Consider the following 57,671-nt stretch of genomic DNA (forward strand, 5'->3'; position numbering starts at 1 on the left):
TACCCGATTTGGTAGCGGATTGTTAACTGGACGAACGATCAGGAAGGCTCGTACGCCGCGGCGCTGTATTCCGCTCGGGTCCTACGCCGCTGCGAGTTCCATTTCGCGATCACCCCTTGCGACGGGCTGAACAGGTACACCAGAGCGAACACGATGCCCTGCGTCATGACGACCATGCCACCGGAAGCCGTGTCGAGGTAGTAGCTGACGTAGATACCGGCAATCGCGCAGACTGCGGAAACGACGGGAGCTATCACCAGCATCCGCGAAAACTTGTCGGTGAGGAGGTAGGCCGTCGCGCCGGGGATGATCAGCATCGCCACCACCAGCACGACGCCGACGGCTTGCAACGCCACAACGGACGTGAGTGCGAGGACGCCGAGTAGCAGCGCACCCAGGCGCTTGGGCGAAAGACCTATCGCGTTCGCATGGATCGGGTCGAAGGCGAACAACGTCAGATCACGACGCTTGATCAACAGAATGCTCAACGCCAACGCGCCGAGTATCGCGACCTGCAGAAGATCAGACGAGCTCACCCCCAGCAGGTTGCCGAAAATGATGTGGTTGAGATCGGTCTGGCTGGGGGTCACCGAGATGAGAACCAAACCGAACGCAAAGAGAGTCGTGAAGACGATACCGATCGCGGCGTCTTCCTTGACGCGACTGGTGTTACGGATCAGTCCGATCAGGGCTACGGCGATCAACCCGAAGATCAAGGCCCCGATCGCAAATGGAGCGCCGACGACGTAAGCGAGGACAACACCCGGCAGCACGGCGTGCGAGACGGCGTCGCCCATCAACGACCACCCGATGAGCACCAACCAACAACTGAGCACCGCGCAGACAACCGCTGCCACAACCGCAACGGCCAACGCGCGCACCATGAATCCGTACTGGAGGGGATCAAGTAGGAGTTCTACGAGGTTCATCGATCAGGTCCTGTCCATCACGTCGAGTCCGAAAGCCAGGGCGAGGTTTTCCGGTTGCAGCACGGTGTCCGGGTCGGAATGCACCAGGACCTTGCGCATGAGCAGTACCGCCTCGTCGCAGAGTTTCGGCACAGCGTGGAGATCGTGGGTCGAGACCAAGATCGACCGGCCGTCGGAAGCCAACTCTCGTAGCAGCATCGAAATCGTTGCCTCGGAACGCTTGTCGACGCCCGCAAACGGCTCGTCCAGCAACAGTATCGACGCGTCCTGAGCGATGCCGCGTGCGACGAACGCGCGCTTCTTCTGACCACCCGAGAGCTGACCGATCTGACGATCCGCAAATTCGGTGAGTTCCACCCGCTCGAGGGCCTCTGCCACCGCCTCGCGATCTGCACGCCGCGGACGTCGCAAGAATCCGAGGTGGCCGTACCTGCCCATCATCACGACGTCACGGACGCTGATCGGGAAGGTCCAGTCGACGTCTTCACTCTGCGGCACGTATCCGACGCGGCCGCTCTTGCGCGCAGTGGCTGCGTCGAGACCGGCGATTCTGACAGAACCGTTGTCCGGCTTGATCATCCCCATGATCACTTTGAACAGAGTCGACTTTCCTGAACCGTTCATGCCGATCAGTCCGCAGACGCTACCCGAGTTCAACGTCAGATCGACGTGGTCCAGTGCGTGGACCTCGCCGTAGTGAACGCTGACGTTTTCGACGCGAATGGCTTCGTTCATGATTTACCGCCGGTCAGACCGCCGAGGATGACGTCGGTGTCGTGGCGAATCATGTCCAGATAGGTGGGCACGGGACCGTCGGCTTCGGACAGCGAATCGACGTACAGCGTTCCGCCGAACTTCGCGCCGGTCGCCCCGACAACCTGCTGCATGGGGGCATCCGAGACCGTCGACTCGCAGAAGACGGCGGGAACGGAATTGGCTCGGACGAAGTCGATCGCGGCGATGATCTGCTGCGGCGTCGCCTGGTGCTCGGCATTGACCGGCCAGATGTACGCCTCGCTGAGTCCCGCGTCCCTGGCCAGATAGGAGAACGCACCCTCGCAACTGACGAGTGCACGCTGACCTGCGGGCAATGCCGCCAGCCCACTGACCAGGCCGTCCTGAACTGCTTGCAGTTCCGCCTTGTACTTCGCGCCGTTCTCCGCAAATGCCGAGGCGTTGTCCGGGTCGAGGTCGCTGAAAGCAGTCACCATGTTGTCGACGTAGATCTGCGTATTCAACGGAGACATCCATGCATGCGGATTGGGCTTGCCCGCATACGCGTCGCCGGCGATCGGAATGCCTTCGACGCCGTCGCTGACCACGACGTGTGGCACGTCCAGTCCGTTGACGAATTTCGCGAACCACGCCTCGAGGTTCATGCCGTTGTCGAGGATCAGATCGGCTTCGCTCGCCCGCCGAATGTCTCCGGGCGTCGGCTCGTAGCCGTGAATTTCGGCCCCCGCCTTGGTGATCGACTCGACGCGAAGATGATCGCCGGCAACGTTCTGGGCGATGTCCGACAGCACGGTGAACGTGGTGAGCACCACCGGGCGGTCGTCGTCGGAGCCAGAACTCACCGCAGAACAGCTGGACAGAAGCAGGGCGGCGAGGGCGGCAATTCCCAGGCGGCGGAAGTTCTTCGCGTCGCGTGTCGTCATGGTCGAACTCTAATATGTGGGTAAACAAATACACAAGTTCGTCTGGCCGAACAATCCTCACTCGATAGGCTCGCACCATGCGTCCTACTGCTTTGATCACCGGTTCCAGTCGCGGCCTCGGAGCTGCCATCGCACGCGAACTGGCGCCGACACACGACCTGCTGCTCGGTGCACGATCCGCACAGGCCCTCGAGCCGATCTGCGCCGAACTGCCCGGATCGACGCCCCTACCCCTCGACCTCACGGACTACGACGCCGTCGCCGCCGCCGCCTCGTCCATCACGACGCTCGACGTGCTGGTACACAACGCCGGCGTGGCCGACATCGGAACCATCGAGGAATCCTCGGTCGATCAGTGGCGACGCACCCTCGAGGCAAACGTCATCGCCGTCGCCGAACTCACGCGGGTTCTCCTGCCCGCGCTTCGCGCGGCTGGAGGTCACGTCGTGCTGATCAATTCGGGTGCCGGACTGCGCGCCAACGCCGGTTGGGGCTCGTATGCGGCCAGCAAGTTCGCCCTGCGCGCTTTCGGAGATGCGTTGCGCCTGGAAGAGCCGGCACTTCGGGTCACCTCCATTCACCCCGGACGGATCGACACCGACATGCAGCGCGACATCGTCGCGGGTGAGGGCGACGAGTACGACCCTGAGCGCTTCCTGAAAGCCTCCACTGTGGCGCGTGCCGTACTCACTGCCGTCGAAACACCGTCCGACGCACACCCCACGGAGATCGTGCTTCGACCTACCGGCCGGTAAATCCCCAGTTCGGCGGTAACGGAATGGTGACGATGGCCATCCGGATATCGCTTTTCCGGGCACTGGCCCGATACTGACATCAGTTGTCGGACAAAGAGACTGGACTTGTCTCAGGAGTTCATCGAGAGGTGGTGTGCGATGCATGATCATACGGATACATGGGGGATCCCCAGCCAGACTTTCCTTCAGTGGTACCTGGTGGCGGCTGCCGTCGCGATCGGACTCTCGCTGTACAGCCGAATGACTGCGCGCCGGTCACCGGTGGTCGTCGACGCTGTCCGTCGGCCGCTCACTCCTCCCGAGATCGGTGCCTTGACCAGTGACTACCAAGCGGTGCTGGCGTCGATGGCTATTCTGCGCAGCGCCGAGCTGATCAGCACCGAAGGCAAGACCAAGCTGGCGCTCACTGCGGAGGACAAGAATCGTCTCGACTGGTTCACCCGTACGGTGCACAAGCGGCTCGGCAACGGAAAGGTCCCGCTGCGGCAGGTGCGTCTGATGGGACGGCTGAACGTCGCACTCGCACAACTACGTACGACGTTGATCGACGAGGGATATTTGCAACGCCAGCAGGACGGTCTGACCGCTGCCCTTCGGACCGTTCCGATCGTGGCGGTAATTGCTCTCGGCTTGGTCCGTCTCGTCGCCGGAATCGCCGGCGGTAAGCCGGTCGGGTTCCTGCTCCTCACCATCATCGTTCTCGCTCTGATGATTCCACTTCTTCGCATCAAGCGTCGTCGGACAGCTTTGGGAGACAGCGAGCTTCGACGCCTCAAGCACGAAAACTCGTACCTCTCACCGAAACTGCGGCCCGCGTACACCAGCTACGGTCCCTCGCTCGCCGGGCTCTCGGCGGCGCTCTTCGGTTCGGGCGCTCTGGTTCTGATCGATCCGGCGCTGGCGGGAGCCGTGGCTGCGGGTGCCGCGTACAGCCCGGGCGGCGGAAGTTCGAGCTACTACAGTTGTGGCTCCTCATCCGGATCATCCGGCTCGGACGGCGGTGGCGGCAGTGGGAGCAGTTGCGGCGGCGGGGGGTGTGGGGGATGAGCACGCATGCAGCCGACACTTGGGGGATCCCCAGCGAGGATTTCCTCTACGGCTACATAGCCGTTTCGGCCACGCTCATGGTTCTCACTCTGGGGTGGCGTCTGATGATCCGGGCACGCCGGCACGGGTACTCAACCGAGCACGGGTATTCCGCCGAGCAACTGACGCCTCCGGAAGTCGGAATGCTCACCGGCGAGTCACGCGCCATCGCAGCATCATTGGCAATCCTGCGTAGCGCTGACCTGATCACCACCGACGGCGCTGTCCTGCGCCCGTTGGGCCCTGGCGACGAGACCCTGGACTGGTACACCCTCACCGTGTACCAGCGCCTGGCCCAGCAGGCTCTACCCCATCGTCGGCGCCAACTCGCCGAGCGTATGACGGTGGAAACAGCTCGCCTACGAAACTCTTTGGCGGACCGGGGATACCTGACCTCCGACAGCGCCAGGCGTTCAATCTTTCTCTCCACAGTTCCGCTGAAGATCCTGGTGGCCGTGGGTATCGTCCGCATTACTTTCGGACTGCACAACGACAAGCCCGTCGAGTTTCTGATTCTCGCCGTACTCGTCACCGGGTTCAGCATCCCGCTGCTCGGGCTCAACTTCGATCGAACCACCTCTGGCAAGGCGGCACGTTCGGAACTGACCACGGCACACGCCTACCTGTCCCCGCGCAACAAGCCTGCCTTCTCCGCCTACGGACCACGTTTGGCGGGAATGTCCGCCGCTCTCTTCGCCGGTTCGGCGATGCTGATGATCAATCCCGCCTTGGCCTCCGCCGCCGGAATCGGTGCCGACGGCAGCGGAAGTAGCGGGGGTTCGGACGGTGGCGGTTCAGGCGGGGGAGGCAGCAGCTGCAGCGGGGGCGGCGGATGTGGCGGCGGCGGCGGTGGATGCGGGGGATAGCCGCGCCCGGGCGAGCATAAGCGCTGCGGCCTCGGTAGTGATGCCACGTTCCTCGCTCAACGAGTACACCTCGTCCAAGGTTCGACCGATGCCTCGGGTTCGTTCGACGACGTCTCCTTCGTTCCACCCCAGGAATTCTCGCCCCACGAGGTGAAAGGCTCCGCCTGCGTTCGCGACGAAATCAGGGGCACAGAGAACCCCGCGGTCTCGCAGAACCTCACCGGCAGCGGCATCGGTCAAGATGTTGTTTGCTGCGCCCGCCACGGCCAGAGTCGGAATCGACGCAGCCGCAGCGAAATCGATGATGCCTCCCATCGCGCAGGGGGCAAAGAGGTCACACGGTGTTCGGAGGACCTCGCCGGCAGGAACGACCGTGTGCCCCGCGAGAGAAGCCGCCTCGAGGCGCTGCGGGTCCGTATCGGCAACCAGCAGACGTGCGCCAGCCTGCGCTGCGAGACGGACGACGTCGCCGCCGACGGCGCCGAGCCCCTGTACCAGTACCGTTCGGCCGTCGAGTGTTCCGAGTCCTCGGCGACGCGCCGTGGCCTTCATCGCTTCGAACACACCCAGAGCGGTGGCGTGCGCGCTGGAACCGGCGCCACCGTTGTCAACCGAACGCCCGAAGACGTATCTGGTGGTGCGACTGAGCTGATCCATGTCGGAAGAGTTGGTGTTGACGTCAGGACCAGTCCAGTAGTTTCCTTCGAGCTTGTCGATGTTCTCGGCGTGGATGCCGAGGATACGAGACCAGGTTGCGGCGTCGATCTGATTGCGCGGTGCTGGCAGTGCGATCACCGACTTCCCGCCACCCATCGGCAGGTCGGAGACAGCCATCTTCAAAGTCATTGCACCGGCGAGCTTCCCGGCGTCCGCCAGAGCGTGGCCGATCGAGGGATAGTGAGCGGCCCGCGTGCCACCCGACGCCGGTCCCAGACGGGTGGAGTCGATTCGAATCACGAAAGTCGTGCCGGTCTCCCGATCATGGCGAGTGACGGTCAGTTCACCGTCCCAGCGCAGTTCGTCGTCGATACTCATTGAATCTCCTTTTCTGTCTCCGGGTCAGTTGTGGGCGTGCAGTGGTGTTCCCGCGAGTGCGAGCATGGCCTCGCCCAACGCTTCGTTCTGACTGGGGTGCGCGTGGATGAAACGCCCCACTTCATCGGGAAGTGCTTCCCAGGCAACGGCCAACTGCGCCTCACCGATCAGTTCGCCGACGCGGTCTCCCACCAGGTGAACTCCGACAACAGGGCCTTTCGTTCCGCTTCGAATCACTTTGATTCCACCGGTAGTTCGCAGGATCTGACTCTTGCCGTTACCTGCCAGGTCGTAGATGACGGTGGAGACGTCGGCGTGCTGCGTGCGCGCCGCCTCTTCGTCGAGTCCGACCGATGCAACTTCGGGATGTGAGTACGTCACGCGAGAAATCAGATGTTCGGCGACCGGTATCGGATCCTTGCCGGCAATCTGTTCGGCCACAAAGATTCCCTGCTGGAAGCCTCGGTGCGCCAATGCAAGACCGGGCACGATGTCACCGACCGCGTACACACCGTCCACGGACACACGGAGGCGTTCGTCGGTGACGACAAACCCCTTGTCGAGGTTGATTCCGTTTTCTGCGAAACCGCTACCGTCCGTGCGGGGTCCGCGGCCGACGGCGACCAACAGTAGGTCGGTGTCGAATATCGTTCCGTCGCCCAGTTCGACGCGGACCGAATCGGCTGCTTCTTTCGCGGAAACCATCTTCGTACCTGTCTTGCACACGATTCCGCGTTTACGATAGGCCCGTTCGAGCTGCTTCGACGACCACGGGTCCTCGGCGGCGATCAGTCGGGGGAGTGCCTCCACGATCGTGACTTCGGCGCCGAACGAGCGCCAGAGGCTTGCGAACTCGACGCCGATGACACCGCCACCGAGTACCGTTGCGCTGGTGGGCACCCGGTCGAGTTCGAGTGCCTGGTCGCTGGTGACGATCCGTCGGCCGAGTTCGATGCCGGGGAGTTCCCGCGGATACGAGCCGGTGGCCAGAACGAGTGATGTTCCGGTGTAGCGGGTTCCGTCGACGTCGATGCTTCGCCCACCGACGTACGTTCCGTATCCGTTGACGATAGTGATCTTGTGTTGCGCCAACAAACCTTGCAGACCGCTGTACAGCCGCTCGACTGTCCCGTTCTTGTAGTCGTGCACCTGCGCGATGTCGATGCCGTCAAAAGATGCCCGGACTCCGAATTGCTCACTGGTGCGTGCCGAGTCGGCCACCTCGGCGGAATGCAGCAGCGCCTTGGTCGGGATGCATCCGCGGTGCAGGCACGTTCCGCCGACCTTGTCCGCTTCGATCAGCGTCACCGACAATCCGAGTTGGGCGGCGCGGATGGCGCAGGCATAGCCGCCCGATCCTCCACCGAGGATCACGACGTCGCTGTGGGGTTCTGCAGTTGTCATCAGAGCCTTGGTCATCAGAGCCTTCCCAGGACGCGGATCGGGTTCTCGATGTAGTCACCGAACAGCCTCAGGAATCCGCCGGCCTCGCCCCCGTCACAGACGCGGTGGTCGAAGCTCAACGAGATCTGAGTGACCTTACGAACGGTCAACTCGCCGTTCACGACCCACGGCTTGTCGATGATGCGTCCGATCCCCAGAATTGCCGCCTCGGGGTGATTGATGATCGGAGTCGATCCGTCGACCCCGAATACCCCGTAGTTGTTGAGCGTGAACGTGCCGCCGGTCAGGCGGGCGGGTTCGAGCTTGCCGTCGCGGGCAAGGTCGGTGGTCACCCGAAGTGCCTGTGCGAGTTCGGCAGTGCTCAGCGAATCGGCATTACGAATGACCGGTACCATCAATCCTTTCGGTGTCTGCGCGGCGATGCCCAAGTGGGTGCGGGCGTGTCGGACGATCTCGCCTCGAGCTGTGTCGACCGACGAGTTCAGTTCGGGGTACTGCGCCAATGCGGCGGTGGTCAGCCGAGCCAGGAGCGCCATCAGGCTGATCTTGTCGGAATCGGGCAGTGACTTGTTGATCTCGGCTCGCGCCGCCAACAGTTCGGTGGCGTCGACGTCGACCCAGGTTGTCGCGTCCGGGATCTCGCGGCGGCTGGTGGACAGCTTGTCGGCCACTACCTTGCGTAGCCCCTTGATCGGAATTCTTTGGTCGGTCGCGTGTGACGTTTCCGTTTCCGGTCCGAAGTTTGCCCCGGCCTCGACGTCGGCGCGCGTGATGACTCCGCCAGCGCCCGATCCGGAAATCGTGGCTAGGTCGATACTGTTGTCAGAGGCCAATTTACGAACGATCGGCGAGATCACGCGTACCGACGGAGCCGCTCTGCGTCGGCGTCTCGGTGCATCCTCGCTGGTGCCGTAGCCGATCAGGACGTTGCCCGAACCGGCGCGTTCCTCTTCGCGGTAGCGCTCGTGGTTGGCCGAAACGACCGCGTCGACACTGTCGCCACCACTCACGGTGATCAGCGGTGTGCCCACCTTCAGGGTGTCGCCGTCATTGCCGTGTAGTTCGATCACGGTCCCGGCGAACGGGATGGGCACATCCACAGCAGCTTTCGCAGTTTCCACCTCGACGACGATCTGATCGATGGTGACCACGTCGCCTACCTTGACGTGCCACTCCGCGATGTCGGCCTCGGCCAGACCTTCACCCAGATCGGGGAGCATGAATACCTGATTGCTCATGCCGTCACCGCCCAACGGGTGTCCGGGGCGTCGTTCCACTGCAGACGGTCGACGGCGTCCAGGACCCGGTCGACGCTGGGCAGGTGGTGACGCTCGAGCTTGGGAGCGGGGTAGGGGATGTCGAAGCCGCTGACCCGGAGCACCGGGGCATGGAGATGGTGGAAACACCGTTCCTGCACGCGGGCAGCAATTTCTGCACCCACACCGGCAAAACCCTGCGCTTCCTGGATGACGATGCAGCGTCCGGTCTTTCGCACCGATGCGGTGACCGTCTCGTCGTCGAACGGCACTATCGAGCGGATGTCGATCACCTCGATGTCCCGGCCCTCGGCTGCAGCGGCCTCGGCGGACCTCAGTGCAACATCCACGGACGGACCGTAGGCGATGAGCGTCGCGTCACGACCGGGGCGACGGACGACGGCGCGACCGATCGGCTCACGTGCGGTCAGTTCGACATCTGCTCGCGCGAAGTACAGCTTCTTGGGCTCGAGGAAGATCACGGGGTCGGGGTCCTCGATTGCCGAACGTAGCAGCGAGTACGCATCTTCCACCGTGGACGGCGCCACAACCTTCAGTCCGGGTGTGTGCGCGTAGTAGCCCTCACTGGAATCACAGTGATGCTCCACCCCGCCGATACCGCCGGCAAAAGGAACACGAATGACTATCGGAATCGACAGCGCGCCCTTGGTGCGGTTGCGGATCTTCGCCACATGGGAGGCGATCTGCTCGAACGCCGGATAGGCAAACGCGTCGAACTGCATTTCCACGACCGGACGAAAACCGGTCATGGCCATGCCGATTGCGAATCCGATGATGCCGGACTCGGCGAGGGGAGTGTCGAAGCATCGGTCGTCGCCGAAGTCGCGGGTGAGGCCGTCGGTGACGCGGAAAACGCCGCCCAGGGTGCCGACGTCCTCACCGAAGACGACAACGTTGTCGTCCGCGGCCAGAGAGTCGCGTAGCGCGGTGTTGAGGGCCTGAGCCATCGTGAGCATGGGCATGGTCAGTGTCCCCCTGTGTCAGCGGCTTCGGCAGCAAGTTCGGTTTCGAGTTGGGCTTGTTGCTCACGCAATTGCGGTGTCTGCTCGGCGAAGACGTACCGGAACAGATCGAGCGGATCGTGCGGGCGGTCGACGTTCATGCCGGCGCGCAGTGTGGCGGCCGCGGTTTCTGCCTCTGCAGTCAGCGATTCCACGAACGCGTCGTCGATCAGATCGTGTGCGCGCAGATACTTTTCGAGACGCGGCAACGGATCTCGCCCGAGCCAGGCTTCCACCTCGGCGCTGTCGCGGTAGCGGGTGGCGTCGTCGGCATTGGTATGTGCGTCGATGCGATAAGTGTGTGCCTCGACGATCACCGGTCCGTTTCCGCTGCGGACGAAGCGTGCCGCCTCGTCCATGACGGCCAGCATCGCAACGGGATCGTTGCCGTCGACCTGCTCGCTGCCGATCCCGTAGCCGACGCCCTTGTGCGCCAACGTCGGTGCTGCGCTTTGGCGCGACAGTGGCACGCTGATCGCAAATCCGTTGTTCTGCACCAGAAAGATCACCGGCGCCTTGAAGACGGCGGCGAAGTTCAGCGCCTCGTGGAAATCGCCCTCACTGGTGGCGCCGTCACCACAGAGCGCCAAGGCGACGGTGTTCAAGCCCCGTCGAGACTCCCCGTAGGACACCCCCGCTGCATGCAGCAATTGCGTTGCCAGCGGGGTGCACTGCGGCGCACTGCGCAGTGCGACCGGGTCGTATCCGCAGTGCCAGTCGCCGGCGAGCATGCTCAGAATCTGCACCGGATCGACACCCCGGGCGGCCAACGCCATCGAATCCCGGTAGGTGGGGAAGAGCCAGTCACTCGGCTCCAGACTCATCGCTGCCGCGATCTGACATGCCTCCTGCCCTCGCGAGGACGGATACACGGCCAGGCGCCCCTGTTTGGTCAGCGCCGTAGCCTGCTGGTCGAAACGCCTGCCCAGGAACATCTTTCGATACATCGCGATCAGGCGATCGTCGCTCGGTTTTGCGTAGCGGGCCTCGCTGCGCGTCAGTTCTCCGGCAGGGTCGAGGTACTGCACCGCAGAATCGGCCGGCAGGAACTTCTGATACCGCAGTTCCCCCAAGGGCTCGACAAGTGTCACTTCTACCTCCAGAAGACGTTGTGTCCATCAGTATTCGCACTTCGGCGACGTAATGGCAGCAGGCGTCGAGGATTCAAGACAAACGGCCTATCATGAGGATTCGGGCAGCAATATGTCCATCAACCGACTCGACTACCGAACCAGGAATGGACAGATGGCCACCGAACCGCACGCTCTCGATGCGATCGACCGTCGCATCATCGCCGAGCTGGTCGCAGACAGTCGCATCTCCATGCGTGCACTGGCCGAGAAGGCGCACATATCCCGCGCTCACGCCTACGTCCGCATCGAAAGGCTCGAGGACGCCGGAATCATCACCGGATTCACGACGCGGATCGCCCACGAGAAGGCCGGACTCGGCTCCTCGGCATACGTGGCACTCTCGATCAGGCAGCACTCGTGGCGAGGTCTGGCGGCGTCCTTGAAGGCCCTGCCGTTTGTCGAGCACTTCTCCCTCCTCGGCGGCGACTTCGACGTTCTGGTGCTGGTCCGTGCCCCGGACAACCAGGAACTACGCCACACCGTTCTCGAAGAACTCCAGGGACTCGACGGGGTTCTCTCGACCAAAACGTGGCTGATCTTCGAAGAAGGCAACGGTCCGGGACCCAACTGGTTGCCCGGCTGATCCGTCTATAGTTGCCGTTAGCAGTTGCACACGGGAGGTGACTCGAATGACCCTGTACGGCCTGGGAATCGGTTGGCGCCCCGAGGTCTCCGGAATCATCGCGCAGCTCGACGGCCTGGCATTCTGCGAAGTCATTGCCGAATCCGTCGGAAACGAGATACCGCCGCACCTCGGCTCGCTCGGAGTTCCGGTGATCCCGCACGGAATCTCGCTCTCACTTGGCGGGGCCGAGGCGGTAGATCAGGCACGGATCGATCTCCTTGCGCGTGCATCCCAGCTACTGGGCGCTCCCTTGGCGAGCGAGCACATCGCATTCGTGCGTGCAGGCGGCATCGAGGCCGGCCACCTGCTCCCACTTCCGCGCACCTACGAAGCCGTCGACGCCCTGGTACGCAACATCACCCGGACTCAGGACGGTCTACCGGTGCCGTTCGCCGTCGAAAACGTTGCCGCCCTGTTCGACTGGCCGGACGACGAGTTGACCGAAGGGGAGTTTCTCGCGGAGATCGTCGAGCGCACCGGAGCCCTGCTGGTTCTCGACATCGCGAACGTCTACGCCAACGCTCTCAATCGCGGGCGTGATCCCTGGGCCGAGCTGAGCCGGCTACCACTCGAGCGAATCGCATACTGCCACATCGCCGGTGGCAGCATCAGCGACGGCAAATACCACGACACGCACACCGATCCGGTACCCGAAGCCGTGCTGGAACTCCTTGCGCAGTTCACCGCCGCCGGTCACCATCCCGCCATCATGCTCGAGCGCGACGGAAACTATCCGCCGGCACTGGAATTGCTCGACGAGCTCGATGCCATCGCCGACGCGGCTGGTCTGGATCGCATCACCGCGGGCACCGATTGGTCACGCACATGAGCACGCTCGGTGAGCGTCAAGAGGCGCTGATTCGCGCACTGGTGGCGGGTGGCGAACTGCCCGAAGGCTTCGACAAAGACGAAGCCGCCGTTGTCTCGGCGGCGCTGCTCCGAAAGCGCGCAGGAGAAGTGGCGCACCACCTTCCGGTCGTGCGCCACACTCTCGGCGATCGTTATCTTCAGTTGTTCACAGCGTGGGCGGACGGACGACCGAAGTCGTCTTCGCATGCGGATGCCCAGGCCTTTGTCGCCCATCTCCAGGACATCGGCGAACTGCCTCGCCCACCCTGGTATCAGAGGTTTCGAAAGGTCTCACGCAAGTGAGACAACAGCTTCGCTGGTGTACATGAGGAACGTCATCGATTCCTGGAAGTACAGCTCGACGGAGTTCGCATCGTGCGAGAGATAGCCGATGGACAGGTCCTGGCCGAGGTGCAATTCGTAGTCACCGCCACGCGTCGACAGCAGGAAAGCGCCGTCGATGGCCGGGGCCCAGATGATCTCGCCGTCGAGGACGCGTCGCAGGTGCTCGCGGATGGGGTAGCCGTGATCGGAGGTCTCGTTGATCGCGGTGAACGCATCTGCATTCAAGAGCAGTGAGTACGGTCCGTTGACACCGGCCAAGCGCAGCGACGTGATCGCCTGGCTGATGGCTTCCGGGTAGTCCTTGGCGTCGATGGGTAGCTTCAGTTCCGGGTTGGAACCGCTGGCCCGCACGCCGGTGATGCTGGCTGCGGGGTATCCCTCGAAGATGGCGCGGTCCTCGGCGAACGCGATCTGCTTGGCCGCGTCCTTGACGGGCTGCCAGTCGGAGTCCTTGGCGCCGCGTTCGACGTCGTCGATGGCCTGACGGCTGACGGTGAACGGGACCCGCAGTTCGATGATCGGCTGGGACTGACGAGCATGTGCGATGACGCCGTCGGCCAAGGGATTGATCGGCACCTGATGCCCGAGTGGGATGGCCGCGAGATCGTCACCCGACGGTCCCTCCACATCCACGACACGACGACCGGCGACGTGACGCTTGAATGTACGGCTCGCCTCTTCTTCGATCTCGGCCCAGGCTGCTGCCGAAATGGGTGCTAGGTCGCGGTGCAGGTTTGTCATTGCTGGGCACTCCTTTTGAGGCTGCCGATTCCGAGAGAACCGTCAGAGATGGGCGCTGTGAACGTCGCTTCGGGAACGAGCCTGGTCGGTAAGTCCGGGGGATCGTCGAGAAAGTCCGCCGTCGGAACGAAGAAATTGATTCCGGTGACGGCGGTGGAGAAATCGAGAATGCGGTCGTAATTGCCGACGGGATTCCCGATGAACATGTTGGTGAGCATCTGCTCGGTGACCGTCGGCGACGCCGAGTAACCGATGAAATAGGTACCCATCTCAGCGGAGCCGACGTGGCCGAACGGCATGTTGTCGCGCAGAATCTGGATCTGCTCACCGGATTCGTCCTCGATGACGGTGAGTGCGGTGTGGGAGTTGGCCGGCTTGGTGTCGTCGTCCATCTCGAGATCTTCGAGCTTGGAGCGTCCGATGACGTTCTCCTGCTCCTCGACGGGCAGGGAGTTCCACTCCGACATGTCGTGGAGGTACTTCTGGACGATGACGTAACTGCTGCCTGCGAAATCCGGATCCTCGTCACCGACGGTGACCGCGACGTAAGCGGCCTGCCCGGACGGGTTCTCGGTACCGTCGACAAAACCCATGAGGTCGCGTTGCTCGAAATACTTGAACCCGTGGACCTCGTCGATCACCGACGCGGCCCCGGCCAACCTGTTGGTCACGACCGTGGCGAACTCGAAGCACAGGTCCATCTGACGGGCCCGGATGTGAAACAACAGATCGCCCGGCGTGCGCGGGGCGTGGTGTTTGTCACCGGTCAACTCGACGAACGGATGCAATTCCGCCGGCCGTGGACCGTCGAAAAGTCGGTCCCACGCATCCGAACCGATGCCGACGACGGCAGCCAAGCCACCGGCGGGAACCCGGAATCCGATCGAGCGTTGCAGCCCGGAAATATCCGCCAGAACGTCGTGAACTGCCTGCTCACCACCCTCGTCGATGGTGAAAACCAGGAAGATCGCAGCTTCCGTGAGCGGGGTCAGCAACGGCTGCGGTATCGCGGGAAGGGCCACTTCGGCCTCGTCGATCTCACTCGTTTCCGCCATGCAGACCAGTATGGACGATTCCGGCAGTCCCGGCATCAGTAGTGGGTAAGTCGCGTCAGGGTGTCGCGTCAGGGTGTTGCGGCCTGGGCGCCCGCGTCGAAGCCGGCCGGAATCTCGAAGATCTTTCCGTCGAACCCGGCGCGGTAGAGATGCCCGGCCGCGAAACCGGAATTGCCACGCCCGTAGGTCAACACACTCGACGCTTGCAGTCCGCTGGTGAGCGAGCAGTACTGGCCGGGTCCGTCGATCCGCCACACCTCACCACTGATGTCCGTGGGAATAATTGCGCGATCTCGCGAGTCCAAGGTCAAACCATCTGGGGCAGAAAAGGTTTCGAAACCACCGAGATCGACCAACGACTCCGAATAAACCGGATTGTCCACGGAGATGCGGCTGACACCCGGGTTTGCGAACGTGCGCGAAACGTAGAGCCAGCGATTATCGGCGCTCAGGGCAGCGCCGTTTGCACTCGGGAAGGTTGCCCACGCCGGGTCGACGGAACCATTCGGGCTGACCTTTCCGATCAGCGAACCGAAATCGTTGGTGGCGTAGATCGTCCCGTCGTGCGCGACAGCAAGGCCGTTTGCAGCGCTCAGACCACCGGCTATCGGCGTCACGGCACCCGAGTGCACGTCCACCCGCGCGACCGACGCAGCACGCGTCAGATCGCCGATCAGCACGCCGGCGTTTGCTCCGGTACCCACCAGCAGTGAACCGTCCGTGCTCCACGCGAGTGCGCCCGCACCGCCGGGAACCGTCGCGATCGGAACTGCGGCCTGACCAGGCCCGTCGACGCGGAAGATCCGCCCACTCACCAGGTCGGTCGTATACAGGCGCCCTTGCCCGTCCACCGTGACACCCTCGAGGGCCGCACCCGGAATCTGGGCGCTGAGTATGGCGGGTGACGATCCAGGGCAAGGCGGAGCGGCGGCGGCACCGGACACGCCCAGAGCCAGAAGCGAACCGGCAACAAGAGCACCGGTGATACCAACACGAATACCGCGATCGAAGATCCTGGTGCGCATCTGCGCAACGCTAGACCCTCTGTCCGATTTCGCCTAGAGCGACCGAAGGAAAGAGATCAAAAGTTCATTGACCTCGACAGCGCGTTCTTGTTGTACGAAGTGCCCCGCACCGCCGAGGAGATGTACACCCCGCAGGTCGGGGACGGTGTCCTTCATTCGGTCCAGTGCCTTGGGACCGCTCATCGCGATGACCGGGTCTTCCGCGCCCGCAACGAAGAGCGTCGGGACCTCGACGTGCGCTCCGTCCAGATCCGCGCTGCGTTCCCAATTGGCGTCATACGCTCGGTACCAGTTCAAGCCACCGGTGAAACCTGTTGCAGTAAAGGCCTTTACATAGACATCCCAATCATCCTCGGTGAGCCACGACCACGGCAACGCCGGCGCCTCGGGAAGTACGTCGAGATAGCCGTTTCCTTCGGAGGGGTTCTTCCACACATCGAGGTACCGGTAAGCCCCGGACAAGGCGTGGAAGAGCCGCTGAAGGAATTCACGTGGACGGGCGTCGAGTTCGCGCTCCGCGACACCCGGTTCCTGAAAATAGTGAATGTGCAGAAAGTGCTTTCGCGCCAAGGCGGCGTAGATGGCCGAGGGCTTGGCCGGGAATCTGTCCGGCGCATAGGGAACCGCCAAGGAGACCAGTCCCGCAACGCGATCGGGGTGACGAAGCGCTGTCGTCCACGCGGCCGGAGCGCCGAAATCGTGTCCGACGAACACCGCTTTGTCGATTCCGAGAGCGTCGAGTAGGTCGATCAGCCGGTTCGCGACGGCGTCGTTGGTGTAGTCCTCGATCGCGTCGGGGCGGGTAGTGCCGCCGTAACCGGGCATGTCGAGTGCAATCGACCGAAAACCCGCTTCCGCCAACGCTGCCGACTGATGGCGATAGCTGTATCCGAGGCCGGGAAAGCCGTGGCACATGACCACAGCTGTCCCGGAACCGGAATCGTCGATCTGCCAACGGAATCCGTCGACGTCGATCGTCTTGACCGTCATGTCAGGCGGTGATCATGTCTTCCTGGTTCCAGAATGCGCGCATCGACAGGATCTTTCCGTCGTCGTCGAAGGTCATGACGTCGATGGGTGCGATGGTCAGGGTCTGCTCGCCGAGCTTGGTGATCAGCGAGAAGTGGAATGCCGCTTCGTTTCCGGCGATGCGGAGGGTCTGAAGGTGAGCTTCCTGGTCGAAATTCTCGATCACGGAGTAGAACTCGAGAATGGACTCGCGGGTGGTGCGCACGTCGGTACCAACCGGGTCTTCGACCGTTGCACCCTCTGCGTACAGGGCCACAACCTGGGCAGCAGTGCCCGTCGCAACGGTCTCGATGTAGGCGTCGACGGTCTTGCGGATTACCTCTGCGGACGGTGCCATGGTCTACCCCTCGTAGTTAGAACAGGTTCTAATTCTGAGGATAACCTACGACTCTGTTCCACAGGTCAGCTTTCGAGCACCTTGCGCAGGCGAGCCTTCTTCCGGTTCTCCCGCACGATCCAGACGACATCGGTGTCGTCCGACGCCCCCAGGGAGACGAATGCCGGCAGGGCATTCTCCGGATCCGCCGCAACCGCGACACTCCAGCAGTATCCAAGCGCCTGCCGGAGAGTCCGTGTGTCGGCCTCGCGACGAGAATCAGCTGGTTGCGAGACGATCCACTCGGTAGCGTCTCGGCACACCTGAACGGCCAGCGCAGCGTTGGTCTTGTCCTTCAGCAACCGTGGCTCGCAGATCCCCGCAGCCGCTGCGCGCAGCGTCAATGGATGGGCGGACCGTGACCACTGCTCGATGATCGCCCGCAATAATTGCGGATCCGTGTCACCTATCGCCTGAACGGCCATCGCGGCAGCTTCACGTGCGCGCCACGACGCACTGGTGGTCGCCTCCGTCAAGCTGCGGAGAACGGATCGCTCGTGCGAGCGAACGAAGATGAATCCGAGCCCGACGATCCCACAGCAGCGGATGTATTCGTCCTCGGACTCCGCTGCCAGCAGGATGTCGCCGTCATCGGCGCCGCGCGCGAACTCGAGCATGAGCCCAAGGTTCGCGCGCGGGCCGGGCAGTCCTGAACGCTCCGTCAGGTAACTCCACAGTTCATCGCCGTCCAGATCCGCGAACGTCATGGGAGTCCTGCTTTCTCGAGTGCGGGTGCACCCATCATTTCACCGAAAGCCCTCTCACGACGGGAGTTCGAAGCTCACTTGCTTCCGTCGTCGCGCATAGAGGAATCCACCGACAAACGCGAGCACCAGCACCCCGGTCATCACCACGGCCAGAATGTTGCCGCCCAGTAGGAGCGGAAGGTTTCCGGCAATGGCGATCGCGAATCCGATCAGCCCGACAAGGCCCAAGCTCGGGGCAAGTTTGGTGTGCCAGAATCGCTGATCGACCTTCGTACGATGAAAGAAGACGAGCACCGCAAGGCACGTGAGCAACATGAGAGCCACGATCCCCACCGTTGCAACGCCGGCGAACCACGCGAAGATCTGTGTCACCGGATCCAGACCGATGACGATGCAAGCTCCGAGAAGTACCAAAGCACAGCAGGATTGCACCACTGACGCGATGTGCGGCGAACCATGCACGCGGTGCGTCCGCCCACCTGCGCCCGGCAGAACGCCGGTGTTCGACAGAACGAAGATGTATCTGGCCAAGACATTGTGGAGAGACAGAACTGCGGCAAAGAGACTGGACACCAACAGAATTTGAATCAGGTGGGCTGTCACCGTTCCGGCAAAGTCGGTGGCAGTGGTGATCAGCATGCCGTCGGGGTCAGTACCCGCAATGTCCACTGCACCCTTGTCGCCCCAGGCTGTCACAACCGCCCAACTGGAGAGAGCGTAGAAGCCGCCGATGAGGATCAAGGCGGCGTATGTCGCTCGCGGGATAGTCCGCGCGGGATCCTTCGCTTCGTCACGGAAGATCGCCGTCGACTCGAACCCGATGTAACCGGCAAGCGCGAATACCAATGCGACGCCGGGGGATCCGGAGAATATTTCCGACGGAGAGAACATTGCTGTCGACGGGCCTTCCGGACCACCGTCGGCGACGATGAAAGCGTCGAGTACGACTACGATCCCGACCTCTGCGATCAACAGGATGCCGAGCACCTTGCCCGACAATTCGATATGACGAAATCCGAGGACGGCTACCAGAGCCAACGAGGCGAGCGAGAAGATCCACCACGGCACCTCCGGACCACCGTAGGAGGTGATCAACGAACTCATTGCCGGGCCGAGGTAGCCGTATACGGCCAATTGCACTGTGCTGTAACTGACGAGGGCCAACATCGCACTGCCGACGCCGGCACCACGGCCGAGACCATGTCCGATGTAGAGATAGAACGCTCCGGTTCCCGGGATGTAACGCGACATCGCGGTGAACCCGACGGCGAAGAGCAGAAGTACACCGGTTGTCACGGCGAAGGTCATGGGGAAGCCCGCACCGTTGCCACCGGAAATACCCAGCGGCACAAGACCACTGATCACAGTCAGGGGAGCAGCTGCGGCAACGACCATGAGGACTATCGAGCCGGTACCCAGCGAGCCTCGAAGAGTTCGGTCATCGCCGGATGCATCACGTGAAGCATTGACGGAAGTATGGGTCATACGGGCGATGTTAGAACCATTGAAGTCGATTCGGGACCCAATTCACAAAACTTTTACTTGCGAAAAACGGGACGAACCGTCCGTTCGTCGCGCTCCCGTCAGCCTTCTTCCTGCAGCGCCAAGCGTTTGAGCTCGTCTTTTGCGTGCAGAATGTGACGTTCCATTGCCTCCGCCGCGCGAGCGCTGTCGCCCCGCTTGATCGCCTCGAAGATTTCCTTGTGCTCCACCCTCGAAGCCTCGACCTGGTCTTCGAACACGAGATGATCGACGGGGACGAACATTTCGCCGCGAGCCTCGACCACAGCGGCCTCCAACCTGCTGTTTCCCGCCGCTCTGGCGATACCGCCGTGGAACCTGGCGTCACAAGCCCGGAACGATCCCCGACTTCCGGAAACCCCCAATTGCTCAATGGATTCGAGCAACTCGAGAAGATGACGATCGGTTCGCCGGACCGCCGCGAGGCTTGCCGTGCGCATTTCCAACCCGATACGGAGGTCGACGATCTCGTCGATGTCTGCTTCTCGCGCTTTCAACTGGCCAACCCAGTCTTCATAAGGCCTGGTCAACTCCGAAACGAACGATCCGCCCGTGGCTCCTCGCCGCACCTCGATGTATCCCATCGCCTGAAGGATTCGGACCGCTTCTCGCACACTGACTCGACCGACTTCGAGTTGCTGAGACAGTTCACGCTCGGACGGCAGGCGATCACCGGGGCTGAGCGCGCCGCTGTGAATGAGCAGTCGCAAGCGTCGAGCGATATCCTCCCCCAACGTCGGTGCACTGACCATGAATTCGATGGCCGGCAGCTTGTCGATCTGCACGTCTCGTACCCCCTACTCGGTGCCTGGACCGACACTTACGCTTCGTCTTGACCTACGAAATCGAACGCTCCCATTCGCAACTGTCCTTGAATAGATACAGCAGCGCGCGGCACTTCGAACCCGTTACCCCAACTTTACAAGCCAAACTCTAGCGAAAAGCCATTCAATGGTTCTATGCTCGCTCCTATGACCCAATTCACGATGACGGCGGAGGCACTCCCCGCCATGCCCCTGATCGGAGTCACCGGCCGCGTCGACCGCGGCGGGCCGTCACTACCCAACGTCGTCGGCGACGCGTTGATGGAAATGTTCTTCACCGATTTTCCGTCGAAGATCCGCGCTGCCGGTGGTCAACCGATCCTGCTGAGCATCCACAGTGATCCGCGCCGAATCGTCGAGCATCTCGATGCCCTCGTCCTCAGCGGTGGTTCCGACGTGGACCCCAGGCGATACGGCCGCACCCCCGGACCAAACTCCTCGATGATCGACCCCGCTCGGGACGAATTCGAGTTCGCCCTGGTCGATGCAGCCTGGGAAATCGGACTGCCGATCCTGGGTGTATGTCGAGGACACCAGGTCGTCAACGTCGCCCGCGGGGGCACTCTGATTGCCGACCTTCCGACCGACGCCGGTGAGGCACACAGCTTCTTCGGTTATCCGCGTTCGTACCGACCGCAACAGGTCGCTCTGGAATCCGGTTCCGTCCCACACAGTCTGTACGGCAACAGCATTCACGTGAACAGCCTTCACCACCAAGCCGTGGACACCCCGGGGAGCGGGCTTCGGATCGTCGGACGCGCGCTCGACGGCGTCGCCGAAGCCATCCAGGCCGCCGATCGCCCCGTGGTGGGCGTGCAGTGGCACCCCGAATTCTTCGTCGAAATCGACCCGCTCTTCTCGTGGCTCGTCGACGCTGCAACCTCCCGTCGGACCAATTCTTCTCACCAGATCGATCATCACAGAATGGAAGACAACAATGTCACGTACGCATGAGAACAAGGTTGCCCTGATCACCGGTGCAGGCTCCGGAATCGGCCGCGGCATCGCGCTGCGCCTCGCCTCCGACGGTGCCCGCGTCGCGGTCGTGGACCTTCACATCGAAAGTGCAAAGGAGACCGTCGCACTTATCGAATCGCAGTACGGCACAACCGCGCTCGCCCTTGAGGCCGATGTGCGCGACCGCGCCGCCGTGAGCGCCGCTTTCGAAGCCACCGTCGCCGAATGGGGACGCTTCGACTACCTCGTCAACAACGCCGGCCTGATCACGATGAGTTCTCTCGAGAACCTCACCGACGAAGAGTGGGACCTCGTCCTCGACGTCAATCTCAAGGGCATGTTCATCGTCACGCAGATCGCCACCCCGTACTTCCGCGACGGCAACAGCGGCGCTGTGGTGAACTTGTCGACGGTGGAAGCGGACGTGGTCGTGTCCTCCCAGGGCTTCGCACAGGTCCACTACAACGCGTCGAAGGGTGGAGTGAAGATGCTGACGAAGGCTCTGGCCGTCGAACTCTCGCGGTACAACGTACGAGTCAACGCGATCGCCCCCGGGCCGGTCCCCACCGCCTTCCTGCCTGGCATCGACGTCTCCTCCGGCGAAGTTCTCGACTTCATGAAGTCCAGGCTCCTGGTGCCGCGAGTCGGCCGCCCCGAGGACATGGGTGCTGCAGTCTCCTTCCTGCTCTCCGACGACGCCTCCTACATCAGTGGAGTCCAGCTGCCCGTCGACGGCGGATGGCTTGCCCGATGAAAGGCCGGCTCACCACGGCCGAGCTCGCCGAGTCCGACATCGACACCGTCCTCATCGCCGGTATCGACCTCTACGGACGGTTGATCGGCAAACGAGTCCCGACGCGAATTTTCCTCGCGAACATCGACGAGGGTCTGCATGTGTGCACCTGTGTGTATGCCTGGGATGCCAGCCAACGCATGGACAAACTCGTTGTCGACTACGCCGGCGGACACACCGGCTGGCATGACTTCCGCCTGCAACCTGACCTGGGAACACTGCGACGCGCGTCGTGGCTCGAGTCCACTGCCATCGTCATCGCTGACTCGGTCGACGAACATACCGGCGAGATGGTCCCGATCGCACCGCGCACGATCCTGCGCAAACAGATCGACAAGCTCGAAGCTGACGGCCACACCGTCTACGCGGCAACGGAACTCGAGTTCCACCTCTACCGAGGTACCCCCGACGCATTGCGGCGCAGCGGCTATCGGGATCTCGAACCCACCACCCTGGTGCCCTCGGATTACACCATCACCGCCGGCAACGCGATGGAACCTTTCTTCCGCAAGGTACGAACCGCGTTGGAGGAGAGCGCGATTCCCGTGGAGGTCTCTCAGGTCGAATACGGCCTGGGCCAGTGGGAGATCAACCTCGAATACGGAACCGCCCTCGAGATGGCCGACCGCCATGTGCTATTCAAGCAGGTCGTCCACGACGTCGCTGCGGCAGAAGGGCTCACTGCTACCTTCATGGCACGTCCGAGCACCGACGGCATGGGCTCGTCGTGTCATATTCACGCGTCCATGCGGAGCGACGACACCTTCCCATTCCACGACGAAAGCGCAGAAAACACCGCGAGCGCCGAGCTGCTGCACGCCGTCGGCGGAGTTCTCGAGCACTGCCCGGAACTCATGCTGTTCTACACGCCGACCATCAACTCGATGCGCCGGACCAGAGCCAGCCACGATTTCTCGGGGAACGGCTTGACCTGGGGTTTCGACAACAGGACCACCACCTGCCGACTCATCACCGGGGCACCGTCCGCCAACCGTCTCGAAATGAGACTGCCAGGGGCGGACGCAAATCCGTATCTCGCACTGGCCGCAGTCTTGGCATCGATGAACGACGGTCTGACACGAAAGCTCGATCCCGGCGCACCGGTACGACGCGACGGGTACAGCGACACAGACACACTCGAGAAGGTGAAGCAACAACCGCTGCCCGGCACACTCGACGAGGCGGCGCGTGCGCTCGAGGCCAGTGAGTTCGCACTCGCGGCGTTCGGCGCCGAGGTCGTATCGCACTATGCGGCGGTCGCCAAGGACGAATGGGATTCCTTCATGTCCGCGGTCACCGACTGGGAACGCGAACGCTACCTCGACAACATCTGACCTACAAACGATTTCGCCACGAAGGACAGTCATGACCACTTCATGCTCACTCGTGCCCCAGAACAACACGATCGACGGAAACGTCGAAACACCGGCTATCGACCTCGGCGAATTTCTCACCGATCCCGACACCGGAGAGAAACTGCAAGCCCAACTCTCGTCCTCCACCGAACAGGTGGAGAGGGCGATCACCGCCGCGACAGAACTTCACCGATCGGGTGTCTGGACCCGTCGATCGGTCGCCGACCGGGTGCGCCTACTCGAGAGAACGGCTGAACTTGTCGAAGAACGGACTGCGGCGATCGCTCGTGAGGACTCCAAGAACAACGGCCTTCCGCTTTCGATCAGCACACTTTTCGCCGGCGGACTTCCCGATCTGTTCCGCAGTGCTGCAACGCATCTGAAGAACTCCTCCGGGTTCGAGCAGTTGCCGTCAGGTGCACATTTACATCGGCTGGCGTGGGGCCCGACCGCTGTGATCGCACCGTGGAACGCACCGAGCTTCATCACCGCCAAGAAGACCGCATTCGCTTTGGCCGCAGGTGCTCCGGTAATCGCCAAGCCCTCCAACTGGGCACCGTCGGGTCCCAACGTGCTTGCCGAGGCGATCTCACGTGCCATCGCCGAAGTCGACGCGCCGAAAGCTCTGTTTCAACTCGTTCACGGAGGCGGGGACGTCGGGCATCTACTGGCCTCCGATCGACGAATCCGAGCACTGGCGTTCACCGGCGGCCGAGCGGCCGGTAGTTCCATCGCCGCTGCAGCTTCTACCGATTTCAAGGCTCTTCAACTCGAGCTCGGCAGCAACAACCCCGTGATCATCCGCGCCGACGCCGACATCGATCTGACTGCCGCCGCACTCGTCGACGGGTTCACCAAACTCAACGGGCAATGGTGTGAGAGTCCGGGAAGCGTCTTCGTGCCGCCGCACCTTCACGACCGGCTTGTCGACGCAATACTCGACCGCACGGCCGAAATCGCACTCGGCCGAACCGATGACGCCAACACCACGATGGGTCCGCAGGCGAACGAGCCTCAACTCCAACGGATGCGGGATACCGTCGAATTCCTCCGTGGCGTGGGCGGCACGGCCGTCTCGAGCACCCCCGTGCCTGACGATTCCGGATGGTTCTTCCCACCGACAGTGGTGCACGGAATCTCGTCGGAGCAGACCAAATCGGAGACCTTCGGGCCGATCCTGACGGTGCACCGAGCATCAACCGACGAGGAAGCTCTGCTCGAGGCCAACGCTCTCGATACCGGCCTGGCCGGATACGTGTTCGGCGCCGACGTCGACGCCGCTCGTGAACTTGCGACCCGAATCGATTGCGGTGAGAACAAGATCAACAGCACCAGCCTCCTGGACCTAGACGACCACTCGACCCAGAGTTTCTGGGGCGGAAGCGGTATCGGCGCACACGGCGACGCAGAGCTTCTCGACTTCTTCCGGGGATCGAGAATCATCGGGGTCGATGCGCCCGGACTTCCTCTCTAGGCGGAGGAGGTCGAGGAAATGGGTGAAGCGGCTCGGGTGGGCACCGATACGAGTCGGGTGGGCACCATGGTGGTCGAATGCCACGATACCGCGGCGGTTCTCGCACGTATTTCGTCGCTGGGGTGGAAGCTCGGCGTCGAGGTCGTCAGCCTGTCTACATGGGTATCCGTGACATCGCCGGGAGTCACCGGAATGTCGATCGCGTACCGTTGCCCGGCAACGATCTCCGACGCCATGTTGATCAAGCGTCTCAACAAGATCATCGGGATAGTTCGCATCAAGACGGACCACGGCCCGTTCGTTCCGGTGACACCACAGGTCGGCCTACACGTCACCGCGACTTTCCAACGCGTCGATCCAGTGGCGCTGGTGGCGTACCGGCACGGCGCAACTGTGTGCAGTCAAGCGAACAATGTTCTGTCGGTACAACTCACCACCACCCGATCGATCGCGGACACATTCGTATCTGATCTGGCACAGGTCGCAGAGCGTCCGCTGCGGGGTGAGATCTCGCTGCAGGAGATTCATCTTGCATGACGTCGAAGTGCCACCACGGCGATGTGCGGCTACGAACGTTGGCCAGTAGCCGCACATCATCGTGTGATCAGTGAGCAGGGAGGAGGGACGTCTCCTGCTGCACACCGTCTTCTGCGCCGATCTGGACGATGTTTCGAGGCAGGAACACGGCTGCGATCGCGCCGAGAACTGCTGCAGCAGCACCGATCAGGAACGCGATACGCATGCCCTCGTCGGTGTAGAACACAGCGCCCTCCATCGCCATCGCGATGTGCGAGTTCAAGACCGTGAAGGCGATGACGGGAAGCACTGCGGGGAAGATGCTCTGAAAGACCGCAACCATGCTCGCCGTGGTTGCCTGCAACTGCGGCGGCACTGCCTCGATGAGCAGGTTCGGGATGGAGGCGTAGCCCATACCCATACCGACACCGAAGATTCCGGCAAAGATGATGAGCAGAGGCTTGTTGTCGTGAATGGTGGCCGTCAACGTGAATCCGACTGCCATGAGTATCATTCCGATGATCATCAGCAGACGGGGCCGGATGTTGCGCCCCACGAGGAAGCCCACGATCAAACCACCGACCACCACCATGCCGCCAAGGGGCGCCTGGAAGATCGCGAATCCCTCTGCCGTCACGCCGAATCCGTATCCCAGGCCGAGAACTGCTGGGGTCATCACCATCATCGGCAGCAAGATCGTGAAGACTCCCGACGCGCCGTAGCAGAACCCGGCACCGACGGCGGTGAGCATCACCGAACGCTTGCCGAAGTAGCGCAGGTCGATCAAGGGCTCGCGGATGGCTCGGGCAGAGGCAACCCAAGCCACCAACAGTGCGACGCCGCCGATCAGGTAGGCCAGTGTCGAACCGTTCTTCCAGCCCCAGGTCGGTCCGAAGCTGACGCCGATCAGAATTCCGGCGATGCCCGACCCGAGCAGTACCGCACCGATCAGGTCCAGCGAAGAGCGAAGTCGGACAGTTGATTCCGCCGTCGAAGCGAAGATCATGCCGCCGAGGAGAACCAGCCCGACGACAAAGAACCAGAAGATGCTCCGGAACCCGTGGTTGTCGATCAACCAACCGGTGAGGAACGGCGCCGGGATCGCAATCAAACCCATACCGGAAGTCGCGATACTGACGGCCAAGGCAACAGTTTTCGGCGGAAAAACATCTCGAATGAGGGAGTAACTCAGGAACAGGCAGGGAACCAGCAGACCCGTCAGCGACCGGCCCAGAATCAGGATCGCGTAGCTCGGCGCTATCGCCGAAATGAAGGATCCGACCGCCGCGCCGGCGACAGCCAAGAGCAGGACTTTTCGTTTGCCGTACATGTCGGCGAGCTTGCCGAGCAGAGGAGACGCGACCGCCCCCAGCAGCAAGAACGACGTGAGCAGCCAAGCTCCCTGCGTCGTTTGATAGTGCACCGAGATCGCAGGGAGAGCAGTGGAGATCATCATGTAGCTCACTGCGAGCATCTCGAGAAGTAGAACAATCGACGCCAGGGAGAACACCAGTCGCGGAGTCCACCGCTCCGGTATCGATGTCGGTTCGGGCAAACTGGGAGACGAACCGTCGCTGTGGACATGAGACGCCATGGCTGGAAGATCCTTTCGGGAACACCTACGAATTCGATTGACCCTCTGTCGAATACCGTCGACGGGGGCCTAGCCGGGAAGTGCAATGGAACGACAGCTACCGATCTCGGTAACGTGTTACCTGCATCACAGCCCTCACATCGAACACGCGCTACCAAATGTTCCGTGGAGCGGGACATTCAGGACAACGACTGATTGGCGTCACAAACTCGAACCTGGCCTTGGATTATGAGCAACGGCAACGATTTTCGGTTCGAACTTGAACGTGGAGCCATTCCCATTTCGAAATACCGACCAACCCGTACTTGACGATCCCGCCTTTGAGGTTCCCCCTCGGTGTCAACGTCGGGAATCATCCCCCAGAAACGACTGTGCGCCGTTTCGGTAGCGGTAACTACCAAAACGGCGCACAGGGGCCGAAGGCCCTACAGAACTATGTTCACCATCTTTCCCGGCACAACGATCACCTTGCGGGGTGCGTTGCCCTCGAGCAGAGCGACGATCTTCTCGTCGGCCAGCGCAATCTCTTCGACAGCCTTGCGATCGGCATCTGCCGGGACGCTGATGCGGCTACGAACCTTGCCGTTGACCTGGATCGGGTACTCGACGGTATCCTCGACGAGCCACTTCTCCTCGACTGCCGGGAAGGGTCCGTGCGCAAGGGATTCCGTGTGACCCAGACGCGACCACAGCTCTTCCGCGAGGTGCGGCGCCAGGGGAGCGAGCATCAGCACCAGCGGCTCGACAGCAGCACGCGGCGCACCGCCCGGGAACGCCTTGGTGAGGTGGTTGTTGTACTCGATCAGCTTCGCGGCGGCCGTGTTGTCGCGCAGCGCCGTGTAATCCTCGATGACACCGGAAATCGCCTTGTTGAGCGCACGCAAAGTCTCTTCACCAGGAGCTTCGTCGGTGACACGGGGCTTGCCGGTCTCCTCGTCGATGACGACGCGCCACACTCGCTGCAGGAATCGCGCAGCACCGACGACGTCCTTGGTAGCCCACGGACGCGAGGTGTCCAGCGGACCCATCGACATCTCGTACACACGCAGAGTGTCTGCACCGAACTCGGCGCAGATCTCGTCCGGCGCAACGGCATTCTTCAGGCTCTTGCCCATCTTGCCGTACTCGCGGTTGACCTCGGCGCCTTCGTAGAAGAACTTGCCGTCACGCTCGACGACCTCTTCCGCCGGCACGTAGACGCCGCGGGCATCGGTGTACGCGAATGCCTGGATGTAGCCCTGGTTGTACAGGCGGCGGTACGGCTCGCTCGAGGACACGTAGCCCAGGTCGAACAGAACCTTGTGCCAGAAGCGCGAGTACAGCAGGTGCAGCACTGCGTGCTCGACGCCGCCGACGTACAGGTCGACTCCACCGGGATCGTTGGGGCCGTGCAGTTCCGGACGCGGGCCCGTCCAGTACGCCTCGTTCTGCGGGTCGCAGAAGGCGTCCTGGTTGGTGGGGTCGATGTAGCGCAGCTGGTACCACGAGCTACCTGCCCACTGCGGCATGACGTTGGTGTCGCGGTGGTAGGTCTGCAGACCGTCACCGAGATCGAGCTCGACGTTGACCCAGTCGGTCGCCTTGTTCAGCGGGGGAGAGGGCTCGGAGTTGGCGTCGTCCGGATCGAAGGACACGGGTGCGTAGTCCTCGACCTCCGGAAGCACCACGGGCAGAGCCGAATCCGGCAGAGCGTGTGCGTTGTCGTCCGCGTCGTAGACGATCGGGAAGGGCTCGCCCCAGTAACGCTGACGCGCGAAAAGCCAGTCGCGCAGCTTGTACTGGATGGTGCCCTTGCCCTGGCCGCTCTCCTCGAGGCGACTGATGACGGTCGCCTTGGCCTCGGCAACGTCCAGCCCGTCGAGGTAGTCGGAGTTCACCAGCGGGCCGTCACCGGAGTACGCAGCCTCCGAAACATTGCCACCGGCAATAACTTCGAGAATATCCAGACCGAACGCGTTCGCGAACTCCCAGTCACGGTGATCGTGTCCCGGAACTGCCATGATCGCACCGGTGCCGTAACCCGTCAGAACGTAGTCGGCGATGAAGATCGGAACCTTGTGTCCATTGACCGGATTGACGGCGTAGGAACCAAGGAAGACGCCCGTCTTCTCCTTGTTTTCCTGGCGCTCCAGGTCGGTCTTGGCGGCAATCGACTTACGGTATGCAGCAACAGCTTCCGCCGGAGTCGTGGCACCGCCAGTCCAGCGCGCGTCGACACCTTCGGGCCACTCGTCCGCGACGAGCTTGTCCACCAAGTCGTGCTCAGGAGCCAGCGTCACGTAGGTGGCGCCGAACAGCGTGTCCGGACGGGTAGTGAACACATCGACGCCGTACTCGCCTGCAGCAAAGGTAACTTCGGCACCGTACGAGCGTCCGATCCAGTTGCGCTGCATGGCCTTGACCTTGTCCGGCCAATCCAGGTACTCGAGGTCGTCGACCAGGCGATCGGAGTACGCGGTGATGCGCATCATCCACTGCTGGAGATGCTTACGGAAGACTGGGAAGTTTCCGCGGTCACTACGACCGTCGGCGGTGACTTCCTCGTTGGCCAGGACGGTACCCAAACCGGGGCACCAGTTGACCATCGAATCCGACTGGTAGACAAGGCGGTACGAGTCCAGAACCTTGGCCTTCGCGGCCACGTCCAACGAAGCCCACTCGCGTCCGTCTTCCAGAGCGCGCTCACCGGAATCGAACTCGGCTTCCAACTCGGAGATACGACGCGCCTTGCCGGCTTCCTTGTCGTACCAGGCGCCGTGGATCTGCAGGAAGATCCACTGCGTCCAGTGGTAGAAGTCGACGTCCGTCGTCGCGAGGCTACGACGCTCGTCGTGCCCCAGACCCAGGCGTCGCAGCTGGCGCTTCATGTTGGCGATGTTGGACTCGGTGGTCGTCCGCGGGTGGGTACCCGTCTGCACGGCGTACTGCTCGGCCGGGAGACCGAACGCGTCGTAGCCGAGGGTGTGCAGGACATTGCGCCCCTGCATGCGATGGAAGCGCGCGAAGACGTCCGTAGCGATGTATCCGAGCGGGTGACCGACGTGCAGACCCGAACCCGAGGGGTACGGGAACATGTCCTGCACGAAGAGCTTGTCGGCGGGAACACCGTCGGGCGAGGAGAGCGGACCGACCGGATTGGGCGCGTTGAACGTGCCTTCCTCACTCCAGCGGTCCTGCCAGTGCTGCTCGATCTGGCCGGCGAGCTCCGCGGTGTAGCGGTGCTGCGGAGTTGCGTCGGCTGGTGAATCGGGGGACTGCGGAGACTCGGTCACTATGGTCGCTATCTACTTGGCTGACGGAAATACCGATAACCAGGGTAGAGCCTGCACGACCCGGGCATACCATCAACTCCACTCGCGCCTATCCTGTATGGGTGATCGTTGTCGCTGTGGTGCTATTCGTGCTCGCTGTCGCCGTAGGTGGAGTTGCCGTCGCCGGACTGATCGGCAAACTCCCGCGCAACCGCTGGGCCGGTGTCCGCACCGAGGATTCCCTGCGGAGCGAGGAGTCGTTCGCCCTCGCCAACAAGGTGGCCGGTCCGACCATGCTCGCGGCCGCTGGAATGTTGGTCATCGGCGGAGTCGCAGCACTGACCATCGGCGGAGTCTTCGGCATTGCCGTCGCGATCATCGCCGTCGTCGTCGCCGTCCTCACTGCCGGTTTCGGTGGAGGCATCGGCACCCGCGCAGCCGCCGCGCTCCCGCAGCAGAGCGGATGCGGTAACGACTGCAACTGCGGCGGGCACTCCGAGCCTGCCGCCGACGAGCCGGTGGCGGAGACCCCCGAGGCCAAGGCGAACGCTGCCGCTTGCGGCACCGCTTCCTGCGGTGCCTGCGCGCTCAAGGATGCTTGCCAGCCGGCTCATTGATTCACGTGAAACATCGCGTGGTCGACCCGGCCGGGGTCGTATTCGGGCTAGTCGTTCCGCTGTTGTGTGCGGTCTTCGGCTTCGTCCTGACAGAAATGTGGGAGCCTCGCCTCCCGGAGCAGATCGCGACTCACTGGACCACCACCTCGCCGGACGGCTTCTCCACCCCGTCGGCCAACGCATGGACCATTGCACTTTTGACACTGCTCTTCGGTGGCGGTCTCAGCGCGATTGCTGCTCTTGCTCCCGCGATGTTGATGATGCGTCGCTTCATGTTGGTTGTCGGGCTGAGCATGGTCGGGCTCGTCACGACAGTGAACTTCGCTTTGCTCTACACCCAACTCGATGTCGCCGATCCGTCCACGACGTCACTCCCGCTGTGGTCTCTCGGTGTCGGCTTTGCAGTCGGCGGGGTGCTGGGGTGGATCGGCGCCTCCTTCCTGCGCGACTACCGCGTCCGCACTCTTGCCACGATCGAACCCTCGGCCGGGTTGCCGCGAAGCAGCTGCCCTCTACCTATCTCCGACGACGTCGGATTCAGCACCAAAGGCTCGGTGATCCTCACTGCGATCACTCTGGCGCCCGGAGTCATCATGGCGTTGGCGATGCGGTCACTCTGGCCGTTGTTCATCTTCGGGGCACTCGGACTGCTCGTCGTCAGCTTGGTTCGCTTCCGGGTGATCGTCGACGAACGGGAGATCCGGGTGATCAACATGGGGATGGCTGCGATGACCTACGGCATCGAGGAAGTTGTCGGAGCCGACGTCGCGGAGATCAAACCGTTCGCGGACTTCGGCGGCTGGGGACTCAAGACCAAGGGTCGTCGTAACTACGGCGTCGTCACCCGCACCGGGCCAGCGGTGGTCATCACGTTCGCTTGTGGCGACCGACTCACGATCACGACACCCGGGGCCGAAGACATCGCCGGGTCACTCAATCGATTGGCCGACGCCCGGACTCGGTAACCGCCGAGCCTGAACCGATCGCTTCCTGAGTCTTCTCGAGATACCCACACGCCGCAGCCCTGGCTTTGGTGACATCGCGTTCGGCGATGGCTTCGGCAACTCCCTGATGATGCGAAGACGTCAGCGACGGCGGATGCACCCCTTCGGTCACCTCGTACGTGGCGCGGACGGTTTCGAGGATTCCGGCAAACAGATCTTTCAGCACGGGATTGTGGGCGGCATCGACGACGGCAATGTGAAACGCGAGATCGACGTCGACGAAGTTCTCGGCCGGGACGTCACGCTTGGTGGCCAGCTCACGAAGTATCCGGACGTCGTCGTCGCTGCGACGCTCACACGCCAACCGGACCGCTTCCATCTCGAGCGCACGACGCACTTCGAAGACGTATTTCATCTCGTCGACGGACGCGTGTCTGCCGAGCAGTCCGCCGATGTCGGTCCGAGCGCGCACGAAGGTCCCTGATCCGCGACGGATCTCCAGGACTCCCGTCGAGGTCAATGTCTTGATCGCTTCGCGCACGGTGTTCCGGCCGACGCCGAGAACACTCATCAGCTCCGGCTCGGTCGGAACACGATTGCCCACTGTCCAGACGCCGTCGGAGATCTGCGCGCGCATCCAGTCGAGGGATTGCTCGTACGCGGACTCTTTGCGAACAACGGTCATCAGCTCATCCTCACAGCATTAGCGGCGATCATTCCACTCACTTACGATACGTAGGACGACCCATGTATTTTCGCACTCTGTCTTCAGGAGGGGCTTCCCACGTCCGCCACAGCTGTCGCCACCGAAGAACGCACACGCCGCACCAATCGACACTTCTACGGCGTGGGCTACGTCCTCACCGTGATCCTCTTGGGCGCGAACATGCCCACCTCCGTCTACGGGCTCTACCGGACCGAGTTCGGATTCACGCCCACCATCCAGACGCTGATCTACGGCGTCTACGTCGCCGGCCTCGTTCCGGCATTGCTGTTCTTCGGACCGCTGTCCGACGCCCTCGGCCGACGCACCGTGCTCCTTACTGCACTCGCTCTGAGCGTCGTCGGCACGCTCGTTCTGGCATTTGCCGACGCGACGGTGTGGTTGTTCGTCGGCCGGATTGCCCAGGGAATCGCGGTGGGCGCGGCCAGTGCGGCGGGCAGCGCCGCATTGGTGGAGCAGGAACCGAAGTTCGATCACCGACGAGCAGCGCTCGTATCGACGGTGACGGGCGCGTTGGGCGGTGCGCTCGGACCACTCGTGTCCGGTGCAATCGCCCAGTACCTTCCGCAACCGCTGCGGTTGCCGTATCTGATCTTCCTCGTCGCGTTCATCCCGGCACTGATCGTGTTGCTGCTACTTCCGCGGATCGGGGACGTCACACGCCCGAAGCGGTTCTTCCAAATGCCACATGTTCCCGCCACTGTTCGCGAGACTTTCTGGCTCAGCTCGCTCGCCGTCGCGCTGTCGTGGGGCGCGGTCGGGCTCTTCCAGTCGGTGGTCCCGTCGTGGATGACCAGCCTGCTGAACATCGACAACCTTCTACTCGGCGGCGGGGCGGCCGCACTGGTGATGATCTGCTCGGTGGTCGCGCAACTCGGCGGAAGCCGCATGGACCCGCGCACGTCCGTCACCGCCGGCCTGGGAATCCTCGCTCTGGGAATGATCGGCCTCCTCGTGGTCGACCTCGTCCCGAGCCTGGCACTGCTTGGCGTCATCACCGTCGTGGTCGGCGCCGGGCACGGTCTGGCGTTTGCCGGCGGCATGAAGCGCGTCAACGCCGCCGCCCGGACCCACGCCCGCGAGAGCCACGGCGGAGTTCTGGCCGCGTTCTTCACCGTCAGCTACGCGGGACTGGCGATCCCGTCGATCATCGCGGGTATCGCCATCACCCTCCAGGGAATGCAGACGGCCATCATCGAGCTGTCGATCATCGGGACGCTGCTGTGCCTGGCGGTGATGGGCTTCAACCTTCGTGGGGCTCGAGAGCCCGCTGAAGCTCGCCGTTATCCTTAGCCAGGTGAAGTTTCTCAGTAGGTTCTACATCGACGGGTTCATCCTCGGCATCATCATCGCCGGCGTGCTCGGAAGTGTGTTCCCGGTATCGGGTACCGCGGAGAGCATTCTGAACTGGGCCACCAAGATCGCCATCGGCTTCTTGTTCCTGCTCTACGGCGCACGGCTCTCGCCGCAGGAAGCCTGGAAGGGCGTCAAGCACTGGCGACTGCACACCGTCGTCCTCGCCGCGACGTTCGTGCTGTTCCCACTGATCGGCCTAGCACTGCGATTCCTGTCACCGACGCTGATCAGCGACGAGCTCTACACCGGCATCCTCTACATGTGCCTGGTTCCGTCGACGGTTCAGTCTTCGATCGCGTTCACCTCGATCGCCAAGGGGAACGTCGCGGGCGCGATCGTCAGTGCGTCGTTCTCCAACCTGATCGGCGTCTTCGTCACACCGCTGCTGGTGGTTCTGCTGATGAACACCACCGGCCAGGCGACGGTCGACTTCTCGTCGATCCTCGACATCGTCGTACAGTTGCTGATCCCGTTCATCGTCGGTCAGCTGATCCGCCCGCTGGTGATCGGATGGCTGCAGAAGTACGCCGAACCCACCAAGTACGTCGATCGCGGATCGATCCTCCTCGTTGTCTTCGCCGCCTTCAGCGAAAGCATGAAAGAGGGGATCTGGAGCACCATCACGATCTGGCAGATCGTGATCCTCACAATCGTGTGCTGCCTGATTCTCGCGCTGGTTCTCGGCGTGACCACTCTCGCGGGGCGCAAGCTCGGGTTCGATCTTCCCGATCAGATCGTCATCATCTTCTGCGGGTCGAAGAAGTCCTTGGCAACGGGCCTACCGATGGCGGCTGTACTGTTCGCGGGCCAGCCCGTCGGCCTGATCGTGTTGCCGCTGATGATCTTCCATCAGATCCAACTGATCGTGTGTGCTGCGATGGCGCAACGCTTCGCGAATCGGGATCCGGTCAGCGTCAGCTAGCGAGCAACTCGCCTCGGGTCGCGTCGACGCAGCCGCAACCGCCCTGCAGTTCAGCACAATCGATGGACAGCGCATGGCGGACCGATGCCAGGTCGAGGCAGTTCGCGCCGGTGCATTCGAGTGATCCGTCGGCATGCCGTAGCAAAGAATCGTGGCAGTGATCGACATCCGAAACACAATCCGCGCACTGGATCTGACGCTCAGCGATCATTGCTGCCACCTCTCTCGAAAACGATGACACAGGAATATCATCGACCTCCGACAAGTCAGTTTCGTTCCACCTCGATGGGGTGGCTGGCCAGCATCGCCACGGGTAGCGGCTGGCGTCGTAGCACCCGTGCCCAGACATCGACTCGGGGCGGCGTCAGCACATCCGACGGCAGCGAGCTGATCACCATCCAGTCTTCACGCTCGAGCTCCGAATCCAGCTGGCCCAGAGTCCAACCCGAGTACCCGGCAAAAATGCGGATCCCTTCGACCAAAGGAGCAATGACCTCCGGGTCCGAGTCCAGATCCACCATGACTACCTTGCCGTCCACCCGCCGCAGGCCGGCGACGCCGTCGATCCGCGCACCGTTGCGAGCGATGCCCAGGCAAAGCGCCGAGTCACGCTTGACTGGTCCACCGATGTACAGGGCCGAAGGATGCGCGGTCAGCGGTGACCACTGCGGCAACACGTTCTGCACGGCCGTCTCACTCGGCCGATTGACGACGACGCCCAGGCTCCCGGCGTCGTTGTGCTCGATCATGTAGATGACGGTGCGGCGAAATGCGGGTTCCGTGAGATCGGTCGACGACACCAACAAACTGCCCGGACGAACCTCCGGTTCTATCCAGGCCATTCGATCCTCGGGTTCTTCTGCGTGCGCCACAAGGACATCATCTCACCGACAACTGCGTGCGGAGGAACGAGACACAAGCGTGTTCAGGTCAGACCCGCCACATCGGCAAGTAGTGCCAAATGCCGCTCGAAAATCTCGCTCGCGTCGGTGAACGTATCGCTTCCGTACTGCCCGAACACCTCGAAGTTCACCGAACCGAACAGCGATACCCAGACGAGAGTTGCGCGCACCGCGGCATCCGGCGGCAGGTCGGTACCCAGTTCATTCCGCACTCCCTCGAGGTCCGCTGCCAACGTGTCACTCAGGCCCGGACCCTCTCGCACCGTCAGTGAACCCGCGCGATGGGCGGCGTCGATGATCCCGATCAGCCGGGTCACGACGAGGGTGCCGGGGCCGGTGGTCTGCTCGCCCGGAGCGTCGTAGCCGGGGACGGGGCTGCCGAACAACAGACCGTAGCGGGCCGGCTCCCGGATCGCCCAGCTCCGAACGGCGCGCCCGAGAGCAATGAACTGTCCGCGAAAATCTTCTGCTGCAACCGCATTCACGGCGGCGTCCACTTCCGCGCCCAGTTCCGTGTACCCGTCGACCACCAGCAAGGTCAGCAGTTCGTCCCGACTGGCGACATAGCGGTATACCGCTGAGGACACGACTCCCAGGTCACGCGCGACGGCACGCAGGGACAAAGCGGCAGCGCCGACGGCAGCAAGATGCTCGCGTCCGATACGGGTGATGTCCTGCAGCGTCTGTTCGCGCGCCCGCTCACGGGGAGTTCCAACCATGAGTCCATCTTGCCCCATTCCCGAGAGCAGCATCAACAAAAGAGAGCACTGCTCTTGACAGCGCTCGGGTGCAGGTGCATTCTTGAAAACGAGAGCAGTGCTCTCAGTTCACTCGAAACAAGAAGGAGCACACCATGTCGAACCTCGAAATCGTCACCGGAGCAGGACCCGTCGGATCCGCCGTCGCACTACAGCTCGCCGAGCAGGGAATCAACGTCCGGCTCCTGACCAGGTCCGGCAGCGGGCCCGAGCACCCGCTGATCGACCGCCGACGCGTCGACGTCTCGGATGCCGAGGCCCTGCGCTCGGTCAGCGAGGGCGCCACGGCCATCTACCACTGCATCCACGCTGCTTACAACGCAGCCGATTGGGAGCGGGAACTCCCGGCGGCCGAGGAGGTTGTGCTCGACGCGGCCGCATCCATCGGTGCCGTCGTGGTCTTCCCCGAAAGCCTCTACGCCTACAACTCCAACACCCTGATGACCGAATCCGATCCACGCAACGCCACCGGTGGCAAGCGCGGAGTGCGCACCGCGCTGCTGCGTGCTCGCGAGGCCTCTGCAACACCCACCGTCAGCGTCGTGGCCTCGGACTTCTTCGGTCCCCGCGTCCGCACTGCCCACGCCGGCGAGCGCATGGTTCCGAAAGTCATGGCAGGTAAGAAGATTCGTGTCATCGGTTCCGCAGATCAGCCGCACTCCTTCACCTACATCCCCGATCTCGCAGCAGCGATGATCGCGGCGGCACACAACCCCGAACTTTGGAACTCCGTCCTCCACGCACCCACCGGCCCCGCGCTCACTCAGCGCAAGATCGCCGAGGCCTTCGCCCGCGCCGCCGGGGCATCCCCCGCCAAGGTGGGTGTACTCCCCGCCTGGGTGCTCGACGCCGTCGGCAAGATCAACACCGACAGCCGCGAACTCGCTGAGATGAACTACCAGTTCACCAAGCCGTTCGTCATGGACTCGAGCGCCAGCGAAGTGCTGCTCGGACTCTCGCCGACGCCGCTCGATCAGGCCGCCGAAGCGACCGTCGCGTGGTGGCGCGAGGAACAGGCTCGCGCCGCTGCTGCCTGAACCTGCAGGTGGGGGCTCTTGACGCAAGAACGGAACGGGTGTTCACTTCTTCACATGGCCTATCGCCGCACTCCGGCAGTACAGGAAAGATTGGACGCCCAACGCGCCCGACTGCTCGAGGCCGCCACGACGGCAGTGGCAACTCACGGCTATGCGGGATGTTCCATCGCCGCGGTGGCCAAGAACGCCGGCGTCGGCACCGGGACGCTGTATCGACATTTCGACGGCAAGGGCGAATTGTTCGCCGAAGTGTTCCAATCAGTCTGCAGCCGTGAGGTATCCGCAGCTCGGGACGCCGGAGACAGCGCCCGACATCTGGAAGGCAACCACCGCTCCGCTGTATCAGCGTCGGTTCGGACCTTCGCCGAACGTGCCATGCGCGCACCGGTTCTCGCCTATGCACTGCTGGTGGAACCGGTAGATCCTCTCGTCGACGAACAGCGGTTGATGTTTCGCGAATCGTTCCGCGATTGCCTGGCCACCGCAATTCGTTCGGCAGTCGACACCGGTGAGATACCGCCACAGGACGCCACTCTGACGGCAGCGTGCATCGTCGGGGCAATCGGCGAGGCCCTGATCCTTCCACTGCGCGGAGGCACCACCGATCCCGCTGCGATCGACGCCATTCTCGCCTTCACCCTTCGATCGTTAGGGAGCTTCGATGACACCCACGCATGAAGTCACCAATCAGGTTCCGCCCCTGATCGATTACGACGCAGCCGAATACGCGCCGATCCTCGAGGCACTCCACCGTGAAGGCGCATCGGATGCACTCGAAGAGGTTCATCGCGTCGGGATCCGCGCCGGCAGTGCTCAGGCCCAGGAGTGGGGCGATCTGGCCGAGGAGCACCCACCTGTTCTGAGAACCCACGACCGCTACGGCAACCGCATCGACGAGGTCCGTTACGACCCCGCCTATCACCAACTCATGAGCACCGCAGTGGAATTGGGACTGCACGGCGCTCCGTGGGTTGACCCGAATCGACACGCACACCTCGTCCGCGCCGCGAAGATGGCCGTGTGGGGTCAAACCGATGCCGGCCACGGCTGTCCCATCTCCATGACGTACGCCGTGATCCCCGCGCTGCGGCACAACGCGGATCTGGCCGCGCAGTACGAACCCCTCCTGACCACGCGGCACTACGATTCAGCGCTGAAAGCTCCCCTCACCAAACCCGGATTGATCGCCGGTATGTCGATGACGGAAAAACAGGGCGGTTCGGATGTTCGTGCCGGAACCACAAGGGCAGTGCCACAATCCGACGGCAGCTACCTGCTGACGGGCCACAAGTGGTTCACCTCCGCGCCGATGTCGGACGTGTTCCTCGTCCTCGCCCAGGCACCGGGTGGTCTGTCGTGCTTCTTCCTGCCTCGGGTCCTGCCGGACGGCTCGCTCAACAACATGTTCCTGCAGCGTCTGAAGGACAAGTTGGGCAATCATTCCAACGCGAGTAGTGAGGTCGAGTACCGCGACGCTCTCGCATGGATGGTCGGCGAGGAAGGCCGGGGCGTGCGCACCATCATCGAGATGGTCAACATGACCCGGTTGGACTGCACGATCGGCACGGCCACCGGCATGCGCGTCGGCAACATGCAGGCAGTTCACCACGCGAATCATCGAAGTGCTTTCGGCGCCAACCTGATCGACCAACCCTTGATGCGAAACGTTCTGGCAGATCTGGCGGTGGAATCGGAAGCGTCGACCACCGTCGCGATGTGGCTGGCCGCTCTGACCGACCGCGCAACCGCAGGCGATGCCCACGCCAGCGCACTACGACGCATTTCGTTGGCCGTGAGTAAGTACTTCGTCTGCAAGCGCGGACCGATCCACGCTGCCGAGGCACTCGAGTGTCTGGGCGGAAACGGATACGTGGAGGAATCCCGGATGCCGCGCCTCTATCGCGAGGCTCCGCTGCTTTCGGTGTGGGAGGGTTCCGGCAACGTCGCGGCGCTCGACACACTGCGGGCGATGGCCAAGCAACCCGAAACACTGCAGGTGTTCTTCGACGAGCTGAAACGAGCCAGTGGAGTGGACGGCCACTTCGATCAGGCCGTGCGGGATCTCCAGGTGGCATTCGGCGATTTCGACGACATCGAATACCGGGCACGAAAGATCGTCGGCGACATGGCGCTCGCTCTGCAGGCCTCGCTGTTGCTCCGCTACGGGCACCCCGCGGTGGCCGACGCGTTCTGCGCGAGTCGGCTCGGAAACAGCTGGGGGAGTGTGTTCGGAACGCTGCCGAGGGGCGTCGACGTCGCGCCGATCCTCGAGCGGGCCACCGTCAAGATCGGCGCCTGACCCACCCACTACAGTTTCCGCTTATGAACCGAGCCTCGAACCGCCGCGAGGCCTGGCAGCGCGTACTGCACACCCTGCGTGAATCACCCGGCCTCGGAAGGCTGGCGCTCGTCCGCTTTTCCAGCCAGTTCGGCGACGGAATGTTCCAGGCCGCGCTCGGCGGCGCAATCCTCTTCAACCCGGAACGCGAAACCGATCCGGTGGCGATAGCGGCCGGCTTTGCCGTACTGCTCCTTCCTTATTCGGTGATCGGCCCCTTTGCCGGCGCTCTGCTGGATCGTTGGGACCGCCGCCTGGTGCTCCTGTGGGCGAGCGTGCTCCGCGGGCTCTTCATCCTGACCACCGCGGTGCTGCTGGTCGCCGGCGGCGGTGACACTCTGTTGTTGACGTGTGCGCTTGCTGCGATCGGGGTCAGCCGCTTTGTCGGGGCAGGCGTATCCGCAGCCCTGCCGAAGGTCGTCCGACAATCGTGGCTGGTGGCAACCAATTCCGTTCTCACAACGGCTGGTTCGGTGGTAGCCGCTCTTGGTGCTTCGGCAGCGGTGGCGATCATCGGCATGATCGGCGCGGGGGATCGAGCGTCAGGCGCCGCCGTGGCCATCGCAGCACTGGGATCGGTGATCGCGGCCCTCGCCGCGGCCAGGTTCACGGCCCGCTCACTTGGTCCGGTCGCCGACGAAGTGGTCCGCGCCAGTGCCGTCCGTTCGGTGACGGCCGGACTGCGCACCGGGGCAACCGCTGTCTGGGAGGCGCCCGGCGTCACCACGGCGATGATCGGAATCGGAGCGCACCGCATCTGCTTCGGCATCAACACCCTCATCATGGTGCTGGTCCTACGCGACACCTCGAACGGCTCCCAATTACCTGGAGGGATGGCCGGATTCGGCGTCGCCGTCGGCGCCACGGCAATCGGAATGCTGATCGCGGCATTGATCACACCGTTCCTCATCCCGCGGATCGGTCGCTCACGGATGATCACCTACGCCCTGGTGTGCGCGGTTCTCGTCCAGCTCGTCTTCGTGACCACGCTGACTCAGGGGTCGCTGCTGATCGCCGCTTTCCTGCTCGGCATCGCCGGCCAGTCCGTGAAACTCAGCGGCGACGCGGCCATGCAGATCGACATCGACGACGACCGTCGTGGTCAGGTATTCGCCTTGCAGGACACCGTGTTCAACGTCGCGTTCATCGGTGCGATCGCGGCAGCGTCGACGGTGATCGCACCCGACGGCAAGAGCGTCGGCCTGGCCGTTGCCGGTGCGGGTGTCTATGCCGCCGGATTGTCAGCGGTGCTGATCAACCGCAAGAAACGAGAAACTAGCCCTGCTGGGTAGCCCACCACTTCAGCAGTTCGGCCTCGGCCTCGTCACGCTCGAGCGGGCCGCGATCCAGACGTAGTTCCTTGAGGAACGTCCATGCCTTGCCCACCTGCGGGCCGGCCGGGATGTTGAGCAGCTCCATGATGGCGTTGCCGTCGAGGTCCGGACGCACCCGAGCAAGGTCTTCCTGCTCGGCGATGCGCGCGATCCGCTCTTCGATGTCGTCGTACGTGGCCTGCAGCTGCGCGGCGCGACGCTTGTTGCGTGTGGTGCAGTCGGCCCGTACGAGCTTGTGCAAGCGGGGGAGCAGCTCGCCCGCGTCGGTGACGTACCGCCGCACCGCCGAGTCGGTCCACTGTCCCTTGCCGTAGCCGTGAAAACGCAAGTGCAGGAACACGAGCTGTGAGACGTCGTCGACCATCTGCTTCGAGAACTTCAGTGCCCGCATGCGCTTGCGCACCAGCTTGGCGCCGACCACCTCGTGGTGGTGGAAGCTGACCCCACCGCCAGGCTCGTTACGCTTGGTATCCGGCTTTCCGATGTCGTGAAGCAGTGCTGCCCAACGCAATACGAGGTCCGGATCGCCTTCTTCGAGATCGATCGCCTGCTGGAGCACCGTGAGGGAGTGCTGGTAGACGTCCTTGTGCTGGTGATGCTCGTCGATCTCGAGCTTCATCTGCGGAACCTCGGGCAGCACGTATGCAGCCAGTCCGGAGTCGACCATCATGTTGATGCCGTCCACCGGGTACATGCCCAGCATCAGTTTGTTCAGCTCCACCTGCACACGCTCGGCGGTGATTCGCTCGATCTGCGACGCCATCTCCTTGATGGCCTCGAAAACACGATTGTTCAACGTGAAACCAAGCTGCGAGACGAACCGGGCTGCACGCAGCATCCGCAGCGGATCGTCGTTGAACGAGTTTTCCGGCGCCGACGGCGTATCTAGCTCTCCGGCCAACAGGGCGTCCATGCCGTTCAGCGGATCGACAAACGTGTAGGAACCGTCCGCGCCGATCTTCATCGCCATCGCGTTGACGGTGAAATCGCGGCGCACCAGATCGTCGGCCAACGTCGTGCCGTACTCGACTATCGGATTACGAGAGACGCGATCGTAAGCGTCGGCCCGGAAGGTCGTGATCTCGATCTCCTGGCCGTGCTTGATGGCGCTGATGGTCCCGAACTCGATGCCCGTGTCCCACTGCTTGTCCACCCAGCCCTTGAGCAGAGCCTGAACCTTCTCCGGCCTGGCGTCCGTCGTGAAGTCCAGATCGCCACTGAAGCGGCCGAGGATCGCGTCCCGAACACTGCCACCCACCAGGAACAGCTCGTGACCGGCCGCAGCAAAACGCTCACCGAGCGGGTTCAACACGTCGGACAACGTGCCGAGCGTTGCAGTGGCGTCGGCAAGCAGTCGTAGGCGGCGATCAGCGTCGGAGGTAGGGACAGTCACGTGAAAGGAGCTTACTTAAGGTGCGCAAATAGCAGAACGCGCATACGAACGCGATAGACCGCTTTGCGCGGGTTACCGGGCAACGCTGCAACGCCAACTAGTATCGATGAGGTGTCTGGTGCCGAACGAACAAACAGGAGTCGCCGCAACCCGCGGCGTCGACCTGCCGTCGGCAACCCCGATAAACCTTTGATGCGAACCGTCCGTGAAACTTCTGCGGGCGGCTTGGTCGTCGACGGCTGGGGAGGACCCCCGGAACGCCTCTGCGCTGCACTGATCGGCCGAACCGACCGCCGCGGACGCCTGCTCTGGTCGCTACCGAAGGGCCATATCGAACAAGGTGAGACCGCTGAGCAGACCGCGATGCGTGAGGTCGAAGAAGAAACCGGTATCCAGGGAACCGTCCTGGCACCGCTGGGCAGCATCGACTACTGGTTCGTGACCGAAGGTCGACGCGTCCACAAGACCGTGCACCACTATCTCCTCCGCTTTCTCGGCGGTGAACTCTCCGACGAGGACATCGAGGTCACCGAAGTCGCTTGGGTGCCGCTGACGGAATTGCACTCGCGCCTCGCATACGCCGACGAGCGCAAACTCGCAGAACTCGCGTCCCAGATGATCGCCGAGATGCCGCGAACGGAAATACGGCAAGAACAGCGCCCGAAGGAACCGGACGCCGGATGAGAATGGCACTGCGGCGGGCCGGTGTGGCCGCTCTGGTGATGGCCGCTGTCGGTTTCGGGCCTGCAACTACGGCCGTCGCATGGGCAGCGCCGTCCAGTCAGCCCAGTGAGCGCGCCCCGGCGCGAAACACCAACGATGCCAAATTTCTGCAGCTGACCATCGACTCCACCGCACCGACCACGGTGACGACCACCAGCGACCGCAACGTCGTGGTCAAGGGGACGGTGAAGAACGTCGGTGACCGTCCCGTCGAGGACGTCGGAGTGAGGCTGCAACGCGCTCCCGCGATCGACTCCAGTTCGGACGTGCGCGCAGCACTCGACTTCGACCAGGCCGTTTTCGACACGGTCGGCGAATTCGACACCGTTGCCACCACCCTCGACACCGGCCAGTCCAAGCAGTTCACGCTCACCTTGCCGTTGCGGAGCACTACCGGGTTGTCTCTCGACATCACCGAACCGGGCGTCTACCCGATGCTCGTCAACGTGAACGGCACCCCGGAGTACGGCGGTGCCGCCCGACTCGACGACGCACGCTTCTTGCTCCCCGTCCTCGGTGTGCCGGCCGCGGCCGAATCGAACGCCACAGCCGGAACCCCCAGTTCGTCCGCCACGGCCGTCGTTCCCCCCGACACGTCCGCCCCGATCGGCGTCACGCTCATGTGGCCGCTGGCCGACGCGCCACGACTCGTCGGCGGAATCCCCGGCGCGGTCAACGAGCCCGTACGCCTGATCGACGACGAACTCGCCACCGAACTTTCCGACGGCGGGCGCCTGGACGCGTTGGTCGATGCGGTGGAGAACGCCACCAAGCCCGAGAGCGACACCGATCGCCGCGTCACGGATGCGCTCTGTCTGGCAATCGACCCCGACCTTCTGATCACCGTCGAGAACATGACTCGCGGATACCTCGTGGCCGACAACTCGTCAGATCCCACCGGACCGTCGCACGAAGGCCGCGGCAGCGACGCCGCCAACCAGTGGCTCGGCCGGGTGAAGACCCTCGCGTCCTCGATGTGCACGACGGCGGTTCCGTTCGCCCAGGCCGATCTCGCCGCGGTCACCTCGGTGGCCAATCCGGAGTTGACGGCTACCGCGCTCACACGGCCGGCGGACATCGTCGACAACATCCTCGGCGTGACCTCACTGCGAGATTTCGTCTGGCCGGATTCGGGTGTCCTCGACTCGGCCACCGCAGAGGTGCTGAGCGTGAATCCCACCACAGCGATGGTGGCTGACACTTCCGTCGACTCGGCAGCTCCGCAGCTGTCGTCGCGGATAACCGGCTCACTCGACGCGCTTGCCTTCGACACCTCGGCGGCAGCGGCGCTGGCCGCCACCGGCTCGGAGCCGCAGGTCCCGTCGTACATCCCCGACGACACCGCGCCGACCATCGACATCGAATCGCGCAGCGCCCGGCGTCAGGACGCGCTGGGGGCGATGGCCTGGGCCGCGCTGACGCCGACGTCGCTGCCGCGCAATCAGATCTTCGCGCCGCCGCAACTGTGGACCGCCGACAGCAACGACGCCACGGCGGTGCTCTCGATGCTCGCGACCCTCATCCGGTCCGGGCTCGCCTCACCTCAGGCCCTGCCGGCACTGCTCGGCAGGCAACCGGGCGCGACGGACGCCGCCACTCTCGACTACCCGGACCGGGCTACCCAGGACGGTCCGCAAACGTCCGTCGTCGAGACCGCAACCACCCAACTTCCGCGTATCGACGGGCTCGAAGCTTCGCTCGTGGACGATCCGGCGGCTTCGCTCACCCCCCGGGGATTCACGGCGCCGCTCCGCGAAGATCTACTCCGTTCGATGACCTTGGCCGATCGCCGCAACGTCGACTCCGCGTCGGTCAATCGGGCGGAGCGGGCCGCGACCATCCGCGCCGACAACGTCACCGAAGCCGTCGACGGGATGTACCGGGCCGTCAGTGTGGTGTCTCCGGGCGGCGTCTACACCCTCGCGTCGGGGCAGAGTCCGCTCCTGCTGGTGGCGCGCAACGAGCTGCCCATCGCCATCAACGTCGACCTGCGTGTGGAAGCCCCACCCGAGATGCAGATCAGTGACATCGGTCCCAAACAGCTTCCGCCGCGAGGTAGCCGACAGTTGACTGTGCCCGCGGAAATGAACGATTCTCGCAAGCTGGAAGTCAACTTCTCGCTGACCACGACAGATGGCCGCCAATTGGGTACGCCGACCAGCGTGACCGTACGGTCGAATGCGTACGGTCGTCCCCTGGCCGCCGTGACGGCGACAGCGGGAGGGTTGCTGCTGTTCCTGGCAGGGCGACGGCTGTGGCATCGATTCAAGGGTCAGCCGGACCCAGCAGATGAAGGGTACGAACGCTCATGACCGGGAATCCACCCGAGGAGGGTCGCCGCTCGGCGATCACCCGCAAGAGTGCCACGACCCGCTCGCATCCTCGGATGCCACCGTGGGAGCGCGGTTACCCGATCCAGCCGGTCAACCCGGACGCACGTTTCGACGACGCACCCACCATGACCATCCCGGTGATCCGCGACTACCCCCGGTACCGCGAAGCCGAGATGGAGTTTGCCGACCGGGCGACGACCACGTCGGACGAGTTCGACACCGACGCCCATGTCCAGGTCGGGGAACGCAAGGAGACGAACTCTCGACTCCTCGCGGCAACGGGTTCCATCGCGATCGCGACGCTGACGAGCCGCATCACGGGATTCGCCAAGCAGTTGATGATCCTGATGGTCCTCGGCCCCGCCATCGCCAGCTCGTTCACCGTCGCCAGCCAGATTCCGAACATGATCGCGGAACTGGTTCTGGGCGCCGTGCTGACCGCCATCGTCGTCCCCGTGCTGGTTCGCGCCGAGCGGGAGGACGCCGATCACGGCGAAGCGTTTGTCCGACGCCTCTTCACGGCGTCGCTCGTTCTACTCGGCATGGCCGCGCTGCTCGCGACCCTGGCAGCACCCGTACTCACCAAATACGTCTTCCTGTCCGAAGACGGCAAGGTCAGCACCGACCTGACCACGTCGCTGTCTTATCTGCTTCTGCCGGCGATCCTGTTCTACGGGCTGTCGGCGCTGTTCACAGCGTTTCTGAACACCAGACAGATCTTCAAGCCCGGAGCCTGGGCTCCCGTACTCAACAATGTCGTCGTCCTCGTGGTGCTCGTGGTCTATCGCCTGACTCCGGGTGAGATCTCGCTTGATCCGGTCTCGATGGGCGATGCAAAGCTGCTCACCCTCGGCATCGGCATCACCATCGGCGTCATCGTGCAGGCAGCCAGCCTGATCCCCGCGCTTCGCCGCGAGAAGATCTCGCTCAAACCGCTGTGGGGTCTCGACGACCGCCTGCGCCAGTTCGGCGGCATGGCGGTCGCCATCGTCTTGTACGTCCTGATCAGCCAGATGGGCATGATCTTCGCGACCAAGATCTCCTCCCACGCCGACGAAGCCGGCCCTGCCATCTACAGCCAGGCCTGGTTGCTCCTGCAACTCCCGTACGGCGTGCTCGGAGTGACGGTTCTGACCGCGATCATGCCGCGCCTGAGCCGCAACGCTGCTGCCGACGACACCCCGGCCGTCGTGGACGATCTGTCGGTCGCAACGCGTCTGACCATGATCACGCTGGTTCCGATCATCATGTTCCTGACCTTCATGGGCCCGCAGGTCGGTGAAGCGCTCTACGGTTACGGCCGCTTCGGACCCGAACAGGCCGAACGACTCGGCACCGCTGTGAGCTGGTCGGCATTCACGTTGATTCCGTACGCACTGGTCCTGATCCAACTTCGAGTGTTCTACGCCCGCGAACAAGCCTGGACGCCGACGTGGATCGTTCTCGGCATCACTGCAGTGAAAATCGCTTTCTCGGCGCTCGCTCCGGTCTTCGCATCCAACAGCGATCAGGTCGTGATCCTGCTCGGTGCGGCCAACGGTCTCGGATACATCACCGGCGCCGTCATCGGCGGGTACCTCCTGCACCGCAGCCTCGGAAACCTGCAGATGGCCAACGTGGGCAAGACAGTCTGGTCCGTCGTACTCGCCTCGCTGGCCGGTTCGCTGACCATGCTCGCGGTCGACCGCGTCCTCGGATTCGATCAACTCACCGAGCGTTTCGGCGGACCTGGCTCGATGGTTCGCGTCGCCGTCGGCGGCATCCTGATGCTCGCGATCACCTTCACGATTCTCTACTTCAAGAAGGTTCCGGAAGTCCTGTCGGTAACGGTTGCGGTCTCCCGCAAGATTCGTTCACTGACAGGTCGCGCCGAACCGGACACACGTAACAACACCGACGACGACGTCACCGAGCTGATTCCTGCAATCAGAACGGAATCAAACGAGCAAGAACGACCGGGTGCGCTCCCGTACCCTGGTCGTGGGCGTACAGGATCGCAACCCGCGCGTATTCGGGGACGGGCTATCGATGGAGAAGGAGCGAGGGTGAGCGACGACAACGTTTCCGGCAACAAGAGTGCCGGGACTTCTGCCGTGAAAGCGTCCGAACAGAAGTCAACGGCATCGTCGGGCACACCTGCATCCACGAGTTCCTCCGCATCTTCCGGCCAGAAGCCACAGCAGGGTCAGAAGCCACAGCAGCCCGCACAGCGACCGCAGCAGGGCCAAAGCCCGCAGGGTCAGAAGCCGCAGCCGCCGGTGCAGAAGGCCGCTCCGCCGGTACCTCCGGTCAGTGTGTCCAAGACACCTTCGGCGCCCGTGTCGAAGATACCTTCAGCACCTGTCTCGAAGACACCCGCGCCGAAGACGCCTGCTCCGGACAAGAAGGCACCCGAATCTCAGAAGACGGCTGCCGCTCAGACACCGCCCACTGCACCTCGCACACCTGCCGCCGGATCCGCATCACGACCGGCCCAGCGACCGATGCCCCGTGGACCGAAGCTCATCCCGGGCGCATCTGTCGCCGGCGGACGCTACCGTCTGCTCGCGCCGCACGGCGGAACCCGCGGACTGCAGTTCTGGGAAGCTCTCGACGTCAAGCTCGACCGTGAAGTAGCCCTGACGTTCGTCGACGCCGATCAGCGCGGTGACGACGACAGCCAGTCCGGACCGCAGGCAGTTCTCTCACGCACTCTGCGCCTGGGACGAATCAACTCGCCCGGTCTGGCTCGCGTCCTCGACGTCGTCCGCGGAAGCTCGGGCGGCATCGTCGTCGCCGAATGGACTCCCGGCCGTTCGCTGCGTGAGATGGCCGAGACGACGCCGTCACCGATCGGTGCAGCCCGCGCCATCCGTGCCCTGGCGGCGGCTGCCGAAGCTGCTCACCGCACCGGCGGTGCGCTGTCCATCGATCACCCGGACCGCGTTCGCATCAGCATCAACGGTGACGCCGTACTGGCGTTCCCGGCGACGCTTGCCGACGCCGATTCCACCAGCGACGTCCGCGGTCTCGGCGCCATGCTGTACTCGCTCATCACGGCGCGCTGGCCGCTGGCCGAACCGTCCGCCGGTCCCGTCGGTGGTTTGCTTCCCGCCGGCCGCGGCGCCGACGGGAACATCGTCGAGCCTCGGGTCGTCCGTCCGGAGGTTCCGTTCGACATCTCGGCCGTTGCGGTTCGAGCGTTGCAGTCGGAGAGTGGAATCCGCACTGCTGCCACCGTGCAGCACATCCTCGATCAGGCGTCCGTCGTCAACGACAAGACGGAAATGATTCCGGCACTTCGTCTCGGCCACCGCGAACAGGGTGCGTCGGGTCATGCACTGAACGACCCCGAAGCCATCGAGGCCGAGAAGAAGAAGTCGACGCGGATGCTCGCGGCACTGACGGCGCTCGGTGTCTTCACCGTGATCGTCCTGATTCTCCTTGTGGTGTGGGTAGCGAGCTTCCTCTCGGGTGGCAGTAACGACACCCCGCTCAGCGAGCAGAGTTTCGGATTGACCACCGAAGCCACTGCGCCCGAGAACAATTCACCGGCGCCCGCACCGGCGGCAGCAACCGTTCCGGTAGCTTCCTCGGCCGTAACGGTGTTCTCACCCCAGGGAACGCCGGATCAGCCGGCAACAGCGAAGAACGCCATCGACGGCAATCCGGCCACTGCGTGGTCGTCGGACTCGTACTTCCAGCCGTTCCCGTCGCTGAAGAACGGTGTCGGCCTGATGGTGACGCTTGCCGATGCCGCCAACCTGAAGAATGTTGCGATCACGTCTGATTCGCCGGGAACCGTCGTTGAAATCCGTTCTGCCCCTTCTGCGAATACTTCGCTGGATCAGACCAAGGAAATCGGATCGGGTGTCCTGAAGAACGGTGTGACCGACATTCCAGTCACTTCGGACGGCTCGGGTCAGTATGTCCTGGTTTGGATTACGCAGCTCAGCACCGAATCCGGACAAAACCAGACATCCATCTCGGAGATTGCATTCACTGCGGCAAAGTGATCGCCCTTGGCCCTTCTGAAACCTACCGACTGGGCTAATATCCGCCCGTGCACAGTTATCGGGGGGGCACCGGGGGCGGAGCCGGAAATTTCGAATCCAGAAGTCTCGAGAACAAGAATCTCGAGGCGACGGATTTCGAATTGTTGACCGCTCATGTCGCGGGCGATCGACACGCGTTCCGTGAACTACTGCTCCGGCATCAGGATCATCTGTGGCACGTTGCCCGGCGAACGAGCTACTCGGACGAGGATGCGGCAGATGCTCTCCAGGAGGGTCTGCTGTCCGCGCATCGCAAGGCGGCGAAGTTCCGCGGCGACGCGGCGGTGCGTAGTTGGCTCCACACCATCGTGGTCAATGCCTGCCTCGACCGGATCCGACGCAACAAATCACGGGCGGCGTTCTCTCTGTCTTCGGAGAACGCGGAGGAACCCCGCGATCACCGCGACTATGCGGCGACAGTGGACATGAGCCTGACCGTCGAACAGGCACTGGCATCGCTGCCGCCTGAGCAGCGTGCTGCCGTCGTCGCCGTCGATGTCGAGGGGTATCCGGTAGCCGAGGCCGCCGAGAGGTTGGGAGTACCCGTAGGGACCGTGAAGAGTCGCTGCGCCCGCGCGCGCAAGCGTCTCGCCGCCCAGTTGGAGGACTTTCGCGAAGGCGGGAACCATTCGTGAACCGGCCGCGTCCTATCTTGTAAGGGTCCGCATCGACTGCCGAGGGAGGGTTCATGACAGATCCGTCTGTTCGCGTTCCGTCGCCTCCGTTTTCAGAAGACCTACTCGCAGATCTTCACGCCGGGGTTCTCGATTCCGAAACCAGTGCGGCTCTGTGGCCGGTGGTACACGCAGATCCTGACGCCCATGCATTTGTCACCGCCCTTGACGGCGTCACGGCATCACTCGCGACACTGAACTCGAGCAAGGCCACTCACGAACGGATTCCGAATTCGCTTGCCGAGCGAATCAATTCGGCACTGGATCTACAGTCAGAACAGCTGGAGCCGCCAGCTGAGGCAGCTGTCGTGCCGTTCCGGCGGCGCCCACAAGCGTGGGTTCTCGGTGCCGCAGCAGCCGTGTTGGTAGCCTTCGTGATCGTTGTTGTCGGAACCCGAGATTCCGAACCTGCCGAAAGTGTTGTTGCTCAACCGAGCACACCGGCGACGTCTGCTGTCAACGATCCGGATTCGGCGTCTCTGCTCTCACTCGTCGGATCCAAAAACCTTGGACCACTGGATGATCCATCCAAACTTGCCGGATGCCTACGCGCCAACGGCATCGACGAGCGCCGGCCTTTGCTCGGTTCCGGCGAGATTCGCATCGACGGGGCGCCGGCGATAGTCCTACTCTTCACGGGATCGCAGCCGCGTCAGATCACTGCACTGACTGTCGGCATCAACTGCAGCGACGGGAATCCGAATACGTTGTCGGTCAAGAACATCGGCTGACGTCGACGGTCAGCGCGGCGATGCCGCCGGGAGTAAGAGCTCGAGGATTCTTTCGCGTAGCGCATCTGTATCGTCCTCGACCGCTATCAGACTCGAAAACATCGCTGCCCCGGCCGCCAATACCAGCACGGCCTTGGCATCGAGCAGTGCCGATTCAGGATCTTCGGCGTTCTGAAGGAACAGTTGCGTACTCGGTCCACTGAACCCGCGCCACAATTCGTTGCGCAGGTCGTCGTGGTCGCGCAGGGCCGCCAGCAATCCTGGCGACGCGGCGCGAACCTCGGGACGGGAGAAGAGCTGAGCACTTCCCTCCACCACCCAACGGATCCAGCCGTCGCGATCGGTGCCCTCGAACGGTGTCAGGTCCGGTGTCGCCCCCAGGATCGACCCGAGAACAAGATGTGCCTTCGACGGCCATCGCCGCGACATCGAGGCTCGGCTGACCCCTGCCCGTGCCGCGATCGCCCGGAGACTGAGTTGATCCCAACCGACCTCGAGGAGCATCGCTCGGGTGACCTCGAGGACTGTGTCGTCGATGCGTGGGTCTCGTGGGCGACCTGATCCTGTGGCATTCATCGTGTCGAATTGTCGGACAGATTGGGAGTAGGCGCTATATCGTCGTAGTTACGAGTCCACTGGCATCGTAAAGATCAGGCCGCCGCAGGAAGTTGAAAATGACCACAGCGCCCACACCGTCGATATTCGAACCCGCACGTCTCGGCCCTCTGACCTTGCGCAACCGCATCGTCAAAGCTGCAACGTTCGAGGGCGTCATGCCCCGGGGAGCGGTCTCGGACGATCTGATCAACTTCCACGCCGAGGTGGCCCGCGGCGGGGCCGCGATGACCACTGTCGCCTACTGCGCCGTCTCACCAGGTGGACGAGTCCACCGCGACACCCTTGTCATGGACGAGCGCGCGCTGCCGGGACTACGCAGACTGACCGACGCCGTCCACGCCGAAGGCGCACTTGCTGCGGCGCAGATCGGCCACGCGGGACTGGTCGCCAACACGCTCTCCAACAAGACGAAGACTCTGGCGCCGTCGACCCGGCTGAGTCCGCCCGCGATGGGCCTCGTCAAGGGCGCGACACTCGCCGAACTCGACGGTGTCGTCTCCGACTTCGAACGGACCGCTCGCGTCGCCGTGGACGCAGGATTCGACGCCATCGAGGTCCATCTCGGCCACAACTACCTCCTCAGTTCGTTCATGAGCCCCAATCTGAACAAGCGCCACGATCGATACGGTGGCAGCGTCGCCAAGCGCGCCGAGTATCCGCGTCGAGTCGTCGAAGCGGTGCGACGCGCCGCTGGATCCAGCGTGGCGGTCACCGCGAAATTCAACATGTCCGATGGGGTGCCGAAAGGTCTGTGGCTCGACCAGAGCCTGCCGATCGCCCAGATCCTCGAAGCCGACGGCCACCTCGACGCGATGCAATTGACCGGTGGCAGTTCACTTCTCAACGGAATGTACTTCTTCCGCGGCGAGGTCCCACTAGCTGAGTTTGTCGCCTCCCAACCCAAACTCGTCGGGTACGGGCTGAAGTTCTACGGTCCCAAACTCTTTCCGACGTACCCGTTCGAGGAGGGCTTCTTCCTGCCCTTCGCCCGTCAGTTCCGACAGGCGCTGAGGATGCCACTGATCCTGCTCGGCGGCATCAACCGCGTCGACACCATCGAGCACGCACTGGATGAAGGATTCGAATTCGTCGCCATGGCGCGTGCGCTCCTCAGGGACCCACAACTGGTCAACAAATTCCAAGCCGAGAGCGTCGACGAGGGGTTGTGTATCCACTGCAACAAGTGCATGCCCACCATCTACACCGGCACGCGCTGTGTGGTTCGGGACGCGCTTGTGGTTCGGGAGGCACCGCGCCCCGCCCCGTGAGTCCCGCGCTGTGAGCTGCCGGCTGTGAGCCACTTTCCAGCGGAGTGCGGGAACAACACCCCTTATCCTGGTGTTGATCGGTACGGCTCTCCAAGAAGCGGAGGGTCTGCACTCACTATTGGAAGGCTCGCATGACCACCCAGCTGGAAAACACGCCCGCGGTCCATGACGTCATCATTGTCGGTTCCGGACCGGCCGGATACACCGCTGGTGTCTACACCGCGCGCGCTGAGCTCCAGCCCCTGCTGTTCGAGGGAACCCAGTTCGGTGGCGCCCTCATGACCACCACCGAGGTCGAGAACTTCCCCGGATTCCGCGAAGGAATCATGGGCCCCGACCTGATGGAACAGATGCGTGAGCAGGCACTTCGCTTCGATACCGACATCCGCACCGAGGACGTCGAAGAGATCGATCTCAGCGGCCCGATCAAGACGGTCGTCGCGAACGGCGAAACGTACGCCGCGCACGCGATCATCCTCGCCATGGGCGCGGCAGCCCGTTACCTCGGCATTCCCGGTGAAGAACGCCTCCTCGGCCGCGGCGTCAGCGCCTGCGCCACCTGCGACGGCTTCTTCTTCCGTGACCAGGACATCGTCGTGGTCGGCGGCGGCGACTCCGCGATGGAAGAGGCAACCTTCCTGACCCGCTTCGCTCGCTCGGTCACCCTGGTGCACCGCCGCGAGGAATTCCGCGCCTCACGGATCATGCTCGAGCGCGCCAAGGCCAACGAGAAGATCCGCTTCCTGACCAACGCGGAGCCCGTCGAGGTCCTCGGCGAGAACAGCGTCACCGGGCTCGTCGTTCGTGACACCGTCACGGGTGAGACCTCCACACTCGAGATCACCGGCATGTTCGTCGCCATCGGCCACGACCCGCGCAGTGAGCTCGTCAAGAGCCAGGTCGATCTCGACGACGCCGGATACGTGCGCGTCGCTCCCGGTTCCACCGCGACCTCCGTCGACGGCGTCTTCGCTGCCGGTGACCTGGTCGATCACACGTACCGCCAGGCGATCACCGCTGCCGGCACCGGATGCTCCGCAGCAATCGACGCCGAACGCTGGCTGGCCGATCGTGGCGACATCACCGCCAACACGCTCGACGCTGCCGGCCATACGGTCGACGTCGTCGGCGCTCCCTGATTCATCAAGCTGTCGTACCCAACCCTCGAGGAGTAACAGTGTCGAATACCGTCACCATCACCGACGATTCCTTCAAGCAGGACGTCCTGGGCAGCGACAAGCCCGTTCTGGTCGATTTCTGGGCAACCTGGTGCGGCCCGTGCAAGATGGTCGCCCCGGTCCTCGAGGAGATCGCCGGTGAGAACAGCGAGAAGCTGACCGTCGCGAAGCTCGACATCGACGCCAACCCGGCGGCCGCCCGCGATTTCCAGGTCATGTCGATCCCGACGATGATCCTGTTCAAGGACGGCAAGCCGATCAAGACGATCGTCGGCGCCAAGGGCAAGGCCGCACTGCTCAAGGACCTCGCAGACGTTCTCTGACGGCTGGATGAGCATCGTGGATTCTCGCAATCCACAGAATTTCTGAGATAATCGATCGATGTGCCTGATCGGGTCTACGACCAGGCACATCGATCGAATTCGTTAACCGATCCGAGAGGCTTTCACGCATGCACAGACTCCGACACGGCGATCACGGCCCGGCCGTCGCCGAGATTCGGGGCACATTGACGAAGCTGGGATACCTCCATCACGGAACTTCCGGTATTCGACGTGAAAGCGCCGACGGTGCCCACTGGGTTGCACCCGACGCCATCTTCGATCATCAACTCGACAGCGCCGTTCGCGCCTTCCAGCAGCAGCGTGGGCTCCTTGTCGACGGCATCGTGGGCCCGGCCACCTATCGGTCACTTCGCGAGGCCTCGTACCGCCTGGGCGCCCGTACGTTGATTTACCAGCTTTCTGCGCCGCTGTACGGCGACGACGTCGCAGCTCTGCAGGCCAAACTGCAGGACCTCGGCTTCTACGCAGGTCGGATCGACGGTTTCTTCGGCCCGCAGACCCACGAATCTCTCTCGTCTTTCCAGCGTGAAATCGGGATCGCCGCCGACGGTATCTGCGGACCGCAGACACTGCGTTCGCTGGAACTGCTGGGAACTCGCGTCACCGGCGGATCGCCGCACGCGATCAGCGAAGAGGAGCTGGTGAGGCGCAAGGGCCCACAGCTGGGCGGCAAGCGCATCGTCATCGATCCAGGCCTCGGTGGTCCGTCCACCGGCACCATCGTCAACGGCATCTCCGAAGCCGACATCCTGTGGGATCTGGCTATGCGCCTCGAGGGGCGGATGGCAGCAACCGGGATGGAAACCTTCCTCTCCCGCCCGCACAACGCCGATCCGAGCGAGGCCGAGCGCGCGCTGACGTCCAACGCATTCGACGCCGATCTGATGATCTCCCTGCGCTGCGACAGCAACTCGAGCCCGTCGGCGAACGGCGTCGCGAGCTTCCACTTCGGAAATTCGCACGGTTCGGTCTCGATGATCGGGCAGGTGTTGACCGGTTTCGTTCAGCGCGAGATCGTTGCGCGAACTCCGTTGCGGGACTGCAGAACTCACGGTCGAACGTGGGAGTTGTTGCGCCTGACCAACATGCCGACGGTGCAGATCGATCTCGGCTACCTGTCCAACGCGTCCGACGTTGCGGTACTGACGAATCCGCGGATGCGTGACACCATCGCCGAAGCCATTTTGATCTCGGTCAAGCGGCTGTATCTGTTGGGCCAAGATGATCAGCCGACCGGTACCTTCACCTTCGCCGAGCTTCTCGCAGAAGAGCTTTCGGTAGCCGACCGCATTTCGTAGGTCCTGCGGTCGGCACCTGCTCACACTCTGGCGAGTTCGCTGATCTCCACCATCTCGAGAGCTGCGGCCTTCAGTAGACGGTCGAGGGCTTCTTCGACGTCGACTTTCCATTCGTGATCTCGATTGAGTTCGAGACGAAGGCGCGGATAACGATGGTGCGGTGCCACGACCTCGAAACCGTAGTCCTCGAGGAACTCGGCACTGATCATGCATTCTGCGGGTGAACATTCCAGAGCTGCCGTTGCACTGGCCACGTCGGAAGCTGGCCCCAAGTCGCCGCTACGGATACCGAATGCCTCGAGCGCACGAACTCCTCGTCGGACCAGATCTGTCACGACAGCGGCCAGCAGGCTCGGCCCTAGTTCTTCCTCTATGCCCGAGGGCTCGAGGCGAAGGCTTGTCAGAAGCACTGCGTCCGAGCTGACCGGGCTGGTGGGAAACAGTTGCGCGCGCGGGATCATGCGGGGAGGGGCGTACAACGCACTGCCGAGCGGCTTTCCGTCGCGGACGGCGACCTGTCCGCACGAACCCCACTCGAGCATGACCATCGACAGCCAGGCTTCCTTCTCGAATTCCTGATCACAGAATCCTCGGGCGTCGTGAAGCGCGCCCGGGTCCATCTCCCAGAACACGCATCGGCGCGCATGGGCGGAAAGCTGATCGAGGCTGTCGAGTGTGAGAGAGGTGATGACGTGAGTCGACACTGACTAACTCACTCTCCGTAGGTCCCCGAAGCGGTTTTGATGCTCGCCCGCTGCTTTTCTCTTCTCCAGGATAGGCCAGCTACGACAAGTCGGCAGTGGCACGAGAGTTGATCGCCCTAATATATTGCTGTTCAACATCTTTCGTCCCGGTTCAAGATTTCGAGAAGCTCGGACCACCTAGATTTGTCACAGTGACGAAAATAGGTGGTGTGCCCGGTCATCATGATTACGTCACCAAACGGGCATCCGAGTTCTCTACTTGGATTTCTGTGCTTCCATCATTCCGACGATGCGTTGTAGGTCGTCGACCGAGCCGAATTCGACCACAATCTTTCCCTTCCGCTTGCCCAGACTGACAGTCACCCGAGTGTCGAACGAGTCCGACAACCGCTCGGCCACATCCTGCAGACCCGGCATCACGATGGGCTTGCGCTTCTGTGGGGGAGCGATCTCATTATCCGCCCGGTTGGCCAGAGTGACTGCTTCCTCCGTCGCGCGAACAGACATTCCTTCCGCGACGATGCGCGCCGCCATGACCTCCTGAGCGTCGGCACCCGCCTCGAGGGACAGCAGTGCGCGAGCATGGCCGGCCGAAAGTACACCGGCCGCAACGCGACGCTGAACCGCCACCGGCAGCTTCAGCAGACGAATCATGTTGGTCACGACGGGACGCGAACGTCCGATCCGATTGGCCAATTCTTCGTGGGTGACTTCGAACTCCTCGAGCAGCTGCTGATACGCCGCTGCCTCCTCGAGGGGGTTCAACTGCACTCGATGGATGTTCTCGAGGAGCGCGTCGCGCAGCATCGAGTCGTCATCTGTTTCACGAATGATCGCCGGAATCTTCTCCAGCCCGGCTTCCTGGCTCGCGCGCCAGCGACGCTCACCCATGACAAGTTGGTACTTGTCACCGTGACGACGGACCACGATCGGCTGCATCAAGCCGAACTCGCGGATCGAGTGAACCAACTCCGCGAGTGCTTCCTCGTCGAAAACGCTGCGAGGCTGCTTCGGGTTCGTCTCGATCAGGCTCGGTTCGATCTCGAGATAGACCGCGCCGGTCGGCTCGAGTTCGGTCTCCGGCTCAGCTTCCACCGGAGCCTTCGCAGCCGACGCCTTGGTGGCTTTCTGCGTTTTCGGGGCCGCCTTGGTCGGTGGGGGAGGGGAGGGGTTGCGCTTGTCGACGCCGATTACGACGTCCGCTGCAGCCGATCCCAGACCCGGCGCCGTGGCCGGCCCAGTGGGGATGAGAGCAGCCAA

Annotated in this window: 54 protein-coding genes (1 of these 54 only partly in view); 28 read left to right on the forward strand and 26 right to left on the reverse strand. The window is 63.1% G+C overall.

Features of this window, described 5'->3' with window-relative positions; all coding sequences use genetic code 11:
- Nucleotides 1-38: 38 nt before the first annotated feature.
- From GN300_RS10580 to GN300_RS10590, 3 genes are read right to left on the reverse strand one after another with little or no spacing between them, the layout of a single operon-like run.
- On the reverse strand, nt 39-929 hold the full coding sequence (locus tag GN300_RS10580) for a metal ABC transporter permease (protein WP_063315365.1): 891 nt from the start codon (nt 927-929) through the stop codon (nt 39-41).
- Between the two features lie 3 nt (nt 930-932).
- On the reverse strand, nt 933-1,664 hold the full coding sequence (locus tag GN300_RS10585) for a metal ABC transporter ATP-binding protein (protein ID WP_054186862.1): 732 nt from the start codon (nt 1,662-1,664) through the stop codon (nt 933-935).
- Nucleotides 1,661-2,587, reverse strand: coding sequence for a metal ABC transporter substrate-binding protein (locus tag GN300_RS10590; protein ID WP_063315364.1), 927 nt, complete (start codon nt 2,585-2,587; stop codon nt 1,661-1,663). Before GN300_RS10590 ends, GN300_RS10585 begins: the two co-directional genes overlap by 4 nt.
- Nucleotides 2,588-2,664: 77 nt before the next feature.
- Between GN300_RS10590 and GN300_RS10595 the strand changes: the two genes are divergently transcribed.
- The 3 genes from GN300_RS10595 (at nt 2,665) to GN300_RS10605 (ending at nt 5,294) form a co-directional block, all read left to right on the forward strand.
- Nucleotides 2,665-3,342, forward strand: coding sequence for an SDR family oxidoreductase (locus GN300_RS10595; protein WP_007729052.1), 678 nt, complete (start codon nt 2,665-2,667; stop codon nt 3,340-3,342).
- Between the two features lie 138 nt (nt 3,343-3,480).
- Nucleotides 3,481-4,389: a TIGR04222 domain-containing membrane protein gene (locus GN300_RS10600; RefSeq protein WP_063315363.1), complete on the forward strand. Its 909-nt coding sequence runs from the start codon at nt 3,481-3,483 to the stop codon at nt 4,387-4,389.
- Complete coding sequence (locus GN300_RS10605; RefSeq protein WP_047272643.1) at nt 4,386-5,294, forward strand: TIGR04222 domain-containing membrane protein; 909 nt, start codon at nt 4,386-4,388, stop codon at nt 5,292-5,294. The genes GN300_RS10600 and GN300_RS10605 overlap by 4 nt, the downstream gene beginning before the upstream one ends.
- Here the strand turns inward: GN300_RS10605 and GN300_RS10610 are convergent.
- From GN300_RS10610 to pdhA, 5 genes are read right to left on the reverse strand one after another with little or no spacing between them, the layout of a single operon-like run.
- Nucleotides 5,223-6,329, reverse strand: coding sequence for a Glu/Leu/Phe/Val dehydrogenase dimerization domain-containing protein (locus GN300_RS10610; RefSeq protein WP_063315362.1), 1,107 nt, complete (start codon nt 6,327-6,329; stop codon nt 5,223-5,225). The two genes, GN300_RS10605 and GN300_RS10610, sit on opposite strands and share 72 nt — an antisense overlap.
- Before the next feature lie 24 nt (nt 6,330-6,353).
- Nucleotides 6,354-7,748, reverse strand: a complete 1,395-nt coding sequence (gene lpdA, locus GN300_RS10615) for a dihydrolipoyl dehydrogenase (RefSeq protein WP_233405619.1) — start codon at nt 7,746-7,748, stop codon at nt 6,354-6,356.
- Nucleotides 7,748-8,971, reverse strand: coding sequence for a dihydrolipoamide acetyltransferase family protein (locus GN300_RS10620; RefSeq protein WP_063315361.1), 1,224 nt, complete (start codon nt 8,969-8,971; stop codon nt 7,748-7,750). Before GN300_RS10620 ends, lpdA begins: the two co-directional genes overlap by 1 nt.
- Nucleotides 8,968-9,972 carry an alpha-ketoacid dehydrogenase subunit beta gene (locus tag GN300_RS10625; protein ID WP_063315360.1) on the reverse strand — a complete coding sequence of 335 codons (1,005 nt, stop codon included), beginning with the start codon at nt 9,970-9,972 and terminating at the stop codon, nt 8,968-8,970. The genes GN300_RS10620 and GN300_RS10625 overlap by 4 nt, the downstream gene beginning before the upstream one ends.
- A 2-nt stretch (nt 9,973-9,974) precedes the next feature.
- Nucleotides 9,975-11,102: a pyruvate dehydrogenase (acetyl-transferring) E1 component subunit alpha gene (gene pdhA, locus GN300_RS10630; protein ID WP_063315359.1), complete on the reverse strand. Its 1,128-nt coding sequence runs from the start codon at nt 11,100-11,102 to the stop codon at nt 9,975-9,977.
- A 154-nt stretch (nt 11,103-11,256) separates the two neighbouring features.
- Here pdhA and GN300_RS10635 point away from each other — a divergent pair, with 154 nt between their 5' ends.
- From GN300_RS10635 to GN300_RS10645, 3 genes are read left to right on the forward strand one after another with little or no spacing between them, the layout of a single operon-like run.
- Entirely contained in the window at nt 11,257-11,727 is a 471-nt protein-coding gene (locus GN300_RS10635) for an Lrp/AsnC family transcriptional regulator (RefSeq protein ID WP_020971454.1), read from the forward strand.
- 46 nt (nt 11,728-11,773) lie between these two features.
- On the forward strand, nt 11,774-12,598 hold the full coding sequence (locus GN300_RS10640; protein WP_063315981.1) for a DUF692 domain-containing protein: 825 nt from the start codon (nt 11,774-11,776) through the stop codon (nt 12,596-12,598).
- Nucleotides 12,595-12,921, forward strand: a complete 327-nt coding sequence (locus GN300_RS10645; RefSeq protein ID WP_007729071.1) for a hypothetical protein — start codon at nt 12,595-12,597, stop codon at nt 12,919-12,921. The genes GN300_RS10640 and GN300_RS10645 overlap by 4 nt, the downstream gene beginning before the upstream one ends.
- Here GN300_RS10645 and GN300_RS10650 read toward each other — a convergent pair.
- The 8 genes from GN300_RS10650 to GN300_RS10685 all read right to left on the reverse strand — a co-directional run bounded on the left by GN300_RS10650 (nt 12,910) and on the right by GN300_RS10685 (nt 20,202).
- Nucleotides 12,910-13,704, reverse strand: a complete 795-nt coding sequence (locus GN300_RS10650) for a family 1 encapsulin nanocompartment shell protein (RefSeq protein WP_003942478.1) — start codon at nt 13,702-13,704, stop codon at nt 12,910-12,912. The genes GN300_RS10645 and GN300_RS10650 overlap by 12 nt on opposite strands.
- Nucleotides 13,701-14,759 (reverse strand): Dyp-type peroxidase, encoded by a 1,059-nt coding sequence (locus GN300_RS10655; RefSeq protein ID WP_042447536.1) that lies wholly within the window; start codon nt 14,757-14,759, stop codon nt 13,701-13,703. Before GN300_RS10655 ends, GN300_RS10650 begins: the two co-directional genes overlap by 4 nt.
- A 68-nt stretch (nt 14,760-14,827) precedes the next feature.
- On the reverse strand, nt 14,828-15,784 hold the full coding sequence (locus GN300_RS10660; RefSeq protein ID WP_063315358.1) for an SMP-30/gluconolactonase/LRE family protein: 957 nt from the start codon (nt 15,782-15,784) through the stop codon (nt 14,828-14,830).
- A gap of 33 nt (nt 15,785-15,817) precedes the next feature.
- Nucleotides 15,818-16,774 carry an alpha/beta fold hydrolase gene (locus GN300_RS10665; RefSeq protein WP_063315357.1) on the reverse strand — a complete coding sequence of 319 codons (957 nt, stop codon included), beginning with the start codon at nt 16,772-16,774 and terminating at the stop codon, nt 15,818-15,820.
- 1 nt (nt 16,775) lies between these two features.
- Complete coding sequence (locus tag GN300_RS10670) at nt 16,776-17,150, reverse strand: nuclear transport factor 2 family protein (protein WP_003942502.1); 375 nt, start codon at nt 17,148-17,150, stop codon at nt 16,776-16,778.
- Between the two features lie 65 nt (nt 17,151-17,215).
- Nucleotides 17,216-17,896, reverse strand: coding sequence for a hypothetical protein (locus GN300_RS10675; RefSeq protein WP_063315356.1), 681 nt, complete (start codon nt 17,894-17,896; stop codon nt 17,216-17,218).
- A 54-nt stretch (nt 17,897-17,950) separates the two neighbouring features.
- On the reverse strand, nt 17,951-19,381 hold the full coding sequence (locus tag GN300_RS10680; protein WP_051720950.1) for an APC family permease: 1,431 nt from the start codon (nt 19,379-19,381) through the stop codon (nt 17,951-17,953).
- Between the two features lie 98 nt (nt 19,382-19,479).
- Nucleotides 19,480-20,202: a FadR/GntR family transcriptional regulator gene (locus GN300_RS10685; protein ID WP_021332595.1), complete on the reverse strand. Its 723-nt coding sequence runs from the start codon at nt 20,200-20,202 to the stop codon at nt 19,480-19,482.
- 186 nt (nt 20,203-20,388) lie between these two features.
- On the opposite strand from GN300_RS10685, the gene GN300_RS10690 reads away from it, so the two are divergent.
- From GN300_RS10690 to GN300_RS10710, 5 genes are read left to right on the forward strand one after another with little or no spacing between them, the layout of a single operon-like run.
- Entirely contained in the window at nt 20,389-21,195 is an 807-nt protein-coding gene (locus GN300_RS10690) for a gamma-glutamyl-gamma-aminobutyrate hydrolase family protein (protein WP_233405620.1), read from the forward strand.
- Complete coding sequence (locus GN300_RS10695; RefSeq protein ID WP_063315354.1) at nt 21,179-21,952, forward strand: SDR family NAD(P)-dependent oxidoreductase; 774 nt, start codon at nt 21,179-21,181, stop codon at nt 21,950-21,952. The genes GN300_RS10690 and GN300_RS10695 overlap by 17 nt, the downstream gene beginning before the upstream one ends.
- On the forward strand, nt 21,949-23,325 hold the full coding sequence (locus GN300_RS10700) for a glutamine synthetase family protein (RefSeq protein ID WP_054781549.1): 1,377 nt from the start codon (nt 21,949-21,951) through the stop codon (nt 23,323-23,325). Before GN300_RS10695 ends, GN300_RS10700 begins: the two co-directional genes overlap by 4 nt.
- Nucleotides 23,326-23,356: 31 nt before the next feature.
- Entirely contained in the window at nt 23,357-24,820 is a 1,464-nt protein-coding gene (locus tag GN300_RS10705) for an aldehyde dehydrogenase (RefSeq protein ID WP_197487706.1), read from the forward strand.
- Between the two features lie 18 nt (nt 24,821-24,838).
- Entirely contained in the window at nt 24,839-25,357 is a 519-nt protein-coding gene (locus tag GN300_RS10710; protein ID WP_007729094.1) for a hypothetical protein, read from the forward strand.
- Between the two features lie 67 nt (nt 25,358-25,424).
- Here the strand turns inward: GN300_RS10710 and GN300_RS10715 are convergent, their stop codons facing one another.
- Nucleotides 25,425-26,930, reverse strand: a complete 1,506-nt coding sequence (locus tag GN300_RS10715) for an MFS transporter (protein ID WP_058037563.1) — start codon at nt 26,928-26,930, stop codon at nt 25,425-25,427.
- A 425-nt stretch (nt 26,931-27,355) separates the two neighbouring features.
- Nucleotides 27,356-30,202: a leucine--tRNA ligase gene (gene leuS / locus GN300_RS10720; protein ID WP_063315352.1), complete on the reverse strand. Its 2,847-nt coding sequence runs from the start codon at nt 30,200-30,202 to the stop codon at nt 27,356-27,358.
- 101 nt (nt 30,203-30,303) lie between these two features.
- On the opposite strand from leuS, the gene GN300_RS10725 reads away from it, so the two are divergent.
- The gene (locus GN300_RS10725; RefSeq protein ID WP_003942484.1) at nt 30,304-30,798 is read left to right on the forward strand and encodes an SdpI family protein; all 495 of its coding nucleotides are present in this window, start codon (nt 30,304-30,306) and stop codon (nt 30,796-30,798) included.
- A 5-nt stretch (nt 30,799-30,803) separates the two neighbouring features.
- Nucleotides 30,804-31,763: a DUF1648 domain-containing protein gene (locus GN300_RS10730; RefSeq protein ID WP_231914980.1), complete on the forward strand. Its 960-nt coding sequence runs from the start codon at nt 30,804-30,806 to the stop codon at nt 31,761-31,763.
- Here GN300_RS10730 and GN300_RS10735 read toward each other — a convergent pair.
- Entirely contained in the window at nt 31,732-32,427 is a 696-nt protein-coding gene (locus tag GN300_RS10735) for a FadR/GntR family transcriptional regulator (RefSeq protein ID WP_047272655.1), read from the reverse strand. The genes GN300_RS10730 and GN300_RS10735 overlap by 32 nt on opposite strands.
- A 162-nt stretch (nt 32,428-32,589) precedes the next feature.
- Here GN300_RS10735 and GN300_RS10740 point away from each other — a divergent pair, with 162 nt between their 5' ends.
- Nucleotides 32,590-33,759 (forward strand): MFS transporter, encoded by a 1,170-nt coding sequence (locus tag GN300_RS10740; protein ID WP_063315350.1) that lies wholly within the window; start codon nt 32,590-32,592, stop codon nt 33,757-33,759.
- 4 nt (nt 33,760-33,763) lie between these two features.
- Nucleotides 33,764-34,744 carry a bile acid:sodium symporter family protein gene (locus GN300_RS10745; protein ID WP_003942582.1) on the forward strand — a complete coding sequence of 327 codons (981 nt, stop codon included), beginning with the start codon at nt 33,764-33,766 and terminating at the stop codon, nt 34,742-34,744.
- Here the strand turns inward: GN300_RS10745 and GN300_RS10750 are convergent.
- Genes GN300_RS10750 through GN300_RS10760 form a run of 3 tightly spaced genes read right to left on the reverse strand, consistent with a single transcriptional unit; the run spans nt 34,737 to nt 36,365 of the window.
- Entirely contained in the window at nt 34,737-34,955 is a 219-nt protein-coding gene (locus GN300_RS10750) for a hypothetical protein (protein ID WP_042924370.1), read from the reverse strand. The genes GN300_RS10745 and GN300_RS10750 overlap by 8 nt on opposite strands.
- Nucleotides 34,956-35,010: 55 nt before the next feature.
- The gene (locus GN300_RS10755; RefSeq protein ID WP_003942572.1) at nt 35,011-35,616 is read right to left on the reverse strand and encodes a YqgE/AlgH family protein; all 606 of its coding nucleotides are present in this window, start codon (nt 35,614-35,616) and stop codon (nt 35,011-35,013) included.
- A 53-nt stretch (nt 35,617-35,669) separates the two neighbouring features.
- Nucleotides 35,670-36,365, reverse strand: coding sequence for a TetR/AcrR family transcriptional regulator (locus GN300_RS10760; protein ID WP_003942494.1), 696 nt, complete (start codon nt 36,363-36,365; stop codon nt 35,670-35,672).
- 134 nt (nt 36,366-36,499) lie between these two features.
- On the opposite strand from GN300_RS10760, the gene GN300_RS10765 reads away from it, so the two are divergent.
- From GN300_RS10765 to GN300_RS10780, 4 genes are read left to right on the forward strand one after another with little or no spacing between them, the layout of a single operon-like run.
- Nucleotides 36,500-37,441: an NAD-dependent epimerase/dehydratase family protein gene (locus tag GN300_RS10765; protein ID WP_063315349.1), complete on the forward strand. Its 942-nt coding sequence runs from the start codon at nt 36,500-36,502 to the stop codon at nt 37,439-37,441.
- 54 nt (nt 37,442-37,495) lie between these two features.
- Nucleotides 37,496-38,119 carry a TetR/AcrR family transcriptional regulator gene (locus tag GN300_RS10770; protein ID WP_007729115.1) on the forward strand — a complete coding sequence of 208 codons (624 nt, stop codon included), beginning with the start codon at nt 37,496-37,498 and terminating at the stop codon, nt 38,117-38,119.
- The gene (locus tag GN300_RS10775) at nt 38,103-39,740 is read left to right on the forward strand and encodes an acyl-CoA dehydrogenase family protein (RefSeq protein ID WP_063315348.1); all 1,638 of its coding nucleotides are present in this window, start codon (nt 38,103-38,105) and stop codon (nt 39,738-39,740) included. Before GN300_RS10770 ends, GN300_RS10775 begins: the two co-directional genes overlap by 17 nt.
- Before the next feature lie 23 nt (nt 39,741-39,763).
- Nucleotides 39,764-41,071 carry an MFS transporter gene (locus GN300_RS10780; RefSeq protein WP_063315347.1) on the forward strand — a complete coding sequence of 436 codons (1,308 nt, stop codon included), beginning with the start codon at nt 39,764-39,766 and terminating at the stop codon, nt 41,069-41,071.
- Here the strand turns inward: GN300_RS10780 and GN300_RS10785 are convergent.
- Nucleotides 41,055-42,506, reverse strand: a complete 1,452-nt coding sequence (locus GN300_RS10785; protein ID WP_003942535.1) for a CCA tRNA nucleotidyltransferase — start codon at nt 42,504-42,506, stop codon at nt 41,055-41,057. The genes GN300_RS10780 and GN300_RS10785 overlap by 17 nt on opposite strands.
- A 111-nt stretch (nt 42,507-42,617) precedes the next feature.
- On the opposite strand from GN300_RS10785, the gene GN300_RS10790 reads away from it, so the two are divergent.
- From GN300_RS10790 to GN300_RS10810, 5 genes are read left to right on the forward strand one after another with little or no spacing between them, the layout of a single operon-like run.
- Entirely contained in the window at nt 42,618-43,190 is a 573-nt protein-coding gene (locus tag GN300_RS10790) for an NUDIX hydrolase (protein WP_030537486.1), read from the forward strand.
- Entirely contained in the window at nt 43,187-45,541 is a 2,355-nt protein-coding gene (locus GN300_RS10795) for a DUF6049 family protein (RefSeq protein WP_007729124.1), read from the forward strand. Before GN300_RS10790 ends, GN300_RS10795 begins: the two co-directional genes overlap by 4 nt.
- Nucleotides 45,538-49,557: a lipid II flippase MurJ gene (locus tag GN300_RS10800; protein ID WP_063315346.1), complete on the forward strand. Its 4,020-nt coding sequence runs from the start codon at nt 45,538-45,540 to the stop codon at nt 49,555-49,557. Before GN300_RS10795 ends, GN300_RS10800 begins: the two co-directional genes overlap by 4 nt.
- Before the next feature lie 47 nt (nt 49,558-49,604).
- Complete coding sequence (sigM, locus tag GN300_RS10805) at nt 49,605-50,231, forward strand: RNA polymerase sigma factor SigM (protein WP_075835073.1); 627 nt, start codon at nt 49,605-49,607, stop codon at nt 50,229-50,231.
- 53 nt (nt 50,232-50,284) lie between these two features.
- Nucleotides 50,285-51,001, forward strand: coding sequence for a hypothetical protein (locus GN300_RS10810; protein WP_063315345.1), 717 nt, complete (start codon nt 50,285-50,287; stop codon nt 50,999-51,001).
- Nucleotides 51,002-51,010: 9 nt separating this feature from the next.
- Here the strand turns inward: GN300_RS10810 and GN300_RS10815 are convergent, their stop codons facing one another.
- Nucleotides 51,011-51,577, reverse strand: a complete 567-nt coding sequence (locus GN300_RS10815) for a helix-turn-helix domain-containing protein (RefSeq protein WP_003942539.1) — start codon at nt 51,575-51,577, stop codon at nt 51,011-51,013.
- Nucleotides 51,578-51,675: 98 nt separating this feature from the next.
- On the opposite strand from GN300_RS10815, the gene nox reads away from it, so the two are divergent.
- The 4 genes from nox to GN300_RS10835 all read left to right on the forward strand — a co-directional run bounded on the left by nox (nt 51,676) and on the right by GN300_RS10835 (nt 55,707).
- Complete coding sequence (gene nox / locus GN300_RS10820; protein WP_007729131.1) at nt 51,676-52,887, forward strand: 4,4'-dithiodibutanoate disulfide reductase; 1,212 nt, start codon at nt 51,676-51,678, stop codon at nt 52,885-52,887.
- Between the two features lie 131 nt (nt 52,888-53,018).
- Nucleotides 53,019-54,026 (forward strand): thioredoxin-disulfide reductase, encoded by a 1,008-nt coding sequence (gene trxB / locus GN300_RS10825; protein ID WP_063315344.1) that lies wholly within the window; start codon nt 53,019-53,021, stop codon nt 54,024-54,026.
- Between the two features lie 38 nt (nt 54,027-54,064).
- Entirely contained in the window at nt 54,065-54,388 is a 324-nt protein-coding gene (trxA, locus tag GN300_RS10830) for a thioredoxin (RefSeq protein WP_003942530.1), read from the forward strand.
- A 128-nt stretch (nt 54,389-54,516) separates the two neighbouring features.
- Nucleotides 54,517-55,707 carry an N-acetylmuramoyl-L-alanine amidase gene (locus GN300_RS10835; protein ID WP_063315343.1) on the forward strand — a complete coding sequence of 397 codons (1,191 nt, stop codon included), beginning with the start codon at nt 54,517-54,519 and terminating at the stop codon, nt 55,705-55,707.
- Nucleotides 55,708-55,727: 20 nt separating this feature from the next.
- On the opposite strand, the gene GN300_RS10840 is transcribed toward GN300_RS10835, so the two are convergent.
- Together GN300_RS10840 and GN300_RS10845 are read right to left on the reverse strand one after the other, a co-directional pair.
- The gene (locus GN300_RS10840; RefSeq protein ID WP_003942495.1) at nt 55,728-56,411 is read right to left on the reverse strand and encodes a hypothetical protein; all 684 of its coding nucleotides are present in this window, start codon (nt 56,409-56,411) and stop codon (nt 55,728-55,730) included.
- Between the two features lie 255 nt (nt 56,412-56,666).
- Nucleotides 56,667-57,671 carry the 3' portion of a ParB/RepB/Spo0J family partition protein gene (locus tag GN300_RS10845; protein WP_007729136.1) on the reverse strand. 36 nt of this gene lie beyond the right edge of the window, so only the last 1,005 of its 1,041 coding nucleotides appear in the window; its start codon lies off the right edge, out of view; it ends in the stop codon at nt 56,667-56,669.

The organism is Rhodococcus sp. Ni2 (assembly GCF_021352185.1).
Taxonomy (GTDB): Bacteria; Actinomycetota; Actinomycetes; order Mycobacteriales; family Mycobacteriaceae; genus Rhodococcus_F; species Rhodococcus_F qingshengii.

Coding starts and splice junctions, on each gene's coding strand:
- GN300_RS10795 (WP_007729124.1), top strand. CDS start 43,187: ATGAGAATGGCACTGCGGCGGGCCGGTGTGGCCGCTCTGGTGATGGCC.
- nox (WP_007729131.1), top strand. CDS start 51,676: ATGACCACAGCGCCCACACCGTCGATATTCGAACCCGCACGTCTCGGC.
- GN300_RS10770 (WP_007729115.1), top strand. CDS start 37,496: ATGGCCTATCGCCGCACTCCGGCAGTACAGGAAAGATTGGACGCCCAA.
- GN300_RS10735 (WP_047272655.1), bottom strand. CDS start 32,427: ATGACCGTTGTTCGCAAAGAGTCCGCGTACGAGCAATCCCTCGACTGG.
- GN300_RS10815 (WP_003942539.1), bottom strand. CDS start 51,577: ATGAATGCCACAGGATCAGGTCGCCCACGAGACCCACGCATCGACGAC.
- GN300_RS10710 (WP_007729094.1), top strand. CDS start 24,839: ATGGGTGAAGCGGCTCGGGTGGGCACCGATACGAGTCGGGTGGGCACC.
- GN300_RS10590 (WP_063315364.1), bottom strand. CDS start 2,587: ATGACGACACGCGACGCGAAGAACTTCCGCCGCCTGGGAATTGCCGCC.
- GN300_RS10750 (WP_042924370.1), bottom strand. CDS start 34,955: ATGATCGCTGAGCGTCAGATCCAGTGCGCGGATTGTGTTTCGGATGTC.
- GN300_RS10650 (WP_003942478.1), bottom strand. CDS start 13,704: ATGACAAACCTGCACCGCGACCTAGCACCCATTTCGGCAGCAGCCTGG.
- GN300_RS10775 (WP_063315348.1), top strand. CDS start 38,103: ATGACACCCACGCATGAAGTCACCAATCAGGTTCCGCCCCTGATCGAT.
- GN300_RS10715 (WP_058037563.1), bottom strand. CDS start 26,930: ATGGCGTCTCATGTCCACAGCGACGGTTCGTCTCCCAGTTTGCCCGAA.
- GN300_RS10835 (WP_063315343.1), top strand. CDS start 54,517: ATGCACAGACTCCGACACGGCGATCACGGCCCGGCCGTCGCCGAGATT.
- GN300_RS10585 (WP_054186862.1), bottom strand. CDS start 1,664: ATGAACGAAGCCATTCGCGTCGAAAACGTCAGCGTTCACTACGGCGAG.
- GN300_RS10635 (WP_020971454.1), top strand. CDS start 11,257: ATGGCCACCGAACCGCACGCTCTCGATGCGATCGACCGTCGCATCATC.
- GN300_RS10620 (WP_063315361.1), bottom strand. CDS start 8,971: ATGAGCAATCAGGTATTCATGCTCCCCGATCTGGGTGAAGGTCTGGCC.
- GN300_RS10625 (WP_063315360.1), bottom strand. CDS start 9,972: ATGCCCATGCTCACGATGGCTCAGGCCCTCAACACCGCGCTACGCGAC.
- GN300_RS10680 (WP_051720950.1), bottom strand. CDS start 19,381: ATGACCCATACTTCCGTCAATGCTTCACGTGATGCATCCGGCGATGAC.
- GN300_RS10810 (WP_063315345.1), top strand. CDS start 50,285: ATGACAGATCCGTCTGTTCGCGTTCCGTCGCCTCCGTTTTCAGAAGAC.
- GN300_RS10690 (WP_233405620.1), top strand. CDS start 20,389: ATGACCCAATTCACGATGACGGCGGAGGCACTCCCCGCCATGCCCCTG.
- lpdA (WP_233405619.1), bottom strand. CDS start 7,748: ATGACCAAGGCTCTGATGACAACTGCAGAACCCCACAGCGACGTCGTG.
- GN300_RS10665 (WP_063315357.1), bottom strand. CDS start 16,774: ATGACGGTCAAGACGATCGACGTCGACGGATTCCGTTGGCAGATCGAC.
- GN300_RS10580 (WP_063315365.1), bottom strand. CDS start 929: ATGAACCTCGTAGAACTCCTACTTGATCCCCTCCAGTACGGATTCATG.
- GN300_RS10610 (WP_063315362.1), bottom strand. CDS start 6,329: ATGAGTATCGACGACGAACTGCGCTGGGACGGTGAACTGACCGTCACT.
- GN300_RS10595 (WP_007729052.1), top strand. CDS start 2,665: ATGCGTCCTACTGCTTTGATCACCGGTTCCAGTCGCGGCCTCGGAGCT.
- trxB (WP_063315344.1), top strand. CDS start 53,019: ATGACCACCCAGCTGGAAAACACGCCCGCGGTCCATGACGTCATCATT.
- GN300_RS10695 (WP_063315354.1), top strand. CDS start 21,179: ATGTCACGTACGCATGAGAACAAGGTTGCCCTGATCACCGGTGCAGGC.
- GN300_RS10675 (WP_063315356.1), bottom strand. CDS start 17,896: ATGACGTTCGCGGATCTGGACGGCGATGAACTGTGGAGTTACCTGACG.
- GN300_RS10640 (WP_063315981.1), top strand. CDS start 11,774: ATGACCCTGTACGGCCTGGGAATCGGTTGGCGCCCCGAGGTCTCCGGA.
- GN300_RS10765 (WP_063315349.1), top strand. CDS start 36,500: ATGTCGAACCTCGAAATCGTCACCGGAGCAGGACCCGTCGGATCCGCC.
- GN300_RS10800 (WP_063315346.1), top strand. CDS start 45,538: ATGACCGGGAATCCACCCGAGGAGGGTCGCCGCTCGGCGATCACCCGC.
- GN300_RS10705 (WP_197487706.1), top strand. CDS start 23,357: ATGACCACTTCATGCTCACTCGTGCCCCAGAACAACACGATCGACGGA.
- GN300_RS10670 (WP_003942502.1), bottom strand. CDS start 17,150: ATGGCACCGTCCGCAGAGGTAATCCGCAAGACCGTCGACGCCTACATC.
- GN300_RS10600 (WP_063315363.1), top strand. CDS start 3,481: ATGCATGATCATACGGATACATGGGGGATCCCCAGCCAGACTTTCCTT.
- GN300_RS10605 (WP_047272643.1), top strand. CDS start 4,386: ATGAGCACGCATGCAGCCGACACTTGGGGGATCCCCAGCGAGGATTTC.
- GN300_RS10660 (WP_063315358.1), bottom strand. CDS start 15,784: ATGCGCACCAGGATCTTCGATCGCGGTATTCGTGTTGGTATCACCGGT.
- GN300_RS10780 (WP_063315347.1), top strand. CDS start 39,764: ATGAACCGAGCCTCGAACCGCCGCGAGGCCTGGCAGCGCGTACTGCAC.
- GN300_RS10700 (WP_054781549.1), top strand. CDS start 21,949: ATGAAAGGCCGGCTCACCACGGCCGAGCTCGCCGAGTCCGACATCGAC.
- GN300_RS10760 (WP_003942494.1), bottom strand. CDS start 36,365: ATGGTTGGAACTCCCCGTGAGCGGGCGCGCGAACAGACGCTGCAGGAC.
- GN300_RS10645 (WP_007729071.1), top strand. CDS start 12,595: ATGAGCACGCTCGGTGAGCGTCAAGAGGCGCTGATTCGCGCACTGGTG.
- GN300_RS10655 (WP_042447536.1), bottom strand. CDS start 14,759: ATGGCGGAAACGAGTGAGATCGACGAGGCCGAAGTGGCCCTTCCCGCG.